This is a genomic window from Mesorhizobium sophorae, assembly GCF_002270415.1.
GTDB lineage: Bacteria > Pseudomonadota > Alphaproteobacteria > Rhizobiales > Rhizobiaceae > Mesorhizobium > Mesorhizobium sophorae.
Window position 1 is genome coordinate 55616 of the sequence record NZ_NNRI01000009.1, and the last position, 56702, is coordinate 112317.

At 60.7% G+C, this 56702-nt stretch carries 54 protein-coding genes and 2 pseudogenes (1 of these 56 cut by a window edge); 23 read left to right on the plus strand and 33 right to left on the minus strand.

Annotation, left to right across the window (positions count from 1 at the left end; all coding sequences use genetic code 11):
- Nucleotides 1-422 carry the start of a cell cycle histidine kinase CckA gene (cckA, locus tag CGZ66_RS15805; RefSeq protein ID WP_095085080.1) on the minus strand. Its footprint begins 2152 nt before the window's first position, so the window shows 422 of its 2574 coding nt (coding positions 1-422); the start codon lies at nucleotides 420-422; its stop codon lies beyond the left edge, outside the window.
- Nucleotides 423-645: 223 nt separating this feature from the next.
- Between cckA and CGZ66_RS15810 the strand changes: the two genes are divergently transcribed.
- Nucleotides 646-1392 carry a flagellar biosynthetic protein FliO gene (locus CGZ66_RS15810; RefSeq protein WP_095085081.1) on the plus strand — a complete coding sequence of 249 codons (747 nt, stop codon included), beginning with the start codon at nucleotides 646-648 and terminating at the stop codon, nucleotides 1390-1392.
- 132 nt (nucleotides 1393-1524) lie between these two features.
- Here the strand turns inward: CGZ66_RS15810 and dksA are convergent, their stop codons facing one another.
- A complete protein-coding gene (gene dksA / locus CGZ66_RS15815; RefSeq protein ID WP_095085082.1) occupies nucleotides 1525-1941 on the minus strand; it encodes an RNA polymerase-binding protein DksA in 417 nt (138 codons plus the stop codon).
- A gap of 340 nt (nucleotides 1942-2281) precedes the next feature.
- Between dksA and CGZ66_RS15820 the strand changes: the two genes are divergently transcribed.
- The 4 genes from CGZ66_RS15820 (at nucleotide 2282) to CGZ66_RS15835 (ending at nucleotide 6111) form a co-directional block, all read left to right on the plus strand.
- A complete protein-coding gene (locus tag CGZ66_RS15820; RefSeq protein ID WP_095085083.1) occupies nucleotides 2282-2785 on the plus strand; it encodes a SixA phosphatase family protein in 504 nt (167 codons plus the stop codon).
- Between the two features lie 63 nt (nucleotides 2786-2848).
- On the plus strand, nucleotides 2849-4327 hold the full coding sequence (locus CGZ66_RS15825; protein ID WP_095085084.1) for a YcjX family GTP-binding protein: 1479 nt from the start codon (nucleotides 2849-2851) through the stop codon (nucleotides 4325-4327).
- Complete coding sequence (locus CGZ66_RS15830) at nucleotides 4324-5421, plus strand: YcjF family protein (protein ID WP_095085085.1); 1098 nt, start codon at nucleotides 4324-4326, stop codon at nucleotides 5419-5421. The genes CGZ66_RS15825 and CGZ66_RS15830 overlap by 4 nt, the downstream gene beginning before the upstream one ends.
- Nucleotides 5422-5556: 135 nt before the next feature.
- A complete protein-coding gene (locus CGZ66_RS15835) occupies nucleotides 5557-6111 on the plus strand; it encodes a hypothetical protein (RefSeq protein WP_095085086.1) in 555 nt (184 codons plus the stop codon).
- Nucleotides 6112-6188: 77 nt separating this feature from the next.
- On the opposite strand, the gene CGZ66_RS15840 is transcribed toward CGZ66_RS15835, so the two are convergent.
- Nucleotides 6189-6455, minus strand: a complete 267-nt coding sequence (locus CGZ66_RS15840; RefSeq protein ID WP_095085087.1) for a hypothetical protein — start codon at nucleotides 6453-6455, stop codon at nucleotides 6189-6191.
- A gap of 247 nt (nucleotides 6456-6702) precedes the next feature.
- Here CGZ66_RS15840 and CGZ66_RS15845 point away from each other — a divergent pair, with 247 nt between their 5' ends.
- Nucleotides 6703-8538, plus strand: coding sequence for a monovalent cation:proton antiporter-2 (CPA2) family protein (locus CGZ66_RS15845; protein ID WP_095085088.1), 1836 nt, complete (start codon nucleotides 6703-6705; stop codon nucleotides 8536-8538).
- A 14-nt stretch (nucleotides 8539-8552) separates the two neighbouring features.
- On the plus strand, nucleotides 8553-9098 hold the full coding sequence (locus CGZ66_RS15850; protein WP_095085089.1) for a DUF924 family protein: 546 nt from the start codon (nucleotides 8553-8555) through the stop codon (nucleotides 9096-9098).
- A 28-nt stretch (nucleotides 9099-9126) separates the two neighbouring features.
- Here the strand turns inward: CGZ66_RS15850 and folK are convergent, their stop codons facing one another.
- The 3 genes from folK to folP are packed head-to-tail and all read right to left on the minus strand — an operon-like array spanning nucleotide 9127 to nucleotide 10837.
- Complete coding sequence (gene folK / locus CGZ66_RS15855) at nucleotides 9127-9639, minus strand: 2-amino-4-hydroxy-6-hydroxymethyldihydropteridine diphosphokinase (RefSeq protein ID WP_095085090.1); 513 nt, start codon at nucleotides 9637-9639, stop codon at nucleotides 9127-9129.
- Complete coding sequence (gene folB, locus CGZ66_RS15860; RefSeq protein WP_095085091.1) at nucleotides 9623-9982, minus strand: dihydroneopterin aldolase; 360 nt, start codon at nucleotides 9980-9982, stop codon at nucleotides 9623-9625. The genes folK and folB overlap by 17 nt, the downstream gene beginning before the upstream one ends.
- A 3-nt stretch (nucleotides 9983-9985) precedes the next feature.
- Entirely contained in the window at nucleotides 9986-10837 is an 852-nt protein-coding gene (gene folP, locus CGZ66_RS15865; RefSeq protein WP_095085152.1) for a dihydropteroate synthase, read from the minus strand.
- A gap of 116 nt (nucleotides 10838-10953) precedes the next feature.
- Here folP and CGZ66_RS15870 point away from each other — a divergent pair, with 116 nt between their 5' ends.
- On the plus strand, nucleotides 10954-11595 hold the full coding sequence (locus CGZ66_RS15870) for a DUF922 domain-containing Zn-dependent protease (RefSeq protein WP_095085092.1): 642 nt from the start codon (nucleotides 10954-10956) through the stop codon (nucleotides 11593-11595).
- A gap of 217 nt (nucleotides 11596-11812) precedes the next feature.
- Nucleotides 11813-13291 carry an MDR family MFS transporter gene (locus tag CGZ66_RS15875; protein WP_095085093.1) on the plus strand — a complete coding sequence of 493 codons (1479 nt, stop codon included), beginning with the start codon at nucleotides 11813-11815 and terminating at the stop codon, nucleotides 13289-13291.
- Between the two features lie 33 nt (nucleotides 13292-13324).
- Here the strand turns inward: CGZ66_RS15875 and CGZ66_RS15880 are convergent, their stop codons facing one another.
- From CGZ66_RS15880 to CGZ66_RS15890, 3 genes are all read right to left on the minus strand, one after another.
- Entirely contained in the window at nucleotides 13325-14353 is a 1029-nt protein-coding gene (locus CGZ66_RS15880) for an NAD(P)/FAD-dependent oxidoreductase (protein ID WP_095085094.1), read from the minus strand.
- 83 nt (nucleotides 14354-14436) lie between these two features.
- Nucleotides 14437-14757 carry a 2Fe-2S iron-sulfur cluster-binding protein gene (locus tag CGZ66_RS15885; protein ID WP_095085095.1) on the minus strand — a complete coding sequence of 107 codons (321 nt, stop codon included), beginning with the start codon at nucleotides 14755-14757 and terminating at the stop codon, nucleotides 14437-14439.
- A gap of 99 nt (nucleotides 14758-14856) precedes the next feature.
- A complete protein-coding gene (locus CGZ66_RS15890) occupies nucleotides 14857-15225 on the minus strand; it encodes an Hpt domain-containing protein (RefSeq protein WP_095085096.1) in 369 nt (122 codons plus the stop codon).
- Between the two features lie 271 nt (nucleotides 15226-15496).
- Here CGZ66_RS15890 and CGZ66_RS15895 point away from each other — a divergent pair, with 271 nt between their 5' ends.
- Both CGZ66_RS15895 and CGZ66_RS15900 read left to right on the plus strand, forming a co-directional pair.
- Nucleotides 15497-21979 (plus strand): kinesin, encoded by a 6483-nt coding sequence (locus CGZ66_RS15895; protein WP_095085097.1) that lies wholly within the window; start codon nucleotides 15497-15499, stop codon nucleotides 21977-21979.
- A gap of 137 nt (nucleotides 21980-22116) precedes the next feature.
- Entirely contained in the window at nucleotides 22117-22572 is a 456-nt protein-coding gene (locus CGZ66_RS15900) for a macro domain-containing protein (RefSeq protein ID WP_095085098.1), read from the plus strand.
- A 38-nt stretch (nucleotides 22573-22610) separates the two neighbouring features.
- Here CGZ66_RS15900 and CGZ66_RS15905 read toward each other — a convergent pair whose 3' ends face one another.
- The 4 genes from CGZ66_RS15905 to CGZ66_RS15920 form a co-directional block, all read right to left on the minus strand.
- Nucleotides 22611-23219, minus strand: a complete 609-nt coding sequence (locus tag CGZ66_RS15905; protein ID WP_425352293.1) for an ABC-type transport auxiliary lipoprotein family protein — start codon at nucleotides 23217-23219, stop codon at nucleotides 22611-22613.
- A 79-nt stretch (nucleotides 23220-23298) separates the two neighbouring features.
- On the minus strand, nucleotides 23299-24672 hold the full coding sequence (locus CGZ66_RS15910; protein WP_095085100.1) for an MlaD family protein: 1374 nt from the start codon (nucleotides 24670-24672) through the stop codon (nucleotides 23299-23301).
- Nucleotides 24673-24686: 14 nt separating this feature from the next.
- Nucleotides 24687-25508 (minus strand): ABC transporter ATP-binding protein, encoded by an 822-nt coding sequence (locus tag CGZ66_RS15915; RefSeq protein WP_095085101.1) that lies wholly within the window; start codon nucleotides 25506-25508, stop codon nucleotides 24687-24689.
- A 1-nt stretch (nucleotide 25509) separates the two neighbouring features.
- Entirely contained in the window at nucleotides 25510-26697 is a 1188-nt protein-coding gene (locus tag CGZ66_RS15920; protein ID WP_095085102.1) for an MlaE family ABC transporter permease, read from the minus strand.
- A gap of 78 nt (nucleotides 26698-26775) precedes the next feature.
- Here CGZ66_RS15920 and dgcA point away from each other — a divergent pair, with 78 nt between their 5' ends.
- Nucleotides 26776-27759 (plus strand): N-acetyl-D-Glu racemase DgcA, encoded by a 984-nt coding sequence (dgcA, locus tag CGZ66_RS15925; protein ID WP_095085103.1) that lies wholly within the window; start codon nucleotides 26776-26778, stop codon nucleotides 27757-27759.
- Here the strand turns inward: dgcA and CGZ66_RS15930 are convergent.
- Both CGZ66_RS15930 and CGZ66_RS15935 read right to left on the minus strand, forming a co-directional pair.
- Complete coding sequence (locus tag CGZ66_RS15930; protein WP_095085104.1) at nucleotides 27730-28944, minus strand: MFS transporter; 1215 nt, start codon at nucleotides 28942-28944, stop codon at nucleotides 27730-27732. The two genes, dgcA and CGZ66_RS15930, sit on opposite strands and share 30 nt — an antisense overlap.
- A 105-nt stretch (nucleotides 28945-29049) precedes the next feature.
- Nucleotides 29050-29832, minus strand: a complete 783-nt coding sequence (locus tag CGZ66_RS15935; RefSeq protein ID WP_167392125.1) for a UDP-2,3-diacylglucosamine diphosphatase — start codon at nucleotides 29830-29832, stop codon at nucleotides 29050-29052.
- 153 nt (nucleotides 29833-29985) lie between these two features.
- Between CGZ66_RS15935 and CGZ66_RS15940 the strand changes: the two genes are divergently transcribed.
- On the plus strand, nucleotides 29986-30765 hold the full coding sequence (locus tag CGZ66_RS15940) for an SDR family oxidoreductase (protein ID WP_095085154.1): 780 nt from the start codon (nucleotides 29986-29988) through the stop codon (nucleotides 30763-30765).
- A 176-nt stretch (nucleotides 30766-30941) separates the two neighbouring features.
- The gene (locus tag CGZ66_RS15945; protein ID WP_095085105.1) at nucleotides 30942-33266 is read left to right on the plus strand and encodes an NADP-dependent malic enzyme; all 2325 of its coding nucleotides are present in this window, start codon (nucleotides 30942-30944) and stop codon (nucleotides 33264-33266) included.
- On the opposite strand, the gene CGZ66_RS15950 is transcribed toward CGZ66_RS15945, so the two are convergent.
- Nucleotides 33267-33821 carry a DUF1287 domain-containing protein gene (locus CGZ66_RS15950; protein ID WP_095085106.1) on the minus strand — a complete coding sequence of 185 codons (555 nt, stop codon included), beginning with the start codon at nucleotides 33819-33821 and terminating at the stop codon, nucleotides 33267-33269.
- Between the two features lie 275 nt (nucleotides 33822-34096).
- On the opposite strand from CGZ66_RS15950, the gene CGZ66_RS15955 reads away from it, so the two are divergent.
- Nucleotides 34097-35299, plus strand: coding sequence for a DUF2865 domain-containing protein (locus CGZ66_RS15955; RefSeq protein WP_095085107.1), 1203 nt, complete (start codon nucleotides 34097-34099; stop codon nucleotides 35297-35299).
- On the opposite strand, the gene gltX is transcribed toward CGZ66_RS15955, so the two are convergent.
- From gltX to CGZ66_RS15985, 7 genes and pseudogenes are all read right to left on the minus strand, one after another.
- Nucleotides 35217-36590 (minus strand): glutamate--tRNA ligase, encoded by a 1374-nt coding sequence (gene gltX, locus CGZ66_RS15960; RefSeq protein WP_095085108.1) that lies wholly within the window; start codon nucleotides 36588-36590, stop codon nucleotides 35217-35219. The two genes, CGZ66_RS15955 and gltX, sit on opposite strands and share 83 nt — an antisense overlap.
- 161 nt (nucleotides 36591-36751) lie before the next feature.
- Nucleotides 36752-37543, minus strand: coding sequence for a hypothetical protein (locus CGZ66_RS15965; protein ID WP_245331111.1), 792 nt, complete (start codon nucleotides 37541-37543; stop codon nucleotides 36752-36754).
- Nucleotides 37528-37896: a hypothetical protein gene (locus CGZ66_RS40740; protein ID WP_245331112.1), complete on the minus strand. Its 369-nt coding sequence runs from the start codon at nucleotides 37894-37896 to the stop codon at nucleotides 37528-37530. The genes CGZ66_RS15965 and CGZ66_RS40740 overlap by 16 nt, the downstream gene beginning before the upstream one ends.
- Before the next feature lie 239 nt (nucleotides 37897-38135).
- Nucleotides 38136-39941 (minus strand): ABC transporter ATP-binding protein, encoded by a 1806-nt coding sequence (locus CGZ66_RS15970; RefSeq protein ID WP_095085109.1) that lies wholly within the window; start codon nucleotides 39939-39941, stop codon nucleotides 38136-38138.
- Between the two features lie 391 nt (nucleotides 39942-40332).
- The gene (locus CGZ66_RS15975) at nucleotides 40333-40743 is read right to left on the minus strand and encodes a GNAT family N-acetyltransferase (protein WP_095085110.1); all 411 of its coding nucleotides are present in this window, start codon (nucleotides 40741-40743) and stop codon (nucleotides 40333-40335) included.
- A 52-nt stretch (nucleotides 40744-40795) separates the two neighbouring features.
- Nucleotides 40796-42472 carry an NAD+ synthase gene (locus tag CGZ66_RS15980; RefSeq protein WP_095085111.1) on the minus strand — a complete coding sequence of 559 codons (1677 nt, stop codon included), beginning with the start codon at nucleotides 42470-42472 and terminating at the stop codon, nucleotides 40796-40798.
- A 122-nt stretch (nucleotides 42473-42594) separates the two neighbouring features.
- Nucleotides 42595-43140, minus strand: a pseudogene (locus CGZ66_RS15985) (DNA-3-methyladenine glycosylase I); the annotation flags it as partial.
- Nucleotides 43141-43237: 97 nt separating this feature from the next.
- Between CGZ66_RS15985 and CGZ66_RS15990 the strand changes: the two are divergent.
- A complete protein-coding gene (locus tag CGZ66_RS15990) occupies nucleotides 43238-44023 on the plus strand; it encodes a hypothetical protein (protein ID WP_143748750.1) in 786 nt (261 codons plus the stop codon).
- A 214-nt stretch (nucleotides 44024-44237) separates the two neighbouring features.
- On the opposite strand, the gene CGZ66_RS15995 is transcribed toward CGZ66_RS15990, so the two are convergent.
- Nucleotides 44238-45320, minus strand: coding sequence for a hypothetical protein (locus CGZ66_RS15995; RefSeq protein ID WP_095085113.1), 1083 nt, complete (start codon nucleotides 45318-45320; stop codon nucleotides 44238-44240).
- Between the two features lie 454 nt (nucleotides 45321-45774).
- Here CGZ66_RS15995 and CGZ66_RS39130 point away from each other — a divergent pair, with 454 nt between their 5' ends.
- The 3 genes from CGZ66_RS39130 (at nucleotide 45775) to CGZ66_RS16005 (ending at nucleotide 47577) form a co-directional block, all read left to right on the plus strand.
- Nucleotides 45775-45972, plus strand: coding sequence for a hypothetical protein (locus tag CGZ66_RS39130; protein WP_143748752.1), 198 nt, complete (start codon nucleotides 45775-45777; stop codon nucleotides 45970-45972).
- Nucleotides 45935-46375: a hypothetical protein gene (locus CGZ66_RS39135; protein WP_143748754.1), complete on the plus strand. Its 441-nt coding sequence runs from the start codon at nucleotides 45935-45937 to the stop codon at nucleotides 46373-46375. The genes CGZ66_RS39130 and CGZ66_RS39135 overlap by 38 nt, the downstream gene beginning before the upstream one ends.
- A 542-nt stretch (nucleotides 46376-46917) precedes the next feature.
- Nucleotides 46918-47577 carry a hypothetical protein gene (locus CGZ66_RS16005; RefSeq protein ID WP_095085115.1) on the plus strand — a complete coding sequence of 220 codons (660 nt, stop codon included), beginning with the start codon at nucleotides 46918-46920 and terminating at the stop codon, nucleotides 47575-47577.
- A gap of 45 nt (nucleotides 47578-47622) precedes the next feature.
- On the opposite strand, the gene CGZ66_RS16010 is transcribed toward CGZ66_RS16005, so the two are convergent.
- The 4 genes from CGZ66_RS16010 to CGZ66_RS41340 form a co-directional block, all read right to left on the minus strand.
- Entirely contained in the window at nucleotides 47623-47880 is a 258-nt protein-coding gene (locus tag CGZ66_RS16010) for a hypothetical protein (protein ID WP_095085116.1), read from the minus strand.
- A gap of 1 nt (nucleotide 47881) precedes the next feature.
- Entirely contained in the window at nucleotides 47882-48649 is a 768-nt protein-coding gene (locus CGZ66_RS16015) for a hypothetical protein (protein ID WP_095085117.1), read from the minus strand.
- A gap of 328 nt (nucleotides 48650-48977) precedes the next feature.
- Nucleotides 48978-49622 (minus strand): recombinase family protein, encoded by a 645-nt coding sequence (locus CGZ66_RS16020; protein WP_095085118.1) that lies wholly within the window; start codon nucleotides 49620-49622, stop codon nucleotides 48978-48980.
- A gap of 182 nt (nucleotides 49623-49804) precedes the next feature.
- On the minus strand, nucleotides 49805-49939 hold the full coding sequence (locus CGZ66_RS41340; protein WP_280952807.1) for a hypothetical protein: 135 nt from the start codon (nucleotides 49937-49939) through the stop codon (nucleotides 49805-49807).
- Between CGZ66_RS41340 and CGZ66_RS16025 the strand changes: the two genes are divergently transcribed.
- On the plus strand, nucleotides 49938-50195 hold the full coding sequence (locus tag CGZ66_RS16025; RefSeq protein ID WP_143748756.1) for a hypothetical protein: 258 nt from the start codon (nucleotides 49938-49940) through the stop codon (nucleotides 50193-50195). The genes CGZ66_RS41340 and CGZ66_RS16025 overlap by 2 nt on opposite strands.
- On the opposite strand, the gene CGZ66_RS16030 is transcribed toward CGZ66_RS16025, so the two are convergent.
- Both CGZ66_RS16030 and CGZ66_RS16035 read right to left on the minus strand, forming a co-directional pair.
- Nucleotides 50192-52021, minus strand: coding sequence for a recombinase family protein (locus CGZ66_RS16030; protein WP_095085120.1), 1830 nt, complete (start codon nucleotides 52019-52021; stop codon nucleotides 50192-50194). The two genes, CGZ66_RS16025 and CGZ66_RS16030, sit on opposite strands and share 4 nt — an antisense overlap.
- Before the next feature lie 82 nt (nucleotides 52022-52103).
- Nucleotides 52104-52280 (minus strand): annotated as a pseudogene (locus tag CGZ66_RS16035) (DNA-3-methyladenine glycosylase I); the annotation flags it as partial.
- Between the two features lie 193 nt (nucleotides 52281-52473).
- On the opposite strand from CGZ66_RS16035, the gene CGZ66_RS16040 reads away from it, so the two are divergent.
- Together CGZ66_RS16040 and CGZ66_RS16045 are read left to right on the plus strand one after the other, a co-directional pair.
- Nucleotides 52474-53037, plus strand: coding sequence for a DUF1003 domain-containing protein (locus CGZ66_RS16040; protein WP_095085121.1), 564 nt, complete (start codon nucleotides 52474-52476; stop codon nucleotides 53035-53037).
- Nucleotides 53034-53621, plus strand: coding sequence for a DedA family protein (locus tag CGZ66_RS16045; RefSeq protein ID WP_095085122.1), 588 nt, complete (start codon nucleotides 53034-53036; stop codon nucleotides 53619-53621). The genes CGZ66_RS16040 and CGZ66_RS16045 overlap by 4 nt, the downstream gene beginning before the upstream one ends.
- 61 nt (nucleotides 53622-53682) lie before the next feature.
- On the opposite strand, the gene CGZ66_RS16050 is transcribed toward CGZ66_RS16045, so the two are convergent.
- The 3 genes from CGZ66_RS16050 to CGZ66_RS16060 form a co-directional block, all read right to left on the minus strand.
- Nucleotides 53683-54270 (minus strand): hemerythrin domain-containing protein, encoded by a 588-nt coding sequence (locus CGZ66_RS16050; protein ID WP_095085123.1) that lies wholly within the window; start codon nucleotides 54268-54270, stop codon nucleotides 53683-53685.
- Between the two features lie 40 nt (nucleotides 54271-54310).
- Complete coding sequence (locus CGZ66_RS16055; RefSeq protein WP_095085124.1) at nucleotides 54311-54670, minus strand: diacylglycerol kinase; 360 nt, start codon at nucleotides 54668-54670, stop codon at nucleotides 54311-54313.
- Nucleotides 54671-54751: 81 nt separating this feature from the next.
- On the minus strand, nucleotides 54752-55168 hold the full coding sequence (locus tag CGZ66_RS16060) for a GFA family protein (protein WP_095085155.1): 417 nt from the start codon (nucleotides 55166-55168) through the stop codon (nucleotides 54752-54754).
- Nucleotides 55169-55591: 423 nt separating this feature from the next.
- On the opposite strand from CGZ66_RS16060, the gene CGZ66_RS16065 reads away from it, so the two are divergent.
- The gene (locus CGZ66_RS16065; RefSeq protein ID WP_095085125.1) at nucleotides 55592-56662 is read left to right on the plus strand and encodes a GGDEF domain-containing protein; all 1071 of its coding nucleotides are present in this window, start codon (nucleotides 55592-55594) and stop codon (nucleotides 56660-56662) included.
- Nucleotides 56663-56702: the final 40 nt, after the last annotated feature.

Below are 56702 nucleotides of genomic sequence, written 5' to 3' on the forward strand. Positions count from 1 at the left end.
GAGGCTTCGGGGACATCCGAGAGCAACCCCTCGACCGTCTTCAGGTCTGCCGCCGACGTCGCGCCGGTCATGTCGGCATAGGCCCGATTGGCGTAGACGACGCGGCCCTTGGTGTCGGTGACGAGAAGGCCCTGCGACATCGAATCAACGAATGCCTTCGAGAGTTCGTCACCGGTCGAGCGTGGCGTGATCTGCACGAAGCCGATCGCCGTGGCGAACAGGAAGCCGACGCCGATCATCGCCAGCACACCGAGCATGCCGAGCAGGAAAGGGTCGCCCAGGCGCTCGCGGAAAAGGCCGAAGACAATAGCGGCCCCGGTCAGAACGACGATGAAGATGATGAGCCGGGTAACCGCGCCCGGTCGCGTATTCTGGTCGACGATCGGTACCGGATAGAAATCGCCGCGCGCTTCCTTGGCCATGTGCCCCCTGCTCGTGAATTCCGGTGTTCCGACACCCGCCCTTGACCGGTTGAATCATATTCTCCTGGTCCGGAAAAGGCCTGGGCGGCAAATGTCGGATAAAAATGATATCTTCCGGCCTTCGGAGTTTTCAAGCTGTTCATCAAGCGCGGAAACGCATTGCGGTAGCCCGCCGCAACGGTCTAGTGTCGCATCACCTCCTCAGGGCAATCAGGGAAAACCAATGCAATGGCTGGATAGCGTGGCGGGCCCCGGTTATGCCGCAGCACTGTTGTGGACGTTTGCAGCGCTTGTCCTGCTGGTCATCGTTCTCGTTATCATCAAGCTTGTGCGCAACCTGACGTTCGGAACCTTCGTTGCCGGCGGCAGGAACCGCAAGACGCGGCTGGCCGTCATGGACGCCACCGCCGTCGACAGCCATCGCCGGTTGGTGCTGATACGCCGCGATGATATCGAACATCTGCTGCTGATCGGCGGTCCGACCGACGTTGTCGTCGAACGTGACATCCGGCTTTCGGCGCCACGCCGTCCGGCGCTGACCGGAGATGGCGGCTTGCAGCCGGTGCCGGCCGCCGCGGCCCCAGCGGCGAAACCGCGTGCACCTCAATCTGCTCCTCCGCCGCCGGCCAGGCAGGCACCTGCTCCGCAGCCGGTGAATGCGGCGGCGCCCGCACGCCCGCGCCAGGCAGCGCCAGCACCGGTGCCTGCACCAGCACCGCTACCGAAGCCGCAGCCGACCAATGTCACACCGCTGCCCGCCTATGGATCCGCGAACGCCAATGCCGTCAGGCAGGCGCCACCGCCGCCAACGCAGGACAGCATCGACGATAAGCTGATGAAGGAACTCGAAGTGTCGCTCGACCAGCCGCGTTCGAGCAGCCCGGTGAGCAAACCGGCGGCGAAGGCACCGCAGTCGCTCGACGACGAAATGACCAAGCTTCTGGGCGAACTCTCCAGCCAGAAGAGATGATCAGAATCTGACCTGCACAGCGGGCCGGGGAATTGGGCCGGGCGGGCGCGCCAACAAAAATGGCCGGAAAACCGGCCATTCTTATATCAACATCGCCGCAAACCGTCATGAGCACAGCCCATGGGCTATGCGTCAGTCGTCGCGATAGACCTTTTCGCGGCGCTCATGCCGCTCCTGCGCTTCGATCGACAACGTTGCGATCGGACGCGCATCGAGCCGCTTCAACGCGATCGGCTCGCCGGTCTCCTCGCAATAGCCGTAGGTGCCTTCGTCGATGCGCTGCAGGGCCGAATCGATCTTTGCGATGAGCTTTCGCTGGCGGTCGCGGGCCCTGAGCTCGATTGCGCGGTCGGTTTCCGAAGAGGCGCGGTCGGCGAGATCGGGGTGGTTGGCGTTTTCCTGTTGCAGGATTTCGAGAGTTTCGCGCGCTTCGCGCAATATGTCATTCTTCCAGGTGACGAGCTTTTGGCGGAAGTAGGATTTCTGCCGTTCATTCATGAACGGCTCGTCTTCGGAGGGTATGTAATCGGCGGTAACGATGTCGTTCATTCGACTCACCCAAACTGCCCCAATTTTGGCGCCTATATATTCGCGGTCCGACGCCTGCACAAGCGCAATCGGCCGCTGTCTCACGCAATTGTTAATGTTCGGTGGCGGGCGCCTTTGCAGCAGCGAATGGTCGTTTTGATACCAAACTACGCTTCGACACTTTGGATCCCGTGCGACATGCTTTTCGAAGACCGGCATGATCTTCGCGCCGAAGCACAAGCGCCCTTTGCGGCACCGCACATCGATGATTCGCTGTGTTTGAAGAACACGGGCCATTGTGCGCAGCGGCTTTCTCGTGGCTAATCCAGGAAGTTCGGCATTCGGCGTCAGCGGAGGTTGGGTGGGCACGCTTTATCTGTTGCGACATGCCAAGGCCGGCTGGGCACTGCCCGGCATGCGCGATTTCGACCGCCCGCTCGACGCATCCGGCCGCGCCGATGCCGAAATGATGGGCGCCGCCATGCGGTCCCGCTGCTATGTTCCGGACCTGACCATCTGCTCCAACGCCAAACGCGCCAAGGAGACGCTGGAAGGCCTGGCCGGTCAGACCGACACCGGACGGGTCCTGTTCTTCGACACGCTCTACAGCGAAGACGCTGCCGGTTACCTCCGCCTCATCCGCGACAATGGCGGATCGGGTTCGTTGCTGGTCATCGGCCACAATCCGATGACGGAGGATCTCGCCATGGCGGTTTCGGGCAGTGGCGACGAGACGGCGCGGGCCACGCTCAACCACGGTTTCCCGACCACGGGCCTAGCGGTCGTCCGCTTCGACGGCGACCTGGCAAAAGCAGCCCAGGGCGCCGGCCATCTCGAAGCGTTCCTGACGCCGGCCGATCTCTGACGCCATTTCAAAGCCGGGTTCCACAGCCTATATCGGGCGGACCGAAGCCCGAGAGATCACATTTTGGCATCATCGCTGACCACTTTCACCGACGAGGCGAGGATTGCCCTCGACACGCTGTCGGGCCGCGCCACCGGGCTTTTCTCTCCATCGCTGCGATTGGGTGTCACGGGCCTGTCCCGAGCCGGCAAGACGGTGTTCATATCGGCCTTTGTCCACAATCTGATCCATGGCGGGCGCCTGCCGCTGTTCGAGGCCCAGAAATCCGGGCGCATCGCCCGTGCCTTCCTCGAACAGCAGCCTGACGACGCCGTGCCGCGCTTCCAGTACGAGGATCACATCGCCGCACTGGTCAACGATCGCGCCTGGCCCGATTCGACGCGCGCCATTTCCGAATTGCGGCTGACCATCGAATATGAATCGGCCTCCGGCTGGAGCCGCATGTTTTCCTCCGGCAAGCTGTCGGTCGATATCGTCGACTATCCCGGCGAATGGCTGCTCGACCTGCCGCTGCTTGGCAAATCCTTCGCCGATTTTTCCGGCGAAGCCTTCGAAATGGCCGTTTTGCCGGTGCGCGAGGACCTGTCGCAGGCCTGGCGGGCGCTGTCGGCGGAGATTGACCCGAACGCCGATGCCGACGAGATGACAGCGCGCCGCCTGGCCGAAAGCTTCGCCGCCTATCTGAAGGCCTGCAAGCTCGACGAGCGGGCGCTTTCGACCTTGCCGCCCGGCCGCTTCCTGATGCCTGGCGATCTCGAAGGCTCGCCCGCACTGACCTTCGCGCCCCTGCCTGGGCTGGGCGACAGGCGTCCACGCCCAGGGTCGCTGCACGCCATGATGGACCGGCGTTACGAGGCCTACAAGACGCATGTCGTCAAACCGTTCTTCCGCGAACACATCACGCGCCTCGATCGCCAGATCGTGCTGATCGACGCCATGCAGGCGCTGAACGCCGGCCCCGGCGCCATGGCCGACCTGGAGCGCGCGGTGACCGAGATCCTCAGTTGTTTCCGTCCCGGCCGCGGCAGCTTCCTCACCGACCTGTTTTCACGGCGCATCGACCGCATTCTGGTTGCCGCGACTAAGGCCGACCATCTGCACCACGAAAGCCATGACCGCTTGCAGGCGATCGTGCGGCGGCTTGCCGACCGTGCCGTGGCCCGCGCGAATTTCACCGGCGCCGATGTCGATGTGGTCGCCATGGCGGCGGTGCGCGCGACGCGCGAAGGCACCGTCAAGCAGGGCCGGGAGACGCTTCCTGTCATCATCGGCACACCGATCGCCGGCGAGAAGATCAACGGCGAAACCTTTGACGGCAAAACGGAAACTGCCATATTTCCCGGTGATTTACCGGAGAATATTGATGCGGTTTTCGATATTTCGGGGTCCGATCACAAGCAGGATACCGTGGACCCGGCAATCCGCTTCGTCCGTTTCCGTCCACCAAAGCTCGAGCGCACCGCCGAAGGCGTCACGCTGTCGCTGCCGCATATCCGGCTCGACCGTGCCTTGCAATTCTTGATTGGAGATCATCTGGCATGACCGCGCCCCGCAAGCCGGCCGCATTTCGTATCGAGCCGGAAGCCAAATCGAAACAAGAGGCGCCAGAGGCACGCCGTGTCCAGGCCCAGGTTGACTCCCAGCGGAAGCCCCGCGCGATGAAGACCGATGTCGCGATGGTCATCCCGGCGGAAGTCGATGTCTTCGACGAGCCTGACATCGTTGCCGCCGAACCGCCGCCGGCGATCGCCCCCAGAAAGCGGTCGCTGCTCGGCAGCATCTTCTTCGGCGCCTTTGGTGTGCTGGTTTCGCTGGCTGTCGGCCTGTGGACCGATCAGCTCATACGCGACCTCTTTGCGCGTGCGGAATGGCTGGGCTGGCTGGCCGCCGGCATGGCGGCCATTGCCGTGCTGGCACTTCTGGTCATCCTGATCCGCGAGTTCCTGGCCATCGCCCGCCTCGCCGAGGTGGAAAAGCTGCAGAAGCGGGCGCTCGATGCGATTGCACGCGACGATCCCAAGGCGGCACGATCGGTGGTCGACGAGCTGTCGGCCTTCGTCGCGGCCAAGCCCGAGACTGCGGCCGGCCGCCGCGCGCTGGCTGAACTGCGCGGCGAAATCATCGATGGCGGCAATCTGGTGCGCCTGGCCGAAGCCGAAATTCTCGGCCCCCTCGATGCCAGGGCCAAGGTGATGATTCTCGAGGCGGCCAAACGCGTCTCGCTGGTGACGGCGGTCAGCCCGCGCGCGCTGGTCGATGTCGCCTATGTCGTGTTCGAGGCCGGACGCCTCATTCGCCGCCTGTCGGAGCTTTATGGTGGGCGGCCGGGAACGCTCGGCTTCTTCCGCCTCGCGCGCAGCGTGCTGGCGCATCTGGCGGTCACCGGTTCGATCGCCGTCGGCGACAGTTTCGTCCAGCAGATCGTCGGCCACGGCCTGGCGGCGCGCCTTTCGGCCAAGCTCGGCGAGGGCGTCGTCAATGGCATGATGACGGCGCGCATCGGCATCGCGGCGATGGAGACTACGCGTCCCCTACCCTTCAGCGCCGCGAAGCGTCCGGGACTGGGCGATTTCCTCTCGGCGCTGACATCGTTTGCAACCAGGAAAGATGCCGAAACAACCCCAACCGGCAAGTGAACCGGGCTGCAGCTTTTGGACCTTCGGAATTGTTACCGGACTGCTTTCCAGTGGTCCCGTAGTGACGAAGCATTAACCAATCTTGTTCATGGTCAGACGGGTTCCAAACAGCCTCTTTGTTGCCGGGTGTCGTCGATGAAAAGTGTAATTCTGTCCAGCGTCTTGCCCCTGGCAACCGCGATAACAGCACTCGTCGGCATTGCCGGGGCGGCTTCCGCCGCGGAGCCGGACAAGCAGTTCTTCCAGTCGGCCGAAGGCAAATGGATCGGACCCGGTGAAATCGTCGCCGGCAAGTACAAAGGCACCAAATTCAACTGCAGCTTCACCGGCTCGACGCCGGACGGCAAGGTCGGCATGACACTCGACGGCGGTTGCCGGGTCGGCATGTTCACCCAGCAAATGTCGGCCACGATCGAACGCAAGGGCCGCGAGGGCTACAAGGGCAGCTTCATGGGCGGCGCTACCGGTTCCGGCCTCGACATCATCGGCGGCAATGTCGTCGATGCCCGCAAGGTGGTCTTCACCATCAACCGCAACCAGCTGCGCGGCGTGATGCAGGCCCGCATCCCTGACGACAATTCGATGACGGTGACCATTGCGGTGCGTGTTGACGACCAGTTGGTGCCGGTGATCGGCATGAGCCTGAAGCGTGTCGATGCCATCGAAGTCGGCTCCATCGCGCCAAACTGAACAATCATAGATCTCTAAAAGCAAAAAGGCGGCGACCCAACGGTCGCCGCCTCGTTCAAACCGCTTCGATCCTGCGATTAGCCCTTGATCGCGGCCGTCACCTCGTCATACGCCTTACAGGCGTCGGCCAATGTCGTGGTGCCCTGATATTTGGTTGTCACGGCCTGCACCTTGGCCGTCAGGTCAGCCGCCTTGGACGGGTCCTTGGTGATCGCTTCCTGCAGCGCGGCAGCCATGTCCTGCGCTTTCTTGGTTGCGATCTCGGCCGTGCACTCGGGCGCCTTCGAGCACGCCGAACCGGCTAGCACCGCCAAGCCGACGGCAACAAACAAAAACTTCTTCATGTCAGTCATCTCCTCAAAAGGGCTCGACTTGATCGTCGCTCACCCTCCAATGGCCGAAGCCGAGCGTCCTTAGCCTTCGATTGTGGCAAGATGCAACGCGTTCCCAACGTCAACTTGTGTAACGCGCCCGCAACAACGCCGGTGATCCGGATTCAGGCTGTTCGATCTCCACCGAAGCCCCTATCTTCGCCCCTTGTCAAAGAGACTTCGAAATCGGAATCGATCCTCAAACAAGCGGAATGGCGGAATGGCGGTAGAGGCATCGAGCAACGATCTGGTTCAGGTGGTGGCGCTGCTTGCAGCCGGCGTTGTCGCCGTTCCCATCTTCAAGCGCATGGGCCTCGGCTCGATTCTCGGCTATCTGGCCGCCGGTGTGGTGATCGGCCCGTTTGGCCTGCGCGTCTTTTCCGAATCGGAAGCCATCCTTCATGTCGCTGAGCTCGGCGTGGTGATGTTCCTGTTCATCATCGGACTGGAAATGCAGCCGTCGCGGCTGTGGGGCCTGCGCCGCGAGATCTTCGGCCTCGGTGCACTGCAGGTCGGCGTCTGCGCGGTCTTGCTGACCGCTGTTGGCGTGGCGGGAGGGTTTCCGATCTCGCAATCCTTCGTCGCCGGCGCCGGATTCGTGCTGACCTCGACGGCGATCGTCATGCAGCTTCTGGAGGAACGCGGCGAAATCGCCGAGCCGAAAGGCCAGCGCATCGTCTCGGTCCTGCTGCTCGAGGACCTGGCCATCGTGCCGCTGCTGGCCCTGATCGCATTCCTGGCACCCGGCGGCGCCGACACCAGCCTGGCGGAGCGCTTCACCGAGATAGGCATCGGCCTTGCCGCGATCGTCGGATTGGTGCTGGCTGGACGCTATCTGCTCAATCCGTTCTTCCGCATCCTGGCGGATGCCCGTGCCCGCGAGGTGATGACGGCTGCCGCGCTTCTGGTCGTCCTCGGATCGGCGCTCGCCATGCAGCTCAGCGGCCTGTCGATGGCGATGGGTGCATTCCTGGCCGGCGTGCTGCTGTCGGAATCGACCTTCCGGCATCAGCTCGAAGCCGACATCGAACCCTTTCGCGGCATCCTGCTCGGCCTGTTCTTCCTTGCCGTCGGCATGTCGCTCGACCTGCATGTGGTGGTCGCGAACTGGCGGCTGGTTGCCATCTATGTCGTCGCCTACATGGTGATGAAGGCGCTCGGCATCTACATCGTCGCGCGGGTCCTGAGAACCCGCCATCGCGAAGCGTTGGAGCGTGCGGTCTTCATGGCGCAAGGCGGCGAATTCGCCTTCGTCCTTTATTCGGCCGCCGCCGCGGTCGGCATCATCGACAACCGGGCCAACGCGACGCTGACGGCGATCGTCATCATCTCGATGGTGCTGACGCCGCTGGCGATCATCGCCTTGCGGTATCTCACACCGCGCGACGAGCAGTCGCTCGACGGGGTCGAGATTGCCGATGGCCTGACCGGCAGCGTGCTGATCATCGGCTTCGGCCGCTTCGGCCAGATCGCCAGTCAGCCGCTGCTCCTGCGCGGCATCGATGTCTCGATCATCGACAACGATGTCGAAATGATCCAGGCGGCGGCCGATTTCGGCTTCAAGGTCTATTATGGCGATGGCACGCGGCTGGACATCCTGCATGCGGCCGGGGCTGGCCGCGCGCGCGCCGTGCTGATCTGCGTCGACAAGCCGGATGTGGCCGTTCGCATCGCCCAGCTGATCAAGGCCGAATTTCCACTGCTCACCGTGCTCGCCCGGGCTTTCGACCGCGGCACGGCGCTGCAGCTCATTCGTGCCGGCGTCGACTTCCAGCTGCGCGAAACCTTCGAATCGGCGTTGGTTTTCGGCGGCTCGGCGCTGGAATCGCTCGGCGTCGATCCCGAAGACGTGGCAGAGGTGATCGAAGATGTGCGGCGCCGCGATACCGCCCGTTTCGAAACCCAGCTCGCCGAAGGTGTTCGCGCCGGACAACGCTTCCTGAGGGGCAATATCGGCACGCCGATTCCCACGCCCCTCACTCAGCCGCGCCGTACCGGGCAGGCACTCAATGAAGAGACGGCCGGTGTTTTGCACAAATCCGAACCCGCGGATTGAACAAGGAATTTTGAATGGAATTGGATAGCAGAGCCCTGTCGGTCACCAAATTCTGGCGCGACGCCGGCGAAGATGCATGGTTCGAGAAGAACGAGGCTTTCGATGCCGACTTCCGCAACCGCTTTCTCGATCTCCACTATGCCGCCGCGCGGCGTGAATGCGACGACTGGTCGGCACATGCCGAAGGCTCGCTGGCGCTGATGATCCTGCTCGACCAGTTTCCGCGGAACTGCTTTCGCGGCACCGGCCATATGTGCGCGACCGATCCGCTGGCGAAGCATTTTGCTCAAAAGGCCGTCGCGGCCGGCCATGATCTGGCGCTGGAACCTGAAGTCCGCGTGTTTCTGTATTTGCCGTTCGAGCATTCGGAAAACCTTGCCGACCAGGAGGTATCCGTCGAGCTGCACAAGGCCAAAGCCGAGTTCAATCTGAAATATGCGCTCGAGCACCGCGACATCATCCGGAATTTTGGCCGTTTTCCGCACCGAAACAGGATGCTTGGCCGCGAGACCACGCCCCAGGAGCAAGCGTTCCTGGATGGCGGCGGCTTTTCCGGTTAAAAGGTCCTGCTGTCGCCCCGCCCGGGCATCAGACCAGCCACCAATCCCGGCCGGATGGCAATCGCTCGATACCGGATGTGTCGACCGCGACCAGCCGGTCCGTGACGCTGCGGCCACCGACAACCAGGCCCGGCGCGATCTCCGCCAGCGGCGCCAGCACGAAGGCGCGTTCCAGCATGCGCGGATGCGGCACTTCCAGTCCGGTCTCGTGAATGATGCGGTCGCCGAACACCAGAATGTCGATGTCGATCAGCCGCGGCCCCCAGCGCTCCTCGCGCACCCGTTTCAGCCGGCGTTCGGCATCGAGACAGAGGTCGAGCAAGGCACGCGGCGCAAGTCCGGTGGAAATTTCGGCGGCCGCATTGAGAAAATCCGGCTGATCGAGCTTGCCCCAGGGCGGTGTGCGATAGAGCGAAGAGACGCCGGTGACGCGCGTATCTGCGTCGGCATCCAGCATGCGCAGCGCCGCGCCCATCGATTTCGCCGGGTCGCCAAGATTGCCGCCAAGGCTGAGATAGACCGTGCTATTCTGGCCAGACAACGGTCACCTCGACGTAATCGATCACACCGGGGACCGGAGCGTTTGGCTTGCGCACCGTGATCTCGGCTTTTTTGATCTGCGGAAAACGCGCCGTCAGCGCACGGGCGACCTCGAGTGCCAGGGATTCGATCAGAAAGCGGCGCTGTCCCGTGATAATCTTTTCGATCTCCGTGAAAGCGATGCCGTAGTTGACCGTGTCTTCGATGGAATCATCGACAAGCGCCCGGCCGGGATCGACGGTGAGAGCGGCATCGACATAGAAGCGCTGGCCGAGCCTTTCCTCCTCGTCCAGCACGCCGTGCCGGGCAAAGAACGCGCAATTCTTCATGCGGATGACATACATCGCTCAGTTTCTCGCCTGGTCGCTTTGACGCGCCAGCATAGCATCTGCGAGCGCCAGCGCGTCCACGTTGAATGCGACATCATGGACGCGAAACAGATCGGCGCCCTTGAGCCGCAGGATGACGCTGGTCGCCGCCGTTCCGACACCCCTGCCAGCCGCGTCGCGGCCGGTCACGGTGCCGATGAAGCGCTTGCGCGAGGTACCGGCCATCAGCGGCAAGCCAAGTGCACTGAGCTCGGAAAAGCGCACCATCAGATCGAGATTTTCCTCCGCCGTCTCCTTGGCGAAGCCGAATCCGGGATCGAGCACGATATGGTCGTCGGCGATGCCATGCTGGCGGGCGATTTCCAGCGATTTTCGCAGGAACGCCAACTGATCGGCAATCACGTCCGGCAGCTTCTCGCGGCCCCGCCCGGTATGCATGATGACAAGGCCGGCGCCGGTGTCGGCGGCGACGCGGGCAATGTCGGGCTCGCGCTGCAACCCCCAGACATCGTTGACGATGTGTGCGCCGGCGGCCACCGCGAGCCGGGCGGTGTCGGCGCGGTAGGTATCGACCGAAATCAGCACCCCGCCGGCGCCCGCCAGCGCCTCGATCACCGGCAGGATGCGGGCCTGTTCGTCGCTCGCCGATATCGCGGCGGCGCCCGGGCGGGTCGATTCCCCGCCGACATCGACGACCAGTGCCCCTTCCCCGATCATGCGCCGTGCCTGGGCCAACGCCTTTTCGGGGGCGTCGAACAGTCCGCCGTCGGAAAAACTGTCGGGGGTGACGTTGAGGATGCCGACGACCACGGCTTTGCCGCCAAGGTCGAGATGGCGTCCATGCGCCAACTGCCATCGCCTAGCCGTCATTTGCTCAGCAACCATGGGCTCATCAACCAAGAGGCTCATCAACGATGTGTGATCCGCTACGGATCAATTCCGTTGCGCTGGCAACGGCCGTAAAGCAAGGTGGTCGAAGAGGCAACATGATGAACCGATCCATGCTTGGCGTGAAACCATCCCTGCTCTGTGCGCTGCTGCTTGCCGCCACTGCCGTCCCGGCTGGTGCGGCCAATCTCATCAAGACGTACAGCTATTTCGCCATTGGCGGCAGCACCCTCGACGACATCGAGGTACAACTCTCCAAACGCGGGCCGGAGGTCAAAAGCACGGGCACGCGGCACCCGGGCGCCACCCAGATGGCCTTCACCACCCGCATCAGCTATGCCAAGACTTCGAACTCCTGCCGGATCGCCGACGCGGTTGTAACCGTCAAGGTGAAGGTGATCCTTCCCGAATGGCGCCGCCCGCGCAAGGCCGATGCCGATGTCAGGCTGTTTTGGGACACGCTGGCTGCGGACATCAGACGCCATGAAGAGCGCCATGTCGAAATTGCCAAGAACCATGGCCGGGAGCTCGAAGAGGACCTGAAAGCCACCTACCCGCAAAGGAATTGCGACGCCGCCAAGGCCAAGGCCGCCGAAATCACCGCGGCCGTTCTGGCCAGGCATGACCGGGCGCAGCTGCAGTTCGACCGTGTCGAAAGCGTCAATTTTGAAAGCCGCATCCTGAGGCTGCTACGCTATCGCATCGAACGCATCGAGAGGGGTCAGCTGCCGCCGGCCTGACTCGAAAACCCGCGGCGCCGGCGAAAGCCAAATCCACCGAAGCGTAGTGCCAGCCTCGAAAAACTTTCGGGCGCCTGTCGAAATCGGCCTATTACGGAACGACATATAGCAGGGCTCGCCAGGCGCGGGCTTCAAAACGCCAATGCGATCAAAACGGTCAAAGGGACCGGAACGGCCGGACAGTGCCGGTCAATCGCAAGCTTACGGATGAACGATCATGGATCAGGCTGTCGACAAGCCAACGATGGTGGGAGCCGGCGTGCCACTGAGCGAAACTGAAAAGAACGCCATCATCGCCGGCGTGCTCCTGTCAATGCTGCTGGCGGCACTCGATCAGACCATCGTGGCGCCTGCCATGCCGACCATCGGGCATGCGCTCGGCCACGCGCAATACCTGCCGTGGATCGTCACCGGTTACCTCTTGACCGCGACCGCCATGGCACCGCTCTACGGCAAGATTTCCGACGTCTATGGCCGCCGGCCCACCGTTTATGCGGCGATCCTGATCTTTCTCCTGGGTTCGCTGGTCAGCGCCATGGCGCCCAACATGTTCGTGCTGGTTGTCGGGCGGGCCATCCAGGGCGCCGGTGGTGGCGGCCTTTTCACCTTGACGCAGACTGTCATCGGCGACCTCGTTCCGCCACGCGAACGGGCGCGCTACGCTGCTTGGATCTCCGGCACCTGGGCTGTCGCCAGCATCGCCGGGCCACTGCTCGGCGGCACTTTCGCCGAACATCTGCACTGGTCGCTGATTTTCTGGATCAACATTCCGCTCGGCCTGCTGGCCATGGCGATCATCAACAACCCGCTCAAGAAGCTGCCTATTGCCGCAAAGCAGCATCGCATCGACGCCCTCGGCGCGCTGCTGCTTGTCGTGGCCACGGCATTGCTGCTGTTGGCGCTGAACTGGGGCGGCAGCGAATATCCATGGCTGTCGCGCGAAATTCTTGGGCTGCTGGCCGTCTCGGTGGTTTTCTGGGTCGCGTTTGCCTTGCGGCTGCTGCGCGCGGCCGAACCACTCATCTCGCTTGAAGTGCTGAGCAACCCGATCGTTCTCGCCGGCACATCGTCGATGTTCCTCTTGCAGGCTGCCAACATAGGTCTGGCGGTCTATCTGCCTGTCTATCTGCAGTCGATTGTCGGCCTCTCAGTCAGCGAGTCGGGTCTGGCGATGCTGGGCCTTCTGCTCGGCACCGTGGCCGGCGCCACGTTCAGCGGACGCACAATACCGCGCTTCGTCCATTACAAGCGGATCGCGATGGTCGGCGTGTTCTTCTCGATCCTATGTCTCGGACTGCTTGCCCTGGTTGCCGGGCACGCCTCGCTGCTGGTTGTCGAGATCTTGACGATCTGCATCGGCCTGGGAAGCGGAACCACCTTCCCGGTCGCCACCGTATCGGTTCAGAATGCCGTCGATCGCGCGCACCTTGGTGTCGCAACCGGCGTTCTGACCTTCCTGCGATCGCTGGGCAGCGCGCTCGGCGTCGCCATGCTCGGCGCTGTCGCGCTTGGCTACGGCCTGCCGCTTGCCGGTGAAGGCACGCTTGCCGTCGGACAGGCTATTTCAGTGGTGCCCTTCGTGATGATCTTCCTTGTCGCCGCGGCAACGCTGCTGCTGGCGCTGATCACGCTCGGCCTGATGCCGGAAAAGCCACTTCGTGGCCAGGCCGACCATGCTCCGGTGATGGCGGAATAGAAGCGGTCGGCGAAACTGAGCCGATCCAGCGGCTCAGTCGACGACGCCGAGCTTCTTCTGCAGGCTGGTCGACGAGGTGGTGTACTGGAACACGATGCGTTCGCCGGGGCTGATGATGCGCTTGGCCGCCTGCGCCATCAGCGCCACCTCGTGGAAGCCCGACAGGATCAGCTTGAGCTTGCCGGGATACCAGTTGATGTCGCCGACCGCGAAGATGCCGGGCACCGATGTCTGGAACTTCTCGGTATCGACCGGAATGAGGTTCTCGTGAAGATTGAGCCCCCATTCCGCGATCGGCCCGAGCTTCATGGTCAGGCCGAAGAACGGCAACATGCGCGTGCAAGGCACTTCGACATCGCCGTCCGGTCCCTTGATGACAGCCGATGAGAGCTGGCCGTCTGCGCCGGTCAGTCCGGTCACTTGCCCGACCTGGAAATCGAGCTGCTTCATCTCCTGCATGGCATACATCTTGTTGACGCTGTCGGGTGCGGCGCGGAATTCGGGCCGGCGGTGCACCAGCGTCACACTCCTGGCCACCGGCTGCAGGTTGAGCGTCCAGTCGAGCGCCGAATCGCCGCCGCCAACAATGACAAGGTCGTGGCCGCGAAAGTCTTCCATCCGGCGTACCGAGTAGAAGACGCTTTTGCCTTCATAGGGTTCGATGCCCGGGATCGGTGGCCGCTTGGGCTGGAAGGAACCGCCGCCGGCGGCAATCACCACGACCTTGGCCTCGAACACCTCATTCTCGTCGGTGGTGACGCGAAAGCTGCCGTCCTCCAGCTTTTCCAGGCTGGAAACCATGCGGTTGTAGGTGAAGTCAGGCTTGAACGGTGCGATCTGCTCGAGCAGTTTGTCGACCAGTCCCTGCGCCGAGATCGAAGGCCATCCTGGAATGTCGTAGATCGGCTTTTCCGGATAGAGTTCCGCGCATTGGCCGCCCGGCCGGTCGAGGATGTCGATCAGGTGGCACTTCATGTCGAACAGACCGAGCTCGAACACGGCAAACAGCCCGACCGGCCCTGCCCCGACAATGAGGACGTCTGTCTTGGTGATGTCGGTCATGCGGTGTGCCTCGCTGCGGAACCCGAGTGACACTGCATGAGCAATCCGCCGCTGCCAAGCAGCAGCCGGCAAAAATCAGTGTCTCAGCCCTGGCGGGCCGGCACCCGCACGACGAGACCGTCAAGCGCGTCGCGCACCTTGATCTGGCACGACAGCCGCGAGTTCGGCTGAACGTCGTAGGCGAAGTCCAGCATGTCCTCTTCCATCGCTTCCGGCTCGCCGACTTGCGCCGTCCATGCCTCGTCGACATAGACATGGCAGGTCGCGCAAGCGCAGGCGCCGCCGCATTCCGCCTCGATCCCCGGCACCGCGTTGCGGATCGCATTCTCCATGACCGTCGAGCCGTTTTCGGCGTCCATGTCGAATTGTGTGCCGTCATGGGCGATGAAAGTCAGCTTTGTCATTTGTCACCTGAAGCGAGTCTCAGCCGAGATAATCACTCCGGCTGACAAGTCAACTGCGCGCGAAAGCGCCGCTCGGTGACGTTTTTCCGCAAACCGGGTTCAGCGACTGATGGCGGCGATGAAATCGCGCACTTCGTCGATCAGCGCGCCAAGCCGCCCGAGCGTCTGGTTGTCTTCCGGCCGGTGCTCGATCTCGGTGGCGCAATCGGCGATGGCAAAGGCACCGACACCGCGTGCCGAACCCTTCAGCCCATGCGCCAGCAGAAGCCGGTCCTTGATGTCGGCATCGACTATTTTCTCGCGCACCGACAGGGCCTGTTGTACAAACAGCGCCAGCACCTCTTGCTCGAGGCTGCGGTCGCCCATGGTCTGGCGGGCAAGGTGTGCCAAATCGACCGGCCGTGACCGCCTAGGTCCGGATACGTCGCCCCCGGGCATTGAGAAGGCAATGCCGTTTTCGCCACGCATGAACTCGAACTCCGTTTCTTCGATCGCCCGAAAAACTAGGCGATTCCAGTGGACAACGGGTTAATGAGTGGCGGGGAAAAATGTTGCGAAAGCGGCGCTGAAATCACGCTTCCGTTAACCTTATATTTAAAGTTTTACGTATCTCGCGGAATGCATGTTTTCTTTACCCCCCTGTGTCATTACGATACGAGGGGTCCATTTTCAGCCTCCTGCGCGGGGTACGATAAAAACACAATTATAAGCCCGCGGCAGCTAGTACAGGGTAGAAGGCATGGCAAAGAAAACAACGACGACGAGAACTCTCGACAACGATGTGGCCAGGGAACTGGAAAAGGCGCTTGATCTAGACCTCAGCAGCGATGCCGGCGACGGCGACCTCGACATCGCGGCTTCGATGGAAGATCTGGAAGCGCAGATATCACAGGCCGCCGACGAACTGGCGCGCGAGGGACGCAACGACAAGCCGGCGCCAGCGGTCAATCAGAGTCAGGCCGCGCACAGTGAGGCCGCGAAACCCGCGACCCAGCCCAAGCCCGCCGAGTTGCGCCCCGTCGAAACACGCAATGGTGCCCAGCCCGCCGGGTTTGCGCCGGCCAACGACGATCGCCAGAAGGACTACAAGACGCTGCTGCACAGCCTCAACCGGCGTGCCTCGAACACCATTTACTGGGTCGTTGCCTTCGTCTCGCTCGCCTGGTTCGCCGGTGCAGGCGGTCTGGCCAACCTCCTCTTCGGACCGAGCATCTGGAGAATCCGCACGCTCGACCAGTTTCTTGCCCGTCCCGAACTGATCGGTCTGGCGGTCGCGGCGATTGTGCCCGTCATCCTGTTCTGGGCCTTCGCGGCGATGATCCGCCGCGCCCAGGAAATGCGCATTGCCGCCCAGTCGATGACCGAAGTGGCCTTCCGCCTGACCGAGCCGGAAAACCTTGCCCAGGATCGCGTCATGATGATCGGCCAGGCCGTTCGTCGCGAGGTCGCCGCCATGGGCGAAGGCATCGAGCGCACGCTTGCCCGCGCCGTCGAACTGGAAACGCTGGTCCACAGCGAGGTCAACCAGATCGAGCGCTCCTATTCGGAGAACGAATCCCGCATCCGTTCGCTGGTCGATGGGCTCGGCAGCGAGCGCGAAGCCGTCGTCAGCCATGCCGAGCGCGTCCGCGCCTCGATCACCGGCGCGCATGAGACGCTGAAGGACGAGATCGGCGCCGCCTCCGACATCATCCGTGACAGCATCCTCAATGCGTCGACCAAGCTGTCGATGACGATCACCAATTCCGGCGACACGCTCATCGACCGCATCAATGAAAGCTCGTTGTCGATCTTCGATTCGGTGGAAGGCCGGCTCGATACGATCACCGACAAGCTGTCGACCTCGGGCGAGGCCTTCGCCAGCCTTCTCGACACCCGCATAGCCAAACTGACCGACACCACCGACGGCCTGACACGGTCGTTGACCGATCTCCTCGACGATCGCACCACCGGCATGGTGTCTCTGCTCGGCGGTGCCGCGCGCACCCTCAATTCCGAATTCGAGGCCAGCCTCAACGGCATCGAGCGGACGCTCGCAGAACGCGGCCAGGCGCTGATCAGCGAATTCCAGACCCGCGCCGAGGCGCTGGACACCGGAACGCAGAAGCTCAACGCGGCGCTCGAGGCCCGCGCCCGCCAGATCAATGAGACGCTGGTCGAGCGTGCCCGCGAAATCGCGCACACCTTTGCCGAGAGCAAGGACACGCTGTCGGCGATGATCGATCAGGGCAAGACCCAGATCGGCGCCGATATGGCCGACATCGTCACCTCGACCTCCTCCATGCTCGAAGCCCGCGCCAGCGACTTCGCCGGCCGTATGGAAGCCGCGCGTCATGTCGTATCGCGTTCGTTCGATAGCGACATTCAGCGGCTTGCCGACGCCCGCGCAGGAATCGAGGAAGCCGTCGAAAACCACAGCCGCAAGCTTTCGGAAAGCCGCGATCGCATGGCCGAGGCCATGCAGGCCGACCTGGCGAAGTTCGACGAAGGCCGCGCCGGCATCGATGCCGCAGTGACCAACCAGGTGCAGAAGCTGGCCGAAGGCCGCAGCCTGATCGCGCGCGCCCTCGAGGAGGATCTGCGCAAGGTCAACGAATCGCGGGCGGCCATCGATGCGTCGCTCGGCGGCCATCTTGAAAGGCTGGAAGAAGGCCGCAACAGGCTCTCCGCTGCCTTGAACGAAGACTCCGGGAAACTGGTACAAGCTCGTACAATCATTGATGAAATGGTTGCTGGACACGTCGGCAAGCTGGCCGAGGGCCGCAGCATCCTGTCGCGCGCTTTGGAAGCCGATCTCGGCAAATTGTCCGACAGCCGCGCCAGCATCGACGGTCTCGTCGCCGGCCAGGTCGAGAAGATCGCCGAGGGCCGCGCCGTGCTCGCCAAGGCACTGGAAAACGACATCAGCGGCATCAAGAGCCTGATCGAAGCCCATTCCGCCAAGCTGGCGGACGACCGCACGCAGCTTTCCCAGTCGCTCGACACCGATCTGTCCAGCATACGCGGCCTGATCGACAGCCATGCGGGACGGCTGGTCGAGGATCGCAGCCTGCTGTCGCAGACGCTCGAGGCTGACCTTGCCAAGTTGGCCGAAAGCCGATCGAGCATCGATGGCCTGGTTGCCGGCCAGGTCGAGAAGCTCGCCGAAGGCCGCGACATTCTCAAGCGGGCGCTGGAATCCGATCTGAACACGATCAAGGGCGTCATTGCCAGCCAGTCGGAAAGGCTCGCCGAGGATCGCGGCCAGCTTTCGCGGGTGCTGGAAGCCGACCTGCAGAATGTGAACAGCGTCATCGCCGACCACATGAACAAGCTCGTTCAGGATCGTTCGACCTTGTCGAAGGCGCTTGAAGATGACCTCGCCAAGCTGGCGGAGAGCCGCTCCAGCATCGACGGGCTGGTCGCCGGTCAGGTCGAGAAGTTGTCGGAAGGCCGCAACATCCTGCGGCGTGCGCTGGAAGCCGACCTCAATGCGATCCAGAGCACCGTTGCCGACCAGTCGCAGAAACTGGTCGATGACCGGGCACAGTTCGCCCGTGCGCTCGAGGCCGATCTCGAAAGCGTCAACAGCCTTGTCAACAGCCACTCCGAACGGCTCGCCCAGGATCGTTCGACGTTGTCGAAGGCACTCGAGGCTGATCTCGAAAACGTCAGTGGCCTGGTAGGCAGCCATGCGGAACGGCTTGTTGGAGAGCGCTCGACCCTGTCCAAGGCGCTCGAAGACGATCTTGCCAAGCTGGCCGAAAGCCGCTCCAGCATCGACGGGCTGGTTGCCGGTCAAGTCGAGAAGCTGTCGCAAGGCCGCGACATCCTGCGGCGCGCGCTGGAAGCCGACCTCAATGCGATCACGAGCACCGTTGCCGACCAGTCGCAGAAACTGGTCGATGACCGGGCGCAGTTCGCCCGGGCACTCGAGGCTGATCTCCAAAACGTCAGCGGCCTGGTGAACAGCCATTCGGAAAGACTTGTCGGGGAGCGCTCGACCCTGTCGAAGGCGCTCGAAGACGATCTCGCCAAGCTGGCGGAAAGTCGCTCCAGCATCGACGGACTGGTGGCCGGCCAGGTAGAGAAGCTGGCCGAAGGCCGTGATATCCTCAAGCGTGCCCTGGAAGCCGATCTGCAGAAGCTTTCCGCCAGCCGCAGCGACATTGACGACATCATCGCCGGACATGTCGGCAAGCTGTCGGAAGGGCGCAACATGCTGGCCCGCGCGCTGGAAGACGATCTCGGCAAGCTCGCCGAGACCCGCCAGGACGTCGACAGCTCGCTGTCGGGCCATATCGACCAGATCGCCGCCAGGAGCACCGATATCTCTGCGGCGATCGCTGCCGATGTCGAGAAGATCGAGCAGGCGTTCAGCCGCCAGACCGGCGTCATCGAGGAGCGCGCCGGCACCATGGAGCGTGCGCTCTCGACAGGCGTCGACAACGTCCGAGCCGTGCTCGAGAAGAGTGCGGTCTTCGTTGCCGGCGCGTTGCGCGAAAAGGTCCTGGAAATCACCAGCACGCTGCATGAGCAGGCCGGTGCTGCGTTCAGTGACGCCGACCGCAGGATCGCCGAGCGCGCCGAGCAGACCTCCGCCGCCCTGCTGGCGAGGGCCGAAGACATCGCCCGCACCTTCGAGGAAGCCGATCGCCGCCTCCACACCCGTGCGGAAGATACGTCGAACGCCTTGCTTGCCCGTGCGGATGACACCTCCAGTTCCTTGCTGGCCCGCGCCCATGAAACCGCTGACCAGTTGGCCGCTCGTGCAAGCGAGATCGCCGGTACCTTCGACGTGGCGGACCGGAAGATCGCCGCCCGCGCCCAGGAAACCGCCGATCAGCTTACCGCCCGGGCTCAGGACACCGCCGACCATATGGCTGCCCGTGCCAGCGAGATCGCCGGCGCATTCGATGCGGCAGACCAGAAATTGGTCGCGCGCGCTGTCGAAACCGCACAGTCGCTGGCCGCCCGCGCCGGCGACATCCTGCGCAACTTCGAAGGCGCCGATCAGCGGCTCGGTATGCGCATCGGCGAATCGGCCGAGGCGCTTGCCGCGCGTGCATCGGATCTCGGCCGTATCTTCGATGCCGCGGACCAGCAATTGGTCGCGCGCATCGCCGAAGGTTCGGAAGCGCTGTCGAGCCGTGCGTCGGAAATCGGTCGCATCTTCGACGAAGCCGATCAGCGTCTGGTGTCGCGCATCGCCAGCAGCTCGTCGACGATCGGCGAGCATGCCGAGACCATCGTCGGCGCCTTTACCGACACCGAGCAGAGGGTCGCCGAACGTGCAAGGCGGACCGGTCAGGAAATGGCCGTGCATGCCCGCGAAATCGAACAGGCGCTTACCGGCGCCGACGAGCGGCTCGCATCGAGCGCGGCGGCTGCGGCCGCCCGTGTTGAAGAGCAGGTCTCAGGCGTCGAGAACCGCCTCGCCTACACGGCCGAGACGATGGGCCAAAGGATCAACGAACAGGTGGCGAATGCCGAGGCGCAACTCGTCTCGCGCGCCAATGTTATCGCGGAGACCTTCACCGCGGTTGGCCAGCATATTGGCCAGAGCACCAACGACGCCGCCAAGACGATCGGCGCCAACACCCGCGAGCTCAACACCATGCTCGCGGCGCGTTCGGCCGAAATGTCGAAGATCCTCGACGAGACCGCGCGGCCGCTGGTCGAGCGCTTCGCCCAGGGCGGCTCGGAACTGCAAAAGAGCATGGAAGAGGTCACCGAACGCGCCACCGAGAAGCTGCGCAGCGAGAATGCCGCACTTGTCAACGCGCTCGCCAACCGCACCGCCGAGACCTTGTCGGCGGTCGAAGGCGCCCGCTCGTCGCTGTCCGATAGCGTCGCCGATCTCATTGGCCGCATGACCACGTCCAGCTCGCAGCTCGGTCAGTTGATCGAGCAGGCCGCGGTCAATCTCGGCCAGGTCGACGAACGTCTGAGCGGCAGCACGCAAAGCTTCGCCGCCACCACCGAGAAGGCCGCGCAAACCTTCGCCAGCTCGGCACGGCTGGTCGATTCGAACACGACAAGGCTGACGGAACTGTCGTCGTCCACCTTGCGCGAGGTCGCTTCGATCGCCACCAAGTTCGACGAACACAGCCGCCTGCTGGTCAGCGCCTCGGACCTGCTGAGCTCGGCCCAGAGCAACCTCGAGCACACGCTCGAAAGGCAGTCGTCGCTCGAGGATCTCGCCGTTGGCCTTGTCAAGAAGTCGGAAGATCTCGAAAGGATCATGCGCTCGTTCGAAAATCTCGTCGGCCAGACGCTGCAGAACGCCGAGGGCAAGACCATGGAGTCGGCCGACAAGATCCGCAACGCCATCACCGATGTCGTCGATTCGGCGACCAAGCGCTTCGCCGATGCGACCGAAGAGATGCGGCGCACCGCGGGCTCGATCAAGAGCGAGCTCGACCTTACCCGCGCCGAGCTCAAGAAGGGCGTCATCGAGATGCCGGAAGAGGCAAAGGAATCGACCTCGGCCATCCGCCGCGCCGTTTCCGAGCAGATCAACGCCCTGAAAGAGCTTTCGGAGATCGTTGCGAAGTCCGGTCGCGGCGGCGGCGATGCCGCCGAGCAACGCAATCTTCGCCCGACACCGCAAGCGCCGGCCGCACGCCCGGCCGAGCCACCACGGCGTCCACCACCGGCACCGCAGCCGGAGCTGCGCACACCGCAGGCCCCGTTGGGCGGCACCCCACTGCGCGGCACACTCGACCTGGAGCGTCCTGCCGAGGCGGCACCGCGCCAGCGTGCTGATGCCGGCGCCCGTACACCACAGGGCGGTTGGGTGCGCGATCTCCTGACCGGGGCATCGCGCGAAGAGGACGCCAGGCCGGCAACGCCCGCGGAAGCACCGCGCGCGGCTCCTGCCCAGCGCTCGCCGCTGCATGTCGTGGAATCGCTGAACTCGCTCTCCGTCGACATCGCGCGGGCCATCGACCACGACGCTTCGATCGAACTGTGGAACCGCTACCGGCGTGGCGAGCGTGACGTGTTCACGCGGCGGCTCTACACGCTGAAGGGCCAGCAGACGTTCGACGAGATCCGTCGCAAGTATCAGGCGGAGGCCGAGTTCCGCACTGCCGTCGACCGCTACTGCGACGATTTCGAGAAGCTGCTCAAGGATGTCTCGCGCAACGACCGCGACAACATCATGGCGCAGACCTACCTGACGTCGGACACTGGCAAGGTCTACACCATGCTGGCCCACGCCAGCGGTCGCCTGCATTAAGGGCGGGACAGCAAAACAGAAAGGGCGACCTGCCCTTTCTGTTTGAAGCCAATCCTGAAAAGATCGTTTGGAATGTCGCCAATCTCGCGATTTGGTTAGATGCTCGCGCTGTGGATTGAGGTCGGGATTTCGTGGCAATGCAGACAATTCGTGGTGATCTGCTTCAGCTTGCACTCGACGGAAGGTTCGATGCCATCGTGCACGGATGCAACTGCCAGTGCCAAATGGGCAAGGGAATTGCTCTCTCAATAAAGCAGCGATTTCCCGAGGCATACGCCGCGGATTGCGCAACACCGAAGGGCGACCCAGCCAAACTGGGAAGCCTGTCTGTTGCTGAGATCAGGCGAGAGGGCTGCGCGTTCCATGTCATCAATGGCTACACGCAGTTCCATTGGCAGGGAACAGGCGTGAAGGCAGACTACGAAGCAATCCGGAAAGTCATGCAGTCCGTCAAAGCCAAATTCACAGGCAAGAGGATTGGTTACCCGAAAATTGGCGCTGGGCTGGCTGGAGGTGATTGGGAAACGATAGCCTCAATCATCGAGGACGAACTCGCCGATGAAGAGCACACCCTTGCTGAATACGTCGGCTGAACCGTTTCGGCTGACCGGATCATCCCCATTTGACCCGCTCAGATGACCGAATCCGTCCAACGCACGATCTGCTTGGCGGTATCTCCAAACGCGCTGTCTAGCGCCCTGACATAGGCAGGATTGCCGCTGCCTGAAACGGGCGCCGATGCGGTGAAGCTCTTGGAGGCACGCACCTCGCCATTGCGGTCGTTCAATATCCGCACGAACAGGTCGACCTCGGCGTGCTCGCCGCCGTCGACGCGGACTTCGAAAGACCGGACCTCGACAATCACCTGGTAGTCGATCGCCAGGCCCTCACCCGGCTTGCCGACGCCGGCAAAACTGCCCGAACGCTGGAAGGTCTCGGCCAGCCGCGCCTGCACGATCAGCGGCAGCCGGTCGGCCCATTGCGCACCCTTGAGATACTGGATCGAGCGATCCGACGGCTTGATGACGATGTTCTGGCTGTCCAACGCCTTGAGCGCCGACGGCTGCGCGATCAGGATCTGTCGGCGGCTGTGGCCATGCGCGTCGACCGAAGGCGCCGACAGCTCGAACGTGTCGAGCGGCGCAGGCTTGCCGCCCAACACAGCGCAGCCTGCCAGCGTCAAGGCAAGCAGTGCCGCAGCCGATGTCAATCCGCCCGTTCTCACCCACACAGACTTCACGCGCGGTCCCCGTTGTCCCCGGATCGTAAGATCAACCCGCTTTCTTGGCTCATGTTCTTGGGACGTGCCGAAGCCGAAGTCAACGCCGCGCCCTGCCATCGAACTGCCGGACCTCGCCATCGCCACCCGAAAGGATGCGCTGCGGATTGCGGCTGAGATCCGTTACGGCCTCCTCGATGCGACTGATCGAACGGCGGCTGTCCTGCACCAGCGCCTCGACATTCGAAAGCCCCTGGCCCGAAAAGCGCGCCAAATTGTCGGTAATGACGCCCAGGCGGGAATTCAAAGTGTCGGCAACCTGCTTGAACGATTTCAGCGTTTCCCTGGCGTCGGCCATCACGCCGTCGGCCTGGCCCGACCCGAGCAAGGTGTCGACCTTGGCGAGGATGCCGTCGACACGCACCGAGGCATCGTTGAGCCGCTGTGCCAGTTGCTTGGCATCCTTGATCGTCTGGTCGATGTCGTCGGCCCGATTGGCGAATTTGTCGGTCACCTCAGCGATGTCGGCGGCGGCCTTGTTGGCGTTTTCGCTGGCCTTCTGAATGTTGGCCAGTGCGGAGCGCACTTGCGCCGGATCGATACCGTCGAGCACACCATCGACCTTGGCCAGCGTGCCTTGCGTCTTCTTGGCGAAATCGTTGACCGACCCGACCGCGGTGTCGACATTCTTGATGACGCCGTCGAGCTGCGTCGACGTTTCCTTGAGATTCGCAGTTGCCGTATCGACGTTGGCGACGATGCTCTTGATCTTGTCCTTGTCGACGGCATTGAGCAGGCCTTCGGCTGCTTTTAGCGTGCCGTCGAGCTTGCCAGAAACGCCTTTCAGCTCATCGGAGAGCGCACTGACGCTGGAGAGGAACTTGTCGATGCCGTCCGAATTCTTGGCCAGCGCATCTGAGAAGGTCTGCGCGTTCTTGACGGTTTGCGTCAGCGGCCCGCGCACATCCTTGGTGAAGCCTTCAAGCTCAGAAAGCACCTTGTCGGCGCGGGAGAAGATGTTCTGTGCCGTCTGCAGCAGGTTGGTCACCGCCGATGGGTTGGCGACGATCTCGGCGACCTTGCCTTCCTTCTCGGCCTGGTCGAGGAGCTTTACTTCCTTGGGGTCAGCGCCCTTGAGTTCGATATTGGCCTGTCCGGTGAGGCCGGCGAGGCCGATATCGGCCTGCGTCGACTTGGTGATCGGCGTCAGGCGATCGATCTCGGTGTCGGCAATGGCGACGGTCGGATTGTCGACATCGATATAGACGCGCCTGACGTCACCGACCTTGACGCCGTTGAACAGCACGAAGCTGCCGCGGCCAAGCCCGGAAGCCGAGCCCGGAATACGCACGCGCAGCAACGTGGTCTCGCCCTTGTCGCCGATCGCCGCCGTCCAGTAGACGAAGGCAAACGCCGCCAAGATAGCGGCCAGCGTGAAAATGCCGACAATAACGTAGTTGGCTCTGGTTTCCATTGTCCCACTTATGGCTATGCGCGCGCCGCAAGATCAAGTTGCCGGGCGCGTTTTCCGCGGAAATAGGATTTCACCCACGGCTCCTCACTCTTCAGCATGTCGTCAATGGTGCCTTCGACCAGCACTCTCTTCTTGCCGAGCACGGCGACGCGATCGCAAGCGGTGAAAAGCGTGTCGAGATCGTGCGTCACCATATAAACGGTCAGATCCATCGTATCGCGCAGCTTGACGACCAGTTCGTCGAACTCCGCCGCGCTGATCGGATCGAGGCCGGATGTCGGCTCGTCGAGGAAGACGATGTCGGGATCGAGCGCCAGCGCACGTGCCAGCGCCGCCCGCTTGATCATGCCTCCGGAAAGTTCGGACGGAAATTTCTGCGCCGCGTCAGGCGGCAGCCCGACCAGCTCGATCTTGAGCATCGCCAGTTCGTCCATCAGCTTTCGCGGCAGGTCGAGATATTCGCGCATCGGCACCTGCACGTTTTCCAGCACTGTCAGCGCCGAAAAAAGGGCGCCGTGCTGAAACAGCACGCCAAGCCGCATGTCGACGCGCAGACGCTCGACGTCGCTCGCTTTCTCGACATCGACGCCGAACAGCTTGATCGTGCCCGACTGTTTGCGCGTCAGCCCAAGAATGGTGCGCAGCAGAACGGATTTGCCGGCGCCCGAGGCACCGACAAAGCCAAGGATCTCGCCGCGCCGGATATCGAGCGAAAGCTTGTCGAGTATGAGCTTGTCGGCGAACGAGACGGTGATGTTGTGCGCAGAGAGCACAATGTCGCCCTCGCCCGTTTCGTCCGCGATTGCGACCGCCTTTTTTCTGCTCAGCAGCACCATCTCAGAACTCGATCGCTGCATAGAAGATGGCGAAAAGCCCGTCGAGGATAATGACGACGAAGATCGACTTAACCACCGAGGCGGTCACGTGCTGGCCGAGCGATTCGGCGCTGCCGCCGACCTTCATGCCTTCGACCGAGGCAATCGTGCCGATGATCATGGCCATGAACGGCGCCTTGATCAGGCCGGCGAAAATGGTGCTGAGATCGATGGCGACGCGCAGCCGGTCGATGAAGGCAGCAGGTGCGATATCGGAGTACAGCCAAGCCGCGACGATACCGCCGCCGAGTGCCGCGAAATTGGCAATGATGGTGAGGCACGGCAAGGCGATGACCAGCGCCACGAGGCGCGGAAAGACCAGCACGCCGATCGGGTTGAGTCCGATGACCTTCAGCGCGTCGACTTCCTCGCGCATCTTCATCGAGCCGATCTCGGCGGTGATCGCGCTTCCGGAGCGGCCGGCGATCATGATCGCGGTCATCAGTACGCCAAGCTCGCGCAGGATCAGCACGCCGACCAGGTCGACGACGAAGATATCGGCGCCGAAGTAGCTGAGCTGATAGGCGCCTTGCTGGGCAACGATGGCGCCGACGATCGCCGACATCAGCACCACCACCGGAATGGCGCCGACGCCCATGCGGTCGATCTGGTTGAAGATCGCCGCCGGGTTGACGGCATGGCCACGGCCGAGCTTCATCTGCGCGCCGCGGATGGTGGCGCCGAGGATGTTCATCGAGGCGAGGAAGTCGTCGCGCATCTCGTAGACGCGCCGGCCGACCGCCTCCAGCGCGCGAATGATGATGTTGGGTGGCCGTGCCGGACCGGATTCGGGTTCGCGCCGGACGGCCTCGCCCACCGCATCGAGCAGGATGTTGGCAATCTCGCTCTGGCCTTGCATGCTGATCTTGACGCCCTTCTTCTCGAAGGCACAGACCAGCCGGTCGATCAGCCAGGCGCCGGCGGTATCCATCTTCCCGATGTTGGAAAGATCGAGCGCCAAAGTCTTGAAACCACTTCGCTTCTCGATCTTGCGCATGTCGGCGTCGATAAGCGCGACGGTCCGTGTCGTCCAGATTCCCGAGAAGACGCAGCCGAGAACGCCGTCCTCCTCGCCGATCGCCACGCGCGGTTCGTGGTCAGCCTCCCCCGCGGTCGTGCCGCTTGCGTCGCGCTTGCCAATGGTCAACATGGCGTCCTTTTTAGCCTGACGGAACAAAGCTGTCGATTTGCCGACTCGCCCGTTGTTGCATAGCCGGAGCAGAAAAATATGGCGCGTGTCATTTCGGTTGAGGCAGAACGTTTCCCGATCGCCGGAACCTTCACCATTTCACGCGGTTCCAAGACCGAAGCCGAGGTCATCACTTGCACGATCAGCGAAGACGGCCACGTTGGCCGTGGCGAATGCGTTCCCTACAGGCGCTATGGCGAGACCATGGATGGTGTCCATGAGGCGATCGAATCCATGCGAGAGCGGATCGCCGCCGGCATCAGCCGGAGCGCCCTGCTCGACGCCATGCCGGCCGGAGCTGCCCGCAACGCTATCGACTGCGCTTTGTGGGATCTGGAAGCAAAGATCGGCGGAATGCCGGTGGCTGCTGCCATTGGCGCTGTATCGTTAAGGTCACTTGAAACGGCCTACACGCTGTCGTTGGGTGAACCGGAGGCGATGGCGGCGCAGGCGCGTGGCAATGCGGCGCGGCCGCTGCTCAAGGTCAAGATCGGCGGCGACAACGACGTCGCCCGTATCCGCGCCGTCAGGCAAGCCGCGCCCGACAGCCGCATCATCCTCGACGCCAATGAGGGCTGGACCGACGACAACATCGCCGCGAACCTCGCCTTTGCCGCCGAGCAAGGCATCGCGCTGATCGAACAGCCGCTGCCGGCCGGCAAAGACGAGATCCTGCGCCATATCGCGCATCCTGTACCGATCTGCGCCGATGAAAGCGTGCATGAGGCTGAGAATCTCGAAGCGCTGGTCGGCCTATACGATGCCGTCAACATCAAGCTCGATAAATCGGGCGGGCTGACAGCGGCGTTGGTGCTGCGCGATCGCGCCCGCGAACTCGGTTTCGGCGTGATGGTCGGCTGCATGGTCGGCACGTCGCTGGCGATGGCGCCGGCGGTATTGCTCGCCCAGGATGCCGATTTCGTCGACCTCGACGGTCCGCTCCTGCTTGCCCGCGACCGTGTGCCCGGCCTTGTCTACCAGGGATCGCTGGTGTCACCGCCTGATACGGCGCTGTGGGGCTGAGCGCGCCGCAAGTCCGATCAGCACCAGACCGATCAAGGCGATCGGGATCATGGCAAAAAAGCCGTCGACGCCGAAGCGGTGGTAAAGCGGGCCGGACGCCAGCGTCACCACCGCCATGAAGAAGCCGTTGGAGAAATAGGCGATGCCTTGCGCAGCACCTGTCCGCTCTTCGGAAACCGTTTCGCCGATCATCTTCTGCATGCCGATCAGCACCAGCGCCACTGAGACCGAATGCAGCGTCTGGACGCCGAAAAATCCGGCAACGCCGAGGCCGAGCGGCCACACAAGCGGAAAGGCGATCCAGCGCACGATCGCCCCGATACCCGCCATCACCATGATCGAGACAACGGAGAACGAGCTGAAATAGCGGGTGAACATCATGAACATGCAAACTTCCGCGACCACGCCCCATGCCCACAAAAGGCCGACAACCGAATCGCTGAGGCCGATCGATTTCCAGTAGATGGAGACGAAGCCGTAAAGGAATGCGTGGCTGGCGGTGATGACGCCGACACCGATCGAAAAATACAGGAAATATGGGTTGAGAAGCTTTGGCGCCACGTGCTGGATGTCGGTCGCCGACAGCGGCGAGGCGCGTCGCGGACGGCCGAGACGCGGCGCCAGCAAGCCGGCAGCAAGGGCCGCGGCAAGTGAAACGAAGATGATCACCGGAACGGCCCCGGAGCCGGTTGCCGACAGGATGAAGCCACCGGCGACATTGGCGAACAGGTAGGAGATCGAGCCCCATTTTCGCATGCTCGTATAGTTCGAGCCAAACCGCCGCACACCCGAAAGTGCCAGCGAGTCGGCGATCGGCGAATGCGGCGTCCAGACGATGGTCAGCGCCAGCGACACCGCCAGCACCATGGCGTAGCTCGGGGTCAGGAAATAACCGGCCGACAGCAGCAGTGACGCCGCCACCAGCGCGACATAGATATCGGCGCGGTCCCTGGCCCTGTCGGCAAGTGCGGTCAGCAACGGCGTCGTCACCACGCGCAGGAACATCGGCGCCGCCAGAATGACGGCGATCTGCTCGGGATGAAAACCCTCGGCCTGCAGCCACAGCGGGAAATAGGGCACATGCGTTCCGAGCGGCACGAACAGCGTCGCGAAGATCAGGCTCATGCGCAGTTCGAAATGGCGCGGCTTGACGAGTTGTTCGGGCGAAAGCGGCGGCAGCGACATGAATCGATCCAATAACGCTGCACTCGACCGGACGGCAACGTGTATCGATCCCTTAACATGGGCTAAAACCGGGCGAAACCGGTTGGCCTAATCGATTGATCCGCGTCAGGCCGCCTGCCCGACCCGGTCTTCGAGGAGCAACGGGATAAACGGTTCGTCCGGCGCCTCGGGCAGCACCTGCGCCCAGGTCAGGATTTCCATCCGGCCATCGAAATGCTCGACCACCGCCGTGCAGCTTTCCACCCAGTCGCCGGTGTTGATGTATTGGACATCGCCAAAATTCTCGATGGCGGCGTGATGGATATGGCCGCAGATGATGCCGTCGACATGCGAGCGGCGCGCCTCTTCCGCAAGCATGGTCTGGAACGAGCCGATGAAATTCACCGCCTTCTTGACGTTGACCTTGGCCCAGGACGAGAACGACCAGTACGGCAGGCCAAGCAGTTGGCGCAGCCGCGTCACCACGCGGTTGACCAGCATCGCCGCGTCATAGGCGTGATCGCCGAGATAGGCGAGCCAGCGCGCATTGTGGACGACGGTGTCGAACTGGTCGCCATGGATGACGAGCAGCCGCTTGCCATCGGCGGTCTCGTGGATGGCGCGGTCGGCGACCACGATGCCGCCGAAATGCACGCCCTGGAACTGGCGCGCGAACTCGTCGTGATTGCCGGCGATGTAGGTGATGTTGGCGCCCTTGCGCGCCTTGCGCAGCAATTTCTGCACGACGTCATTGTGGCTTTGCGGCCAGTGCCAGCTCCGCCGCAGCCGCCAGCCATCGACGATATCGCCGACCAGATAGATGATGTCGGCGTCGTGATATCTAAGGAAATCGATCAGGAATTCGGCCTTGGCCGCCTTCGAGCCGAGATGAACGTCAGAAATGAACATGCTGCGGAAAGTGCGGGGCTCTTGGCCTGACATCGCGATTTCACCCTTGCTTTCGCGCAGGCTATGCCCCGATTCATGCAACAACCGTATGACGGTTGCGATTGGTCCAGCCGAAGGACTAGCTTGCCGCCGGCTCACAAGGAGAAAATCATCATGGATCTCGGCATTCGCGGAAAGAAAGCCATTGTCTGCGCTTCCAGCAAGGGGCTTGGGCGTGGCTGCGCCATGGCGCTGGCAGAAGCCGGCTGCGACATCGTCGTCAACGGCCGCAATGCGGAGCTGGTTGCCAAGACCGCCGCAGAGCTGCGCGAGCGCTATGGCGTGACGGTGACCGAAATCGTCGGCGACGTCTCGAAGCCGGAGGTTCAGAAGGCGTTGCTCGCCGCGTGCCCCGAACCCGATATCCTCGTCAACAACAATGGCGGCCCGCCACTGCGGGATTTCCGTGAGCTCGATCGGGCGAAGATCCTTGAAGGCGTCACCCAGAACATGGTGACGCCGGTCGAGTTGGTGCAGGCCGTCATCGACGGCATGGCAGCGCGCGGCTTTGGCCGCATCGTCAACATCACCTCGCTGTCGGTCTACGTCCCCATTCCCGGCCTCGACCTGTCGTCGGGCGCGCGCGCCGGCCTCACCTCGTTCCTCGCCGGCGTGGCGCGAACGGTGATCGCCCGCAACGTGACCATCAACAACATGCTGCCGGGCAAACTCGACACCGACCGGCTGCGTGGCCCGCATGACGCCGGCACACCAGAGGATCCAGCGGCGGCCGCCGCGCGCAAGACCCGCATCAGCGCCGATGTTCCGGCCAAGCGGCTCGGCACGCCGGAGGAATTCGGCCAGATCTGCGCCTTCCTGTGCTCGGTCCATGCCGGTTATCTGACCGGTCAGAACATACCGGTCGACGGCGGCCTCTATGTCAGCGCCTTTTGATCGACGCGCCTGTACGCAGCAAGACTCATATACGATGAAATCGGCATAAACATCTGATATAATGGTGTTTTAGACGCGCCGCCGGGTAAAGCTGCCGGCGCGTCATTTAGCGTCGCGACAAACCTTGGCCGCATGCTAAAAGGACTCTCCAGGCAGATTTCGAGGGAGCGGCCGGCATGGAAGGCGAGACCAAGAAGACGGCACGTTCGGACCTCGACGAAGCCGCCCTCTACTTCCACAAGCACCCAAGGCCGGGAAAGCTCGAGATCCAGGCGACCAAGCCGCTCGGCAACCAGCGCGACCTCGCGCTCGCCTATTCGCCAGGCGTCGCGGCCCCTTGCCTGGAAATCCGCGACGATCCGGCGACCGCCGCCGACTATACGGCGCGCGCCAATCTGGTCGGCGTCGTCTCCAACGGATCGGCCGTGCTCGGCCTCGGCAATATCGGCCCGCTCGCCTCCAAGCCGGTGATGGAAGGCAAGGCTGTCCTGTTCAAGAAGTTCGCCGGCATCGACGTCTTCGACATCGAGATCGACGCGCCGGGCATTGAGCGCATGGTCGAGACAATCTCGGCGCTGGAACCGACCTTCGGCGGCATCAACCTCGAGGACATCAAGGCGCCGGAATGCTTCGAAGTGGAAGAGCAGTTGAAGGCCCGCATGGGCATTCCGGTCTTCCATGACGACCAGCACGGCACAGCCATCATCGTCGCCGCCGCCGTGCTCAACGGGCTGGAATTCGCCGGCAAGACCATTTCGGATATCAAGATCGTCACGTCGGGTGCCGGCGCGGCCGCCCTTGCCTGCCTCAATCTGCTAGTCTCGCTTGGCGCGCGGGTGGAAAACATCTGGGTCACTGACCGTTTCGGCGTCGCCTATAAGGGCCGCGTCGATGAGATGGACCGCTGGAAAGACCCCTATGTGAAGGACACCGACGCGCGCACGCTGGCGGACGTGATCCCCGGCGCAGACGTCTTCCTCGGTCTGTCGGCGGCAGGTGTGCTGAAGCCGGAACTGCTGCAGCACATGGCGCCGAAACCGCTGATCCTGGCGCTGGCCAACCCCAATCCGGAGATCATGCCGGAGGCGGCGCGCGCCGCCCGTCCCGATGCGATGATCTGCACCGGCAGGTCGGATTTTCCCAATCAGGTCAACAACGTCCTGTGTTTTCCTTACATTTTTCGCGGTGCGCTCGACTGCGGCGCCAGCGCCATCAACGAGGAGATGAAGATGGCGGCGGTCCGGGCGATCGCGGCGCTAGCCCGCGAGGAACCGTCCGATGTCGCGGCCCGCGCCTATTCCGGTGAGACGCCAATCTTCGGGCCAGACTTCCTGATCCCCTCGCCCTTCGATCCGCGCCTGATCCTGCGCATAGCCCCGGCCGTCGCCAAGGCAGCCTGCGACACTGGCGTCGCGACAAGGCCGATCACCGATTTCGCAGCCTATATCGACAAGCTCAACCGGTTCGTCTTCCGCTCCGGACTGGTGATGAAGCCGGTGTTCTCGTCCGCCAAGGCATCGACCGCCAAGCGCGTCATCTATGCCGATGGCGAGGACGAGCGCGTGCTGCGCGCCGCCCAGGTGGTGCTCGAGGAAGGCATCGCCGAACCGATCCTAATCGGCCGCCCGCACGTCATCGAAGTGCGCCTGAAACGCTATGGCCTGCGCATCAAGCCCGGTGTCGACTTCGGCCTGATCAATCCGGAGGACGATCCGCGCTATCGCAACTATGTCGACCTCTTGATCGAACTCGCCGGCCGGCGCGGCGTGACGACGGAAGCCGCCCGTACTATGGTGCGTACCGACAACACGGTGATCGCCGCACTGGCGCTGAAGCGTGGCGATGCCGATGCGATGGTCTGCGGCCTCGAAGGACGTTTCGAGCGGCATCTGCGCAACGTCACTCTGATCATCGGCCCCCGCCTCGGCATCAAGGATCACGACCTGTCGACGCTTTCGATGCTGATCTCGCAGCGCGGCATCATCTTCCTGACCGACACGCATGTCTCGGTCGACCCGACCGCCGAGGAAATCGCCGAGATGACCGTGCTGGCTGCGGAAGAAATCCAGCGCTTCGGCATCGAGCCGAAGGCAGCGCTGCTGTCTCATTCGGATTTCGGCTCGCGCGACTCGCCGAGCGCGCTCAAGATGCGGCAAGCGGCCGCGATCCTGGCGCGCATCGCGCCCGAACTGGAGTGCGACGGCGAGATGCACGCGGACACGGCTTTGTCCGAGCATCTGCGCCAGCGCGTTTATCCTCACTCCAGACTGAAGGGCGAAGCCAATCTGCTGGTGTTCCCCAACCTCGATTCGGCCAACATCACGCTGTCCGCGCTCAGGACCATGATGGACGCGCTGCATGTCGGGCCGATCCTGCTCGGCACCGACATGCCGGCGCATATATTGACGCCGTCGGTTACCTCGCGCGGCGTCGTCAACATGACAGCGCTTGCCGTGGTCGAAGCCGCTCACAAGGCACAGGCGGTCGTCAATCTGGGCTGATCAGGCAGGCGCGAAGCGGAAATGCCCGGTCTGCTTAAAGGCGAACAACGTGTCGTCCTCGTGGGCGCCCTGGCCGATATTGTGGATGACCAGCGCCCTTTCCGGCACTTCCGTTGAACGATTTGATGAGACGATGGCAATATGCGGCAGGTTGCCTGGCAGCATCTGAGTAACGAGATCGCCCGGTTGAAAGTCGACGGGATTCTGGCTGACCGCTAAGGAAACGCCCCGCCGTCCAAAAAAGACGGCAAGATTCTGCACCCGGCGGTGGTCGATGTTGCGGTCGGGCGCTTTCAGGCCCCAAATCTTCGGATAGGCCGCGAAATCAGCCAACATATCCTCATGCACCAGCCTTTGCAGGTCGAGCCCGAAGGCGCGGCGATAGGCGCGGACCACGACATCGGTACACACACCCCGCTCCGGCGCGACATCGCCACCCGGATAGGTCAAGCGCATATAGGTTGGGTCGTAGAGGATGGTGACACCGATCTGCTCACGCGCGGCGTCGACCAATCGACTGCGCCAGTCCGGCGCATCGGGCTCCTCCTGCGCCATGGCAGCGGGCGGCGCCAGGCACAAGAGAGCGAGTTGTAGCGCGGTTCGACGGGTAATCGCGGTCATGCCAAGCCTCCGGGTCGCGCTGGATTCAGGCATTTTTTCTGGGCGAATACGCCTTTTTCATGCGGCGTCGGGATTTTGTGGCAGTGACTCTACCCGAACATCCGCGACGGCGCGTCTCTGGGCTAGGACCATCTTTGGTTGTAGATTGAGGAAACGATTAACCGCGAATCCGGTAGCATCGCGCAGGCAAGCAGGCGGGGTTTTCGGACATGACGGGCGAAAGGTTGAAGCTGACGCATGTTGCTGCGCTGCTTGGCGCGCTCGTGCTTTCAGCCATCGCGGTCACCGAGCCGCAGGCCGCCTCACGCGTCTGCCGCCAGTTGGAAGCCGATCTTGCCGCGGCCTCACGCGGCGGCGGTGGCCCGGCGTTGATCCGCAAATACGACGCGGCAATCGAAAGGCAGCGCGAACAGATCTCCAGGGCCCGCAGCCGATCCAGCAGCGCCGGTTGCGGCTTTTCGCTGTTCAGCCGTAATGTCAGAGAATGCGCCGGGCTCAACGCCACCATCGATCGCATGAATGCCAATCTCGATAGCCTGCAGGCCAAGCGCGCCCGGCTCTCCAGCGGCGGCTCGCGTCGCGACCGCGGCCGCATCCTGGCGGCGCTCGAGGCCAAGGGTTGCCGCGATGACACCGTTGCACCGCAGCGAGCGCCGCTGCAGGAAGCGAACCGTGAAGACGGCAACGCAAACCTGTTCGAACAGCTTTTCGGCGGCAACAGCCAGCAGCTCGATGCGCTCGATGAGCCTGACGATCTGGGCGAGGAGCGCGATGTCAGCAGGGTGCTCAACCGGCCCGGCGTACCGGATTTTTCGAGCGTCGGCGGCGGCGAGTTCCACACCACATGCGTGCGCACCTGCGACGGCTATTTCTTCCCGATGTCGAATTCGGCTTCGACGAGCGATTTCGAGCGCGACCAGAAGAATTGCGAATCAAGCTGCCCTGGCACCGAGATGCAGGTTTTCTATTCGCGCGGCATGGATGACGCTTCGGCTGAGATGACGTCATCGGTCACCGGCCGGCCCTACAGCGAATTGCCGACCGCCTATCTCTACAAGCAGTCCAACATGCCGCGGCCGCCGGCTTGCGGCTGCAACGCCGCGCGGAATTTCCAGGTCATCGCCGGCAACCCGCCGAATCCTGAGCAGTCCAAGCCCGAAACGGACGCGACACCGTCCATTCCGGTTCCAGCTACCAAGCCCGATCCGGGTACCGATCCGGAAACCCTGGCCAATGTGGAGGGCGGACTCGACCGCGAGGCGATCAAGCGACTTTCCGCCAAGCCGGTGACGTCGCCGGTGTCCGCGTTGCCACCGGACCAACGCAAGGTCAGGGTCGTCGGGCCAGCGTTCCTTCCCGACCCATCAGCGGCAATAAATCTGCAAGCTCCGGCCCCGAAGGCAGTCCGGTAAGCGCGAGCCTCAGCGGCATGAACAGCGCCTTGCCCTTGCGGCCGGTTGCTTCCCTGATCTTGCCCGTCCACTCTTTCCAGACCGTCCCGTTCCAGGGTTCCTCCGGCAGCAGGTCGAACGCTTGACCCAGGAAATCGCGGTCGTCGTCGGAAAATTCCGGCCTCTCCTGCGGGCCCTCGCGCAAGGTGCGCCACCAGCTTGTCGCATCGGCCAGCCTGTCGAGATTGCCGCGCACCGCAAGCCAGAACGACTCGGCCTGGTCACCCGAGACGCCGAGCACGATCAGCCGGTCTTGTGCCTCGGAGAACGGCATATGGTGCAACAGCGCCCGGTTGAGCACGAAGAGCTCGTCAGGATCGAACTTGGCCGCGGATTTCGATGTCGCCGCCGGATCGAAGCGTTCGGCGAGTTCGGCCATCGTTGGCACAGCCGCGACATTCTCCGAGGTGCCGACCAGCACGGCGAGCGAAGCGACGGCCATCGGCTCGATGCCGTCCTCGCGCAGGCTTTCGATGGAGAGCGCGCCAGTGCGTTTCGACAACCCCTCGCCCGATGCCGTGGTCAAAAGGTTGTGGTGGCCGAACACCGGCGGCTCGGCAGCCAGCGCCTGGAACAGGGCGATCTGCACGCCGGTGTTGGTGACGTGGTCGTCGCCGCGGATGACATGGCTGACGCCCATCTCGATGTCGTCGACCACCGAAGGCAGCGTATAGAGATAGGTGCCGTCCTCGCGCACCAGAACCGGGTCGGAAAGTGAGGCAAGGTCGACGGTTTCCTCGCCGCGCACCAGATCGTTCCAGTGAATTTCGGTACGTTCGGGTTGTAGTGGATCGCCTGAGAAATTGGGCAACAGGAAGCGCCAGTGCGGGCGGCGCCCATCGGCTTGGTATTCGGCGATCTGCTCCGGCGAAAGCGCCAGCGCCTCGCGGCCATAGACTGGCGGCAGGCCACGCGTGCGGCGCACCTTGCGCCTGAGGTCGAGCTCCTCCGGAGTCTCGTAGCAGGCGTAGAGAACGCCGGCCGCCTTCAGCCTTTCGACCGCCGCGTCATAGACCTCGAAACGCCGCGATTGGTATTCGGTGGCATCCGGGAAAATGCCCAGCCAATGCAAATCGTAGAGGATGGCGTCTGAGAATTCCTGCTTCGAGCGGGCAATGTCGGTGTCGTCGAAACGCTGGATAAAGCGGCCCTTGTTGTTCATGGCAAACAGCCAGTTGAACAGGGCGGTGCGCGCATTGCCGATATGAATGCGGCCGGTTGGCGACGGGGCGAAACGAACGGTAACTGTCATGAGCGGGGCGTACCGGATGCTTTTGTGATTGACAAGACGCGCCCCCGCGCGGTGCGGCAGACATAGAACAGGACGCGCGCAATGAAAAGACCGGGGCGGCGTGCGCTCAGTCGGCGTATAGACATGCGTGCTGGCGCCGACGAACAAGTCGTCGAAGGCGATCAGCGGCCGAAGTCATCGGAACTGAGGCGGGTCCAGCGGTCGCCCATCAACCCACCGATAAAGATGTCGCCGGAGCGGACCGCTTCCGCGACCTCAGCGATCCGCGAGCGAACCATCGTCCCGCCGGCATAGCGGAAGAAGACATTCTTGTAGCCGAAGAGTTGGGGCATGAATCTGCTCTGCGTCTGCCCGGTGATGCCCGCGCAGCCCATATCCCACGCGGCCGCGATTAGGCCATCCAGCGTCGCGCCCCAGTGGGATCCTGAGGCCTGGATTTGCAACAGGTTCGCGATGCCGCCGGCTTGACCGTAGAAGGCGTAGCAACCGAGCATCTTGCCCGTTTCGTCGTAAGTCCCGCCGAAATGAAGTGGCCCGTCGGCCCGCTTCTCGGCCGCCAGCGAGAGCAGCCGTGTCAGCTCGCCATCCCTCCAACTCGGCCGAAGCGAGTAATCGGACAGGAGGGTCGGCAGCCGCTCGGCAAATTGCGCTGCATCGATCGGCTCACGGTGGACACGATGCGACGACGAAGGCGGGACGGGGTGCTCGAACCTTCCTTTAGCGAGAACATCGAATGCTCTCGCGCAGGGATCGGTCGCCAAGCGAGGCAGGTCAGGCCATTTGCGGTGCAGTGCGGCGGCGGCCATAGCGGCCGGCCGGAAAACACAGGTCCATCCCAGACAATGGACCGGCAGCAGCTGATACTTCATCGGGCGCGCGAAGGCCAAGGATGTCCGGTTGGCCGAATCGGTCAGCTGCAGATCGAATTTTCCTTGATTCAAGGCACGCAGCAATTGCGGTCGGCCGAGCCGTGATCGGTGCCGGGGTCGGCCATGAGCGGACCGATGATTGCCGCATTCAATGCCGTTCCGTTGAGCTCGTAGCGGGCTTTCAGGACGCCGAGGAACCCACCTAGACGTCCTTGCGGGCTGATCTGGACCAGAGCGTTGCTCTCACCGGGCTGGCCGGCAGGCCCAAGATAAATCGTTCTCATATATTCGGCCGTCTCCGCGATCGCGCGATCGAGGAGGTGACGCCGCCGCTGGCGAAACTTCGCCAGGAAGAGTGCGGCGACGCTCTCGAGATCTTCGGCAGCGAGCGGCCGAACCGAGCCGTGCTGAGTCTCCAGCACCGACGGCGTAGCCACTTTTTCCGGACCCGTATTTGCGGAAACAAGATGCATCGTGAAGCCTGTCTGTCGCAGGCAAAATCCTGCGCAGGTTAGTCGGATTCCAGGATATGCATAGACCGCCTCTGGGTTGCTCAGAGCAGGCTTATACCAACCAGTAGTAGAAACAACGTAAACAAGACGTCTCAAAACTCAGGATCTGGAGCGCCCTGGAGCCCGAGAAGTAGCCTCCGGCCGAAGCCGGAGGCCACTTCAGATCAGATGACCAGTCCCTTGGTCAGTTCGAGCGCCTGACGCTCGAACAGCCGGCGGTAGATGCCGCCCTTCAGCCGGATCAACCCGTCATGCGAGCCTTCCTCGACGATCTTGCCGCGATCGAAGACCAGCAGCCTGTCCAGCGCCCGCACCGTCGAAAGCCGGTGCGCGATGACCAGCGTCGTGCGCCCGACCATCAGCCGTTCCATCGCCTGCTGGATCAGGACCTCCGATTCAGAATCGAGGCTCGATGTCGCCTCGTCCAGGATCAGGATGCGCGCATCGGCAAGGAAAGCGCGCGCGATTGCCACGCGCTGACGCTCGCCGCCCGACAGTTTCACACCGCGTTCGCCGACCAGCGTGCCGTAGCCCTTCGGCAGGTTGGCGATGAAGTCATGCGCACTCGCCAGCCGCGCCGCGTGCTCGATCTCATCCTGCGTCGCCGTCGGCCGGGCATAGGCAATGTTCTCGGCCAGCGACCGGTGAAACAGGATCGGCTCCTGCTGGACGATGGCGATCTGCCCGCGCAGCGACGCTTGCGCCACCTGCGCGATGTCCTGGCCGTCGACCAGGATTCTTCCCGCATTGACGTCATAGAGCCGCTGGATCAGCTTGACGAAAGTCGTCTTGCCCGAACCCGAATGGCCGACAAGGCCGACACGTTCACCCGGCGCGATATCGACCGAAAAGTCGCGATAAAGCGGCGATCGGTGATTGCCGTAGTGAAAGGTGACGTTGTCGAAGCGGATAGCCCCCTGCGTGATCCGGATCGGCTTGGCGCCGGGCCGGTCCTCGATGCCGAGCGGTTCGGACTGGAACTCGACCAGCTCCTCCATGTCGTTGATCGAACGCTGCAGGTTGCGGATATGGGTGCCGATATCTCTGAGATATCCCTGCAGCACGAAGAACGACGTCAGCACGAAGGCAACGTCACCGGCGCTCGCTTGCCCCCACGACCACAGCATCAACGCCAGGCCGATCACCGCGGCTCTCATGACCAGCAACAGCGCCCCTTGCGTGGTGCCGTTGATGGTGCCGCGCACCCAGGTCCGCCGCGTGCGCGCACGCCATTTGGCGACGACCCTGGCGAGGCGTCGCTCTTCGCGCTCCTCGGCGCCAAATCCCTTGACCACGGCGTTGCAGCTCACCGCGTCGGCCAGCGAGCCGCCGAGGCGCGTGTCCCAGGTGTTGGCGAGCCGCGCAGCCGGTGCGACATAGCCGAGCGACAACATCGCCGTCACCGCGATGAACAGCACCGATCCGGCGGCAACGACCACGCCCATCAGCGGCCAAAACCAGCCGAGCAGCAGCGTCGAGCCAACCAGCATAGCGACGGACGGCAGCAGCGCGATGAGGATCGTGTCGTTGAGCAGGTCGAGCGCCCACATGCCGCGCGTCACCTTGCGCACGGTCGAGCCGGCAAAGCTGTTGGCATGCCAGTCGGTGGAAAAGCGCTGGACGCGATGGAAGGTGTCAGCGGCGATATCGGCCATCATCTTCAGCGTCAGCTCGACGATCGCCATGAAGGCAAGGTTGCGCAGCACGACGCCGGTCAACGCCAGCGCCATCAGCATCGAGAACGCGGTCATCGCGGCATTCCAGGCAATGGCATCGGCGCCGGCGCTGCTGGCGACGGCGTCGACCAGCCGGCCTGAATAGAGCGGCGTCAAAACGTCGACCAGCGTCGACAGCAGAAAGCCGCCCATGATGAGCGAAAGCCGCCACGGCTGACGCCGCCAATGGGTGAGCGTGAAACCAAGAACGCTGCGAAAGGCGCTCGCGCGCAAATCGATTCTAAAACGAGCCATGATGTCATTCGGGCGCAATCGAGCCCGATCCCAGTAAGGTCGAAAATTGAAGAAGCCGCGCAAGGGCTAGCGATTGCCCAGAATGCGGAGTGGCATATTTGGCGTCTCGCCCGTAATCGGGCGGCGACCGGCATCGGCACAAGCCTGCAGCCAATCCGGCATCAGCGCGAGGACAAAACCCTCGCGGAATGCCAGATGAGACCTAGGCTTCGCGGCCTCGCATTACCATTTGAAATACTGCCATTCGGACCTCCCGCAAATGAATCGCGGAACGGTCCTTATAAAGACGCCCCGATGCATCGCCAAGATCGGCTCATGTCGAAAGTCTATCTGGTCCAAGCACTGAGGTTATTTTGCAACAACGGCGGATGTCGCCATCGTCGCGCCCTCTTCATTGCGGAATGTGATCGAGGCGCATGTATCGACCATCCGTCGATGCCTTGAAGCCCAGTTTCTCATAGACTCCGTGTGCGTCGCTGGTCGACAGGCTCCAGTGCGAAACCGTGCTGAGTTCGGGGTGGTCGATGAGTGCCTGGACCAGTCGCGACCCTATGCCTTGCCCGCGATGCTCCGGCCAGATGATGATGTCGGCAAGATAGGCAAACACCATGCGATCGGTGATCGCCCGGCCGAAACCGACCTGTTTTCCATCTAGATAGGCGCCGACACATAGCGAATTGGCAAAGGCTCGCCGATGGAACTCATCGTTGCGCCCGGCACCCCAATAGCTGGCCATCAACAGGTCGGATGTCGCACGGAAATCGATCCGTGATATGTCGAAGCTGATCTCACACTCGGGCACGGCTGTACCCTTGCCCGCGAGATGGCGCGAGCTTTCGGTCCACGACCGCCATCTAGCTGCGGTCCCTGAAACGGTTGGTGATGGGATAGCGGCGGTCACGGCCAAAATTCTTCCGGGTGATCTTCACGCCCGGTGCCGCCTGCCGGCGCTTGTATTCGGCGATGTAGAGCAGGTGCTCGATGCGTGTCACCGTCGCCCGGTCGTGACCACGTGCGACGATGTCGTCGACCCCCATCTCGTTCTCGACCAGGCATTCGAGGACATCGTCCAACACCGGATAGGGCGGCAGCGAATCCTGGTCGGTCTGGTTCTCGCGCAATTCCGCCGACGGCGCCTTGTCGATGATGTTCTTCGGAATGACCTCGCCCGAAGGCCCGAGCGCGCCCGGCGGCACGTGGCTGTTGCGCCAGCGCGACAGCGCGTAGACCTGCATCTTGTAGAGGTCCTTGATCGGATTGAAGCCGCCGTTCATATCGCCGTAGAGCGTGGCGTAGCCGACCGACATCTCGCTCTTGTTGCCGGTGGTGACGACCATCGAGCCGAACTTGTTGGAGATCGCCATCAGGATGGTGCCGCGCGCACGGCTCTGCAAATTCTCCTCGGTAATGCCTTCCTTGGTGCCCTCGAAAAGCTGTGTCAGCGTGTGCAGAAAGCCCTCGACCGGCTCGAAGATCGGCACGATGTCATAGCGGCACCCGAGCGCGCGGGCGCAATCCTCGGCGTCTTTCAGCGAGTCCTTCGAGGTGTAGCGATAGGGCATCATCACCGCGCGCAGGCGTTCTTCGCCAAGCGCATCGACGGCAAGGGCGGCGCAGATCGCCGAATCGATACCGCCCGACAGGCCGAGCACGACGTTCTTGAAACCGTTCTTGTTGACGTAGTCGCGCAGGCCAAGCATGCAGGCGCGGTAGTCGGCCTCCTCCCTGTCCGGGATCTTCGACATCGGCCCTTCAGAACAGATCCAACCGCCATCCGTTCGTTTCCAGGTGGTGACGTCGACCGCTTCCTCGAACTGGCTCATCTGGAAGGCCAGCGTCTTGTCGGAACCGATGGCAAACGACGCGCCGTCGAAGATCAGTTCGTCCTGGCCGCCAAGCTGGTTGGCATAGATCATCGGCAGCCCGCATTCGATGACCTGGCGGATGACGACCTGATGGCGGACATCGATCTTGGCGCGATAATAGGGCGAGCCGTTCGGCACCAGCAGGATCTCGGCCCCGCTTTCGGCCAGCGTCTCGCAGATGCCGACATCGCCCCATATGTCCTCGCAGATCGGAATCCCGATCCGCACACCGCGGAAATTGACCGGCCCCTGGATCTCGGGTCCAGCCTGGAAGACGCGCTTTTCGTCGAATTCGCCGTAGTTCGGCAAATCGAGCTTGTAGCGTTCGGCGATGATCTTGCCGCCATCGGCGAAGACGATCGAATTGTGCGTGCCGCTCTTGCGCTTCAGCGGCGTGCCGATGATGACGCCCGGGCCGCCATCGGCGGTATCGGCGGCAAAGTCCTGCGCCGCCTTTTCGCAGGCCTTCAGAAAAGCCGGCTTCAGCACCAGATCCTCCGGCGGATAGCCGGCGAGGAAGAGCTCGGTGTAGAGCACGACATCGGCGCCCTGGCGGGCTGCATCCGCCCTCGCCTCGCGCGCCTTGGCGAGATTGCCTGATATGTCGCCAACAGTCGGATTGAGCTGGGCCACGGCGATGCGCAGGATGTCGAGCTTCTTGGTCATGCTGCTGACTTAGCGCGGCAAATTTGCCCGAGCAATGGCGTTCGTTTGGACCAATCCAGACCGAATGACATATGTCGTTCGTGTCCAGACCGAATGTCAGATCGTGGCTGGGCGACCGGGGATCAGTCGTCGCCCATATATTCGCGCAGCGCTTCCGGCGAATGGTTGTCGCCGATCGACATCGCCAGGATGCGCGAAATATGCCGGCGCGGCAGGCCCGTCTGCGCCGCCCATTGATTGATCTGGTTTTGGATCTTGTCGAGATCCTTCTTCGAGGTCGGGCTTTCGGCGATGTCGAGGCCGGCATCGCGCAGTGCCGCCGCCATATCACCCGAAATGACGAAGGCATCCCAGCCCAGCCAGCGCAGGAAATACTGGCCGGTGTTGCCGCCGAGCCGGCTGCCATGCTTGCCGAGATAGGCCATCAGGCCGACCTGATCGTCCGCAGGCCAGTCGGCAAGGAATTTGCCGAAACCGCCATATTCCTTCGACACCCGCTCGACGAAGGCAGCATTGTCGCGCACCGATTTGATCTTCTGCGGATTGCGCACGATGCGTTGGTCGGCGGTCAGATCATGCCAGAAATCATCGGGCTGGAACAACAGCCGCTTCGGCTCGAAGTGGAGGAAGGCTTCTTCGAAGCCCGGCCATTTCTGTTCGATGACCCGGCAACAGTCAATTGAACATCATGCGAAATAAGGATTCCTTGAACTTTCCCGCACCCTCAAATGCTATAAAGTAATGCCGAACCGGGGGAATAGCACTGTGCGCAAACTCACCATTCTTGCTCTCGCCTTCGTCCCGTCATTGGCGTTCGCAGATGATAAGCCACCGGTAACGGTCTATGTCCGAAATGCGAGCGAAAAGACCGCCCTTACATCTGAATGTGAAACTCCCGTTGGCGGTGAGATGACATGCCATTTTCGCCAGTTGACAGTTACCAAACCTGACGAAGCCAAAGCGGAAGAACGCATTTCAAAAGCCACTGACGACTTGCTGAAATCAATGGATACACAATCGCAAGAGTGCCCAAAATTCGCAGCGATGGTGGGCGCTCTTGAAAGCGGTAAGCCGCCAGCAGATGTTGATGAAAAGGCGTTCGAAGACAATTGGGGTAAAACTCCGCCAGAAGCCAAAGCCGATACCCTGACAGTGTTGAAAGCGTTCATGAACCTGTGCGGCAACCGTGACCGTGCAAGCGCCGAAGCGGTGGCTAGGGCAAGCGAAACCGTGGAGGGTTCGAAGTGTTCAATCACTAACTGGACCTTCGATAAAACCTTTCAGCTGAATTATTCAACGAAGCGGTGGCAATCGACGGTTCAAAACTCTGACTCCTGCGGGACCATCGACTATGCCGAATTCGCCAGACCAACCGATTTGAAAGACCCGGGGTACTTCTGGAATTACACCGCCAAGACGCTGGTGACCAATCCGGGCGGACAAACCATTCTTGGCGCTTCCTGCAACACGGTAGACCAACAGGAACACAAATTCACTTGGCAGGCCGGCGAGTTCTTCGCCAACTGCCGATATGTTCAACTCTCTCCGTAGCCTTCCAATGAGCGCTCAAATCAAGTCGGCTTTGATCGTCGCCGGGGCCATTATCGTTGCGATGGCCATGTACATCTATTTCAGCCCTTTCCATACGTGCCTGCGCTCGATTGAGAACAGAGACGGCAAGGCTGCATTGTATTGCGCCAATGCGGCGGCTGGTGGCCGATAAAAAGAAACCCGGCTTTCACACCGGGTTCAAACCGTGAGATTTTTATGTTTCGCCAAGGCTGAATGCATATTCAGTGAACAGGTTGGCGCATGTCAGCTTGTTGTTAATCTTGGAATCGACGCTGCGGCTTGCACTCACCAGATTTCGGGCTGCATGTGACACGATAAGAGTGTCTTCGTCCGACATGCCATAGGCCGTGCCATAATACGTCTTGTTCGGTGAATTATCGCCATTCGGTATGCTGTCATCAGGCTTTAATAGCTGCATGTTCAGCGGGATATAACCAAATCCAAGTGTTACAACCGTTCTTGCCTTCCGAACAGCGGTGTGGATGGCTTTAATCTCACTGGATTCACGATCAACCCCCTCCGTGTAGGTTTTGATATTCTTCGCCAGTGCAACCAACCGTTCTCCGGATATTTCTTCTTCACCAAAGTCACATGGTGATTGAGAACTCCCATCCATCCATCGAAGTTTCCCAACGGTTCCATATGGGTGATAGATCGTCATTTCGTTGACGTACCTAGCTGCCTCCGCTGGAGTCACGCCATCGTAATACGTGAGAATTGAGTGATACATGAAATGTTCAAAACAGCGGTCATAATTGAAAGCGATTACCGCTAGGTTCCGCATTCTGTTCAGCATCTCGCCAAGCGTCGATTCGAATAGCAGACTGCCAAAGCGGTTGAACCAAGTGCCCGCAAGATTGGAAAACACCACCCGTTCACTGGCCGTTTGCCAGTTCTCTGGATGTAATTTGCTCTTGCGTTCTGCAATCAAAATGCACCGAACGATGGCGAGTTTTCCACACAGTTCAATCGCCTTCGAGTCCTTGTGTGAGTCGAGATAATTATCAATTGAACGTGCTAACGGGAGTGCATCGCTTATTCTGCGGCTGGCATCGATAAGCAAGTCTCGGGAAAGCTGATAGGCGGCTGTTTTCACCACATAGTCGATGGCTGCACTAATTCTTTGGTCTGGTATTTTATACATGTCCCAAGCATCTGGTTCTCTGACCACTTTCAAGACGGTAGATATGCGTTCTTTAAGCTTGTCACCAAGGGGTAATCCAACCTCAAAGCTAGCCCCTGCCCCAAGGATCAACAGAGTTTTGTCTTTGAACATTTGATGCACTCCCAAGCCTTGGGCTGCATCCTACCGAGTCAATGCCGGAACGCCAGCCGATGCGAGGATTTACACACCGAATTTGCCACGTGTTGCGGTGAAGATTGCTTGAATTGTTAAGCAGTCAAAGCCACACCTTTCCAAATGGCACAAGAAGCAAGCCTTTGCACCGCTGGCTGAGGCTGTTGATTTTCCACCACCAAAAACTTCCATGGTGAAGCTGGCACTTGAAGCTGACGGGCTGGTGACGTTGCCGTGCAAGGGTAATCGAGTCGTCGTTTTCCAGCTTATTAAACTGCTCCTCGTATGAACCGAGGCACAGTCTTTTCAAGACTGGGTGCTTCGACCGTAGGCCCCATCGCTCGTCTTATACAAGTCGGTTTGACGTTGTAGGAATCTTATCCTATGATATCTTAGACGTTGTTGCGAAGGGTTTGGGGTCTGAGACCGCTTAATGGCTGGAACGGCGATTGGGTTACTTGTTGAGCAGTTGCCGGAAGACGCAAAGGCGTGGATCGGCAACCTTCCGCTGTCCCGTGCTGAGATCGAAAGGCTGCTGAAAGAGACCGGGGTTGAGAACTTCGAAGACCACTGGCGAGAGGACAAAGCCGAACTTGACGACCTTGAGAACAGCTTCCGCACCAAGCCCTGAAAGCGGACAGCGCTGCTATCGTCAGCGGTTCAAGGCCGAAGGGCTACTATACGAGTTTTCAGCGACCAACGGCGGCCCGGTGACATTCCGAACCATCGGTGGGGCAACCCCACTGAAAGCGTTTGCATGCGGCTCATGGTTGGCATGGGGCGCCGAGGTCGCCCAGTTCACGGAAGGCGGCTACTTTCGAAATGGATTTCCCGTTCTGCGGCACGTTGTGGCGTTGACCGCAGAATGGGTCCAGCGGGAAAAGCCCTACAGCTTCCATTTCGAGGCGACCGACGACAGAAAACACCGAATTTATGAATACCTCGTCGCACGTTATGGCGGGTCGATAGCTCACCCGTATACATCCTATCGGGACGGCTGCCTGTTCTGCTTCGTGCGCAGGTCCGATCCATAGTTTTTGCACTCAATCCGTGCCGAGCAGCTTATCGCCCGTTTGACTGTCGTACTTACGTAGCCGATTCGGAAACGGCAAAATATTATTCCTGTTCCATGGAACAAAAAGCAATATTATTGCGCCAAAAATCATGTGCACTTTGTCTACATAGGTCTGACATAATGTAATACGCATCAATATTCCTTCAATCCGCCAAGCGAATTGTAGTAAGCATTTCCATTTTGTTATATCGCCAAGCGATTGATCATGAATATTTTTGAAGGGCATTGTGCCACCAACGTTATAATTGTATCTATTACAAAGGAAAAACATGAATATAGACGACATACTCCAATCAATGGATGGAGAGAAACCACCAAAATCAATTCAGGATATCATCGATAATTTCAGAGAAGACTATCGGGTAATATATATGGAATTCCGAACTTCAATTAGTAGCGAACGCTACCAAATTGCAAACTTCCAGCTATCGCAGCTTTTGGTCGAAATGAATCTGGCGATTCTATATATCTTGCAATCTGCGAATTTGGACCCAAAACGTTATGTTTAGCGTCCGTCTCGATCAGCCAACACACGACGCTCTGGGCATCCTTGCAAAGCGATCCTCGCTCGATACCAGTGCGTTTGTCCGGAAGATCATCAACGACTACTTTGCCAAGAACGGCACTAAGGTGGCTAAGGAGCTGATTTTAAACGAGGTGCAAAAGCACGATCTGAATCAGTTCGTCACCATCCCATTCGTGCAGGCAAGCGATCCGGAGGCCGCCTATCGGCGGCTGTCCGCAAAGACCAAAAATGCCATCACGCCAGCAAAGCCATTCGCCCTCTTTGAAAGGGATCGCCCCACAGGAGAGCGACTGGTGAAAGCCTACTTCTCAGCCATGCGCAGAAAGTTTGGCTCAAAGGGAAATCTGCCCGCATTGGGCGTCTATGAGGCGATAAAAAAGAACGGCATAGATGCCACCTTCTTGCATTATCACTGCCTGCTGGCCATCCCAGAGCCCGAGGAAGGCCGTTTCGCCGAGGCTACCTCCGATTTCTGGACAAGCGTAGGAAACCGTCACTTTGGCGCTCCCATCGTATGCAAGGTTGAACGGGCGAATTCAAAGGAAGCCGTCGCTCGATATGCATTGAAAAACGTCAATGACGATTACCCAATCGACTCAATCATCATGGTGGGCTTCGACCGCCCGCCCGGCTAACAGCAATTTAGTGCGCCTATCGGTTCAGCCATTGGAACCGCTCACCTAGTCGCCAGCCGCCACTACGAAAAGTCCTAGAAAGAATGCGACAAATGAAGACGGAAGCCATTCAAGGATTCTATGTAGGCCAATCCAGCTTTGAGGGTTGAAAACCCATGGCGATTTTTCCGGCTCGAAAAAGTGCTGCATCAGGTTCATAGCAGACAGCGGAGTCCACTCACCCGTTTGCAGGAACCAAACGGTTTGCAACCCGAGAATGGCGAGTGCACCCAAAATGAAAACCCAACCAAGTACGATGTGCATCTTATGAAGCCGATTCAATTTGTGGGATGTAATCCCGTTCGAACTTTTCGGCCTTCTTGACCATCTTTGCGTAGCGCTCTGGGTCTGCCTTTTTGATGTGGTTCAAGATGGCTATTTCTTTGAAATAATCCTTCGCCGAAAATATCTTCATGGTGAGGGATGGAAAGATGGCAACAAGGATATTCAAAAACATCACTAGGAATGTAAGGAAAAGAATGATCCCAAGCACCATAGCCACAAGGTAAGTAGCGAATGGGTAGTCAATGGCGATGTTAATTAGCGGATACAATGGGTTGAATTCGTCCACTCTTTGAAGATGGATTGGAATCGGTCTATCGCCAATGGCAATCAAAATTTTGGATGCGGGCTCTATTCCATAACTTCCGGTATAGCCGTCTGACACTCCTGAAACCGTGATGGTATCGCCGGGATTCAGGGTGAACAAGTTATCCCCTGCAAGTGCACTTACTTTTCCGTTCTGTTCAGCTATGACCGAACGGAAATTGGACGTTCTGACCAAAACATCTTTGTAAATCCTATCTCCATTGTTTTTGATTACAAATTTTTGAACAGCATAGACATTCGTATAATTCGAGGATGATCCAGCGGTGAGCATCCTATTTCCGCTTTCCATCGGAATTCCTACCATGCTCTGTTCAACATCAAGGCTTGGCAGTTCCGGACTTTCTCGAAGGAAAAAATAGCTGAATGTCGCAACGACGATAGCGCTAATGATAGAGCTAATGACGGCAGTGACTTGGTTTTTCAATTGCGGCTCCTGTGGGCCAAATCAGTCAGCCGCTAATATAGGCGATCCACTGCAGAATATTCTGCCCTTTCGCCTTGGGAAGCCAAAAAGCCTGTGAAAACCTGTGAATTGAGCGGTTTCTGACCCTTTCATGTACAGATTCCTAAAAATTTTTAGAATCGTACAACAAAGCACGAAAAGACACCGCCGCTCATTTCCGATTCATAAGCATTCTTAGAGATGGGCCACCGCCACACCGGGCAATGACCATCCAAACCTTTCCAACGGAGGGCAAATAAAAGGCCGGGAACCAAGCCGGGCCTTCATCGTGTTCAGTGATCGCCAACGGTTAGGTGCGTCTGGCTATGATCCTACGAACCGTCATGTGCGCCATGCCCAATGCATCACCGATCTTGCGGGGTGACATGCCCGTGGAATGTAGCTGCATGATACCAGCTATCATCTTCTGTTCATCAGCCCGTTCAATGAGCCTGCCACCTTCCCCGATGTCATAGCCATATGGCCTTGTACCGCCACCATAGATGCCCTTGGAAGCAAGATTGCGCTTCACGTCCCTGATACGGTCCCTGATGCGCTCCCGTTCGTTCTCGGCCACGGCAGACAGGATTGTGAAGATCAGCTTCGATATGCCGTTCCCGGTCACATCGCCACCAAGGTCCAGCATGTGGAGTTGAACGCCTTGTTCCTTGAATTCCTCTAGGGTTGTGAGTGCGTCCGAAGCGCTGCGAAACATTCGGTCAAGCTTGGGAGTGATGACCACATCACCGGGTTCAATGGCACCAATCAGCAACTCGCCTTGTGGCCTGTCAGCTAGAGGCACCGAACCGGACACTCCACCTTCAACGAAGATGCGGAATTCCTTCCATCCCTTCATCATGCAGTAGCCTTCAATCGCCCGTGTCTGGGTATCGAGCGAGTCGCCATTGTTGGCTTGTTCGGCTGTTGAAACTCGTATGTAGCCAAGGATTTTCATGGGTCTGGCAAAGCCTTTCTGTACCAGCGCTAAAGCAGTGGTACTGATATCGCAGTGGTACAGGCAAAAAGCAAGGGAAAAGCGAGTGCCAGCGGCATGAGGGAACGACCAGTGGCACTCATTTGTGACCGCTCATAGGACAAACGGGCACGTTCGAACCCTGTTTGCCGGGCTCTTGAACGTTAGGCTTTGGGATGCGGTGGAATGCCCCATGAAATCACAGGCTCAATAGGCTGAACACCTTGATTTGCAAGGGTTGTGGTGCCGATGTGCAACAGCACGATGAACAGAAGCACGAATAGAACGTTGTCACGCATGTCCAGAACCGCCTTACAGTCTCATGCTGTCACGGCAACTTACGACTTCACCACCAAAGAAGGTGCGATAGGAGTCCATCACGGCTACCTACCCGAGATGGAAACCGTGGTGGCACTCTTCACCGGGATAGATGCCGAAGTGGAAGTTATCCAGTGTTGGACAGGCAGCACAACCATAGCCATCTTCACCAAACAGAATGGCGGCTGGATGAACGTGTTTGTGTCCAAACCAGCGGCACCATCCATTAGAGCTTAGACCTTGCCCGATCTAGCCAACTCAAATTCCTTAGAACTTCTAGTGGCCTTGGGTAGCTTCGCCTTGTCACCCGTGAAGCCCACATTGAACACCTCGAAAGCTTCCCTGCCTTCCTTGTCACGGTTATCCGGGTAGATGATGCGCATGGCACCACCTTTGAACTTGATGGTGTATCGAGAGTCCAAAGCGGTTTTACGTGATGCCACTACATGGGCTGCATGTTCAGCCTGTTCAGTCCAAAACTCACGCTCTGCATCTGTCTCTGCATTGGTGGCGGCTCTACGGTACAGCTTGGCGTAATGCTTCCTTTCCAGTTCGATGGACTCCACAATCGTCCTGATGTGGTTCGCTGCCTTGGCTCTTAGCTCATAGAGCTTTTCAACGGTCACTTGTCCCGGTTCGGTGCCCACGGTCGGGAAATGTTCAAGATTGCTTTCCTTGGCCGCTGTATGGCCTGCCCTAATCGTGTTGCGCTCTGTCTCTAGCGTTTTCACCTGTTCGTTGATGGCATCTAGCTTGGCTTGGTCTGCATCGATTCCCGGTTGAAGGGTTTTGGCAAGGCTATCGTTTTTGCGGACCATGTTGGCAATCGCCACAATGCCTTTTTGAAGCGATTGTCGCTCACCCTCTAGCGTCTGAATGGTGTCCGTAATTTCTTGGATGCGTGAACCCGAACCGCCATGGATGATGGTCTTAAGGTCAATCTCATTCACGAAGGCCAAGAACGAAGCTTCGAAGCGGTCATAGTTCCATGGTGCCGCATCGTGGCACATCCCATTCAGGGAACCAAAACAATAGAACTGTTCTGCCCTGCCCGGCTTCGCTGGCCTGTGCCTCATGGGCTCTTTGCAGTAGCCGCACTTGGCAATGCCACCAAAAAGATTCGAATAAGTTTCTCCCTTCCTGCCACGACCGACTTTGAGCCGTGCAGCCATACCAGCCTGCATCCGGTAGAACTCTTCCTTGGTGATGACTGCCGGGAAAATCCCTTCCATCACGGTTTTATCTTTGCGGTGATAGTCACCATACAGAGCCGGGTTCTTAAGGATGTGAGACACGTTCGCAGTGTTCCAAAACCGGGCTGGTTTCGTGGAACGCTTTTCAGTGGAAAATGGTGGCTCACCGGCTGCATTCAGGGTCTTGGCAATCTTGGGATAGCCGCAACCCGCCATGCTCATGTCACACATGCGTTCGACAAGTGCCCGTCTCTGTTCGGAATGAAAAACGGCTTTGCCTGTCTCTGGGTCTTTGGTGAGCCAACCGAACATGGATTGCCGGGGAAGGATTCCATTCTCTTTTGCCTTGGCGTAACGCTTTGCGTAGCTCTGCTTGGTCCGGTATTCCTTCTTTGCCGACTCCTCATGTGCCACTTCCATTTTCATGATGGACTTGAATAGCGTGTTCATATCCATGTGGCCCTTGCGGTATTCCTGCCAATCAATGGTTGTGACCACCACAAGCCCGGTGTTGACGATAGCCAGCAACAGCCGCAAGGCGTCTTCCGGCTTGGCACGGCTGATACGATCAAGGGACTCCACAAACAGGATAGTTCCGAACGGAAATTTGCCTGCCTCTGCCTCTCTAAGCAGGACGCCAAGGGCACCGGACAACAGATGCTTTCCCTTGTAGGCTGACAAGCCCATATCGATCATCTGATGTTCGCTGGCGATCTTCACGGCATAACGTTGTTCGCCTTCATCGAACGAGTCACTTTGCCGCCTGATGCCATCACCTTCCGCCTGAATCATTTGGGAAACACGGGCATAGCTCAAAGCCAGCGGCGGTGTTTCAACATTTTCATTATATGAATTTGCTAGCGATTTCATGGGCTTCCACCTTTTGGACACATGTGGGAACCCATCAACGAGTTACAAGGCGCTTCCCTTTATGTCCAAAAGACTACTAGCGGACGCGCCAGACGAAACCGGCGGCAAATACGCGCTCGGCCATAACAGACAGAATGCGATCGTCCGCGATGTCGGCCACGGCGGCATTGTCGGGCGCCGGCCCCAAAAGTGACGAAAGCTCCGCCTCACCGCCCTTGCGTTTTGCCGCACGCAGGCGAATTTTCTGAAAATCGGCCATCGATCCCTCGCTGTTCGCGACAATGTAACACTTCCCGTGAGGGCCGGCAGCCTCTACCTCTTAGTGCATGTCGCTCAAAAGTGGCCCCGGTTTTGAGACAACGACATGCATGAGAACAAAGACCTAAAGCGCGTCGCTTGAATCCGTTTTCAACGCGACGCGCTTTAGGCAAGCCAAGACCCTGGAGACGGCCATGAACAAGACGATCGACGACCTGGCGAACCGCTGGCTCAAGCGACGGCCGGACGGCCTCAGCCAGCTCGAAAGCCGCGTGCTGCAATCGACGCTCGAACGCACCACCATCTCGCGGGACACCAACAAGGCCGTCGCCTTCCATCAGACCTTTGGCGACCGCCTTGCCGACACGATCGCCCGCATCGGCGGCTCGTGGTCCTTCATCCTGACCTTCATCGCGTTCCTGGTCGTGTGGACCGCCGGCAATGTCTGGCTCCTGTCGCGCGACGCCTTCGATCCCTACCCGTTTATCTTCCTCAACCTCGTGCTGTCGATGATCGCCGCCTTGCAGGCGCCGGTGATCATGATGGCGCAGAACCGCCAGACCGAACGCGACCGCATCGACGCCGCCCACGATTACGAGGTCAATTTGAAGGCCGAGATCGAGATCATGGCGCTGCATGAAAAGCTGGACGAACTCCGCCACGGCCAGATCCTCGGCATGCGCGACGAGATCGTGCGGCTGGCCGACCTCGTCAAGCGGATCGACGAAAAGCTGACGCAGCAGCAGCCGCCTTCATGACCGAAACGATCCATCACCTCATCGAACAATACGGACTGCTTGCCGTCTTCCTCGGCTGTGTCGCGGAGGGTGAAAGTGCGGCCATCCTCGGTGGCTTCTTCGCGCACCAGCAAGTCTTCGTGCTGTGGCATACCGTCCTGGCGGCCGCCCTTGGCGCTTTCGTCGGCGACACCTTCTTCTTCATTCTCGGACGAAGCTTTGCCGACCATCCCTACGTCGTCAGATTGCGCAGGCGGCCTGGTTTCCGCCGGGCCTTTCGCCTGCTCAACACCCATCCCGACATCTTCGTGCTGTCGAACCGCTACGTCTACGGCATGCGCCTTGTCGGCGGCGTCGCGGCCGGTCTCTCCAACATCGCGGCGACGCGTTTCATTATCCTCAACGCCATGTCATCGGTGATCTGGGCGGTGCTGTTCAGCACGGTTGGCTATGTCTTTGGTTTGGGGGCCGAACACTTCGTCGGCCAGGCATTGATGCATCACGAGCGGTTGCTGGTCGGGCTTGGCATTGGTTTGACGGTGGCCGTGTTTGCCTGGCTGATCGCCCGCCACGTCGCGAAAAAGGAACGGACCAGGGAAAGCTGAGATCTTTGGTTTCCACGTATGTCGTTGCCCCAAAGCCGCCAAGCACTTTGAGCGACATGGATCAGTCAATACCAAGCGCGACATCACCCCGATCGAGGATCAGCGGGATGATCAGGTCTTCCTCGTCGGCAAGGTGCCTGGTCAGCATGGCGATCAGCCGGCTGTTTTCGTCGGCATAGGCGTCGGCGGCGAAGCGGCGTCTGTCTTCGCTCTCCTGAAGCATCTTGATGAAGGCGTCGGCGGCCTCGGCATTGCGCTCCAGACCTTCATGGATGGTGTGATGGTCGGCATCGAGGATCTCGAAACCGCGCTTCAACCGCGTCTCCGCCTTGGCGAAGACCGGAAAATAGTGATGATCCTCGACATTGTGGTGGCCATCGAGATTGCCGAGAAAATGGTTGAGGCGTGGCGCGAACCAGCGCGCGAAGTCGGGCGCTGTCAGCCTGCCCTCGCGGTAGTCGCCAATGCCGTTGGTCAGCATGCCGCCGAGTTCGCGGAACATGTCGTGACGCTGCAGCCACATATTGGCGACGCCGTGGATGTTGGCGTGGCCCTGCCAGTTTTCGCGCGGGTATTTCTCGGCCAGCCAGCGCAGATCGTCCGGCAGGCCTTGGCGCTCCAGAAGCAGAAGGTTTGTGACTTCAGACATGACGGTTTCCTTTAGTTACCGTCATGTAGGAGCTGTAACGTCAGATCGGTAGCCCGGTGATGCGTTCGATGATGGCGATGCCCCAGACGCCGGCGACGATGATCACCGAAATCAGAACCGCCAGCGAACCGCAGTCCTTGGCCAGCTGGATATCGACATTGAATTCGCGGCTGAAGGCGTCGCAGGCCGCTTCGATGCCGGTGTTCAGCACTTCGACCATGATCAGCAGCAACACCGCGCCGATCAGCAAGGCATAGCCGCGCCACGAGATCGAAACGAACCAGCCGAGCGGCAAGGCGAGCGCGAGCAGCATCAGCTCCTGCTGAAAAGCCTTCTCGCTGACGGCCAGCTTGCGAAACGCCCGCACTGAATTGAAAAAAGCGTCGATCAGCCGCTGCATGCCAAACCCCTTTGCGAATCACCGGCACGGGATAATGCAATGGCTGGCCAGATCAATGGAATAAGGCGATTTGTCCAAGATTCATTCAGCGACCGGTATGGACGGCGTCGACTTTTCAAACTGCGGCAGCCCGTCGTCGATCGAATAATAGTCGCCCTTGTCGCCGACGAAGATGTGGCATTCGCCCTCAAGGCCCGTCGGCGCGTCGAACGATCCCGCCATGACCGAAACGTAGCCCTGATCCTGCGGCTTCCAAAACAGCAGAGACCCGCATGCCTTGCAAAAACCGCGCCTGGCGAAGGAAGACGCTTCGTACCAGGTGATGCTTTCGCCGCCCTCGATCACAATGTCGGCGTCTGCAACATTGGTCGCGGCGTAGAAATGTCCGCTCTGCTTCCTGCATTGCGAACAATGACAATAGACGACGCCACGCAGCGCTCCGCGGGTTCTGAAGCGAACCGCTCCGCACAGACACGATCCGCCGTGACTGTCACTCATTTCGCCCCTCCTTGAAGAACCTGTGCCTGGCATCGGCTTCGTCGTCAGGATTCCAGCTTTGTGGCAGCCATACGCAAGCAAATGCGACATTTGCTGGTGTGGCGAAGCCGAAATCCAGTTTCACTTTTTGCAGCGCGTTATGCGCGAATTCGCATTCAAACCCACCAAACTGGCGTTCATCCCGGATTGTTGGTGCGCAAATTGCAGCCTCCACAGCACACGAGAGAGAGAAAAACCGTGGAACCTCAGCGAATTAAGGAAACTTTAGCGCTCCCGCATTTATGGTCATGGCGAGCGAATGTCGCAGGTGGGGACGCGTCTGTTCGCAAGTTGTTCTGGGTTATCGGGTAGTCTTCCCCGGTTGGCGACAAATGGAACCCCCAAAGTTCTGCGGCGGGATCCAAGGGGAAGAGTGATCAGAACATGCAGGCGGCAGCTGTCCCAACCGAACGAAGCACCGATATCGCGACCACTGTCGTCGCCACAATGCGCCAGTTGGGCGTGCTCGGCCTGCCCCGCAACTACGAGATTTTCTACGAGGCACTGAGCGGCACCAATCGCGAACTCAGCCTCGCCGTCGTTTCGCTGAGCAACCGGCCGACACAGGATGAACTGGACCAGATCGGCCGCGCCTTTTTTGCCCACAACCACGGCCCCGGCATCGTCGAGCATGCCAGAGAAGTCATTGCCAGGGAGCTCGAGGAGGTCGCCTCGCTGTTGAGGAGCGAGCGCAGCCACATCGAGAAATACGGCAGGATCCTCGACGAGACGTCGAGCGGACTGAGCAACCGCAGCCTTCTCTCCCAGGATCTTTTGCAGAAGATCGCCAACGCCATGACGATTGCCACCAATTCGACGATCGACCACGGCCGGCAGGTGGCCTCGACGCTCAGCGACAAGACGGCCGAACTCGAGAGCGTCAAGTCGAAGCTTGAGGAGTACAAGCGGCTGGCCGACACCGATCCGTTGACCCATATCTGGAATCGCCGCGCCTTCGACAAGGAAATCACCAGGATCTACAACAGCAACAAGGGTATCCTATTCAACGCCCTGATCCTTGCCGACATCGATCGCTTCAAGGACATCAACGATCGCTACGGCCATCCGGTCGGCGACAAGATCATCCAGATCATCGCCGACATCTTCCAGACTAGCATTCGCGGTGACATGTTCGTCGCCCGAACCGGCGGCGAGGAGTTCGCGCTGATCATCGAGGGCGCCAGCGAGGACGCAACCTACGAGATCGCGGAGCGCATCCGCGCCCTGATCGAGCAGACGCCGTTCACCAGCAGCCAGACCGGCACGAACTACGGCACCGTCACCGTCTCGATGGGCATTTGCATGGCATCCGAAGCCGAGGGGCCGGAGGATCTGTACACCAAGGCCGACCGGGCGCTGTATCGCTCCAAGGTCAGCGGCCGCAACCGCGTCACCAGGCATTCGACGATGGCCGGCCGCGCCGGCAAGAGCTGGCTGCTCTACAAGAAGGACTAAGAGCCCCATCCGCCTCGGCCCGGACTCGCCGGCCTGCGCT

Coding starts and splice junctions, on each gene's coding strand:
- CGZ66_RS15810 (WP_095085081.1), top strand. CDS start 646: ATGCAATGGCTGGATAGCGTGGCGGGCCCCGGTTATGCCGCAGCACTG.
- dksA (WP_095085082.1), bottom strand. CDS start 1,941: ATGAACGACATCGTTACCGCCGATTACATACCCTCCGAAGACGAGCCG.
- CGZ66_RS15830 (WP_095085085.1), top strand. CDS start 4,324: ATGACCGCGCCCCGCAAGCCGGCCGCATTTCGTATCGAGCCGGAAGCC.
- CGZ66_RS15835 (WP_095085086.1), top strand. CDS start 5,557: ATGAAAAGTGTAATTCTGTCCAGCGTCTTGCCCCTGGCAACCGCGATA.
- CGZ66_RS15840 (WP_095085087.1), bottom strand. CDS start 6,455: ATGAAGAAGTTTTTGTTTGTTGCCGTCGGCTTGGCGGTGCTAGCCGGT.
- CGZ66_RS15845 (WP_095085088.1), top strand. CDS start 6,703: ATGGCGGTAGAGGCATCGAGCAACGATCTGGTTCAGGTGGTGGCGCTG.
- CGZ66_RS15850 (WP_095085089.1), top strand. CDS start 8,553: ATGGAATTGGATAGCAGAGCCCTGTCGGTCACCAAATTCTGGCGCGAC.
- folB (WP_095085091.1), bottom strand. CDS start 9,982: ATGTATGTCATCCGCATGAAGAATTGCGCGTTCTTTGCCCGGCACGGC.
- folP (WP_095085152.1), bottom strand. CDS start 10,837: ATGACGGCTAGGCGATGGCAGTTGGCGCATGGACGCCATCTCGACCTT.
- CGZ66_RS15870 (WP_095085092.1), top strand. CDS start 10,954: ATGATGAACCGATCCATGCTTGGCGTGAAACCATCCCTGCTCTGTGCG.
- CGZ66_RS15875 (WP_095085093.1), top strand. CDS start 11,813: ATGGATCAGGCTGTCGACAAGCCAACGATGGTGGGAGCCGGCGTGCCA.
- CGZ66_RS15880 (WP_095085094.1), bottom strand. CDS start 14,353: ATGACCGACATCACCAAGACAGACGTCCTCATTGTCGGGGCAGGGCCG.
- CGZ66_RS15885 (WP_095085095.1), bottom strand. CDS start 14,757: ATGACAAAGCTGACTTTCATCGCCCATGACGGCACACAATTCGACATG.
- CGZ66_RS15890 (WP_095085096.1), bottom strand. CDS start 15,225: ATGCGTGGCGAAAACGGCATTGCCTTCTCAATGCCCGGGGGCGACGTA.
- CGZ66_RS15895 (WP_095085097.1), top strand. CDS start 15,497: ATGGCAAAGAAAACAACGACGACGAGAACTCTCGACAACGATGTGGCC.
- CGZ66_RS15900 (WP_095085098.1), top strand. CDS start 22,117: ATGCAGACAATTCGTGGTGATCTGCTTCAGCTTGCACTCGACGGAAGG.
- CGZ66_RS15910 (WP_095085100.1), bottom strand. CDS start 24,672: ATGGAAACCAGAGCCAACTACGTTATTGTCGGCATTTTCACGCTGGCC.
- CGZ66_RS15915 (WP_095085101.1), bottom strand. CDS start 25,508: ATGGTGCTGCTGAGCAGAAAAAAGGCGGTCGCAATCGCGGACGAAACG.
- CGZ66_RS15920 (WP_095085102.1), bottom strand. CDS start 26,697: ATGTTGACCATTGGCAAGCGCGACGCAAGCGGCACGACCGCGGGGGAG.
- dgcA (WP_095085103.1), top strand. CDS start 26,776: ATGGCGCGTGTCATTTCGGTTGAGGCAGAACGTTTCCCGATCGCCGGA.
- CGZ66_RS15930 (WP_095085104.1), bottom strand. CDS start 28,944: ATGTCGCTGCCGCCGCTTTCGCCCGAACAACTCGTCAAGCCGCGCCAT.
- CGZ66_RS15935 (WP_167392125.1), bottom strand. CDS start 29,832: ATGTTCATTTCTGACGTTCATCTCGGCTCGAAGGCGGCCAAGGCCGAA.
- CGZ66_RS15940 (WP_095085154.1), top strand. CDS start 29,986: ATGGATCTCGGCATTCGCGGAAAGAAAGCCATTGTCTGCGCTTCCAGC.
- CGZ66_RS15945 (WP_095085105.1), top strand. CDS start 30,942: ATGGAAGGCGAGACCAAGAAGACGGCACGTTCGGACCTCGACGAAGCC.
- CGZ66_RS15950 (WP_095085106.1), bottom strand. CDS start 33,821: ATGGCGCAGGAGGAGCCCGATGCGCCGGACTGGCGCAGTCGATTGGTC.
- CGZ66_RS15955 (WP_095085107.1), top strand. CDS start 34,097: ATGACGGGCGAAAGGTTGAAGCTGACGCATGTTGCTGCGCTGCTTGGC.
- gltX (WP_095085108.1), bottom strand. CDS start 36,590: ATGACAGTTACCGTTCGTTTCGCCCCGTCGCCAACCGGCCGCATTCAT.
- CGZ66_RS15970 (WP_095085109.1), bottom strand. CDS start 39,941: ATGGCTCGTTTTAGAATCGATTTGCGCGCGAGCGCCTTTCGCAGCGTT.
- CGZ66_RS15980 (WP_095085111.1), bottom strand. CDS start 42,472: ATGACCAAGAAGCTCGACATCCTGCGCATCGCCGTGGCCCAGCTCAAT.
- CGZ66_RS15995 (WP_095085113.1), bottom strand. CDS start 45,320: ATGTTCAAAGACAAAACTCTGTTGATCCTTGGGGCAGGGGCTAGCTTT.
- CGZ66_RS39130 (WP_143748752.1), top strand. CDS start 45,775: ATGGCTGGAACGGCGATTGGGTTACTTGTTGAGCAGTTGCCGGAAGAC.
- CGZ66_RS16005 (WP_095085115.1), top strand. CDS start 46,918: ATGTTTAGCGTCCGTCTCGATCAGCCAACACACGACGCTCTGGGCATC.
- CGZ66_RS16010 (WP_095085116.1), bottom strand. CDS start 47,880: ATGCACATCGTACTTGGTTGGGTTTTCATTTTGGGTGCACTCGCCATT.
- CGZ66_RS16020 (WP_095085118.1), bottom strand. CDS start 49,622: ATGAAAATCCTTGGCTACATACGAGTTTCAACAGCCGAACAAGCCAAC.
- CGZ66_RS16025 (WP_143748756.1), top strand. CDS start 49,938: ATGTCCAGAACCGCCTTACAGTCTCATGCTGTCACGGCAACTTACGAC.
- CGZ66_RS41340 (WP_280952807.1), bottom strand. CDS start 49,939: ATGCGTGACAACGTTCTATTCGTGCTTCTGTTCATCGTGCTGTTGCAC.
- CGZ66_RS16030 (WP_095085120.1), bottom strand. CDS start 52,021: ATGAAATCGCTAGCAAATTCATATAATGAAAATGTTGAAACACCGCCG.
- CGZ66_RS16040 (WP_095085121.1), top strand. CDS start 52,474: ATGAACAAGACGATCGACGACCTGGCGAACCGCTGGCTCAAGCGACGG.
- CGZ66_RS16045 (WP_095085122.1), top strand. CDS start 53,034: ATGACCGAAACGATCCATCACCTCATCGAACAATACGGACTGCTTGCC.
- CGZ66_RS16050 (WP_095085123.1), bottom strand. CDS start 54,270: ATGTCTGAAGTCACAAACCTTCTGCTTCTGGAGCGCCAAGGCCTGCCG.
- CGZ66_RS16055 (WP_095085124.1), bottom strand. CDS start 54,670: ATGCAGCGGCTGATCGACGCTTTTTTCAATTCAGTGCGGGCGTTTCGC.
- CGZ66_RS16060 (WP_095085155.1), bottom strand. CDS start 55,168: ATGAGTGACAGTCACGGCGGATCGTGTCTGTGCGGAGCGGTTCGCTTC.
- CGZ66_RS16065 (WP_095085125.1), top strand. CDS start 55,592: ATGCAGGCGGCAGCTGTCCCAACCGAACGAAGCACCGATATCGCGACC.